Source organism: Akkermansia sp. BCRC 18949, assembly GCF_045011645.1.
Classification (GTDB): Bacteria; Verrucomicrobiota; Verrucomicrobiia; order Verrucomicrobiales; family Akkermansiaceae; genus Akkermansia; species Akkermansia massiliensis.
Map to the genome: position 1 here is coordinate 1207111 of NZ_CP123619.1, position 56680 is coordinate 1263790.

Annotated in this window: 52 protein-coding genes (2 of these 52 running past the window's edge); 18 read left to right on the plus strand and 34 right to left on the minus strand. The window is 60.3% G+C overall.

Annotated elements, in window-relative coordinates; translation table 11 throughout:
• The 8 genes from P8A25_RS04960 to nadA all read right to left on the minus strand — a co-directional run.
• Positions 1-307 carry the 5' end (the start) of an AMP-binding protein gene (locus tag P8A25_RS04960; protein ID WP_102731363.1) on the minus strand. It extends 821 nt beyond the left edge of the window, so only the first 307 of its 1128 coding nucleotides appear in the window; its start codon is at positions 305-307; its stop codon lies beyond the left edge, outside the window.
• Positions 308-319: 12 nt separating this feature from the next.
• A complete protein-coding gene (locus P8A25_RS04965) occupies positions 320-619 on the minus strand; it encodes a hypothetical protein (RefSeq protein ID WP_102727091.1) in 300 nt (99 codons plus the stop codon).
• Positions 620-627: 8 nt separating this feature from the next.
• Positions 628-1437 (minus strand): hypothetical protein, encoded by an 810-nt coding sequence (locus P8A25_RS04970; RefSeq protein WP_404838787.1) that lies wholly within the window; start codon positions 1435-1437, stop codon positions 628-630.
• A 35-nt stretch (positions 1438-1472) separates the two neighbouring features.
• Entirely contained in the window at positions 1473-2057 is a 585-nt protein-coding gene (locus P8A25_RS04975; RefSeq protein ID WP_022397387.1) for an NADH-quinone oxidoreductase subunit C, read from the minus strand.
• Positions 2058-2106: 49 nt separating this feature from the next.
• Positions 2107-2688 (minus strand): NADH-quinone oxidoreductase subunit NuoB, encoded by a 582-nt coding sequence (gene nuoB, locus P8A25_RS04980; RefSeq protein WP_022397386.1) that lies wholly within the window; start codon positions 2686-2688, stop codon positions 2107-2109.
• A gap of 447 nt (positions 2689-3135) precedes the next feature.
• On the minus strand, positions 3136-3390 hold the full coding sequence (locus P8A25_RS04985) for a hypothetical protein (RefSeq protein WP_102721505.1): 255 nt from the start codon (positions 3388-3390) through the stop codon (positions 3136-3138).
• Between the two features lie 543 nt (positions 3391-3933).
• The gene (locus tag P8A25_RS04990) at positions 3934-4932 is read right to left on the minus strand and encodes an SAM-dependent methyltransferase (RefSeq protein ID WP_102721507.1); all 999 of its coding nucleotides are present in this window, start codon (positions 4930-4932) and stop codon (positions 3934-3936) included.
• Positions 4933-4948: 16 nt separating this feature from the next.
• Entirely contained in the window at positions 4949-5884 is a 936-nt protein-coding gene (gene nadA / locus P8A25_RS04995; RefSeq protein ID WP_102721530.1) for a quinolinate synthase NadA, read from the minus strand.
• A gap of 111 nt (positions 5885-5995) precedes the next feature.
• Between nadA and ffh the strand changes: the two genes are divergently transcribed.
• From ffh to P8A25_RS05010, 3 genes are all read left to right on the plus strand, one after another.
• Positions 5996-7435, plus strand: coding sequence for a signal recognition particle protein (gene ffh / locus P8A25_RS05000; protein WP_102727094.1), 1440 nt, complete (start codon positions 5996-5998; stop codon positions 7433-7435).
• Between the two features lie 232 nt (positions 7436-7667).
• Positions 7668-9317, plus strand: a complete 1650-nt coding sequence (locus tag P8A25_RS05005; RefSeq protein ID WP_215443624.1) for a family 20 glycosylhydrolase — start codon at positions 7668-7670, stop codon at positions 9315-9317.
• A 384-nt stretch (positions 9318-9701) separates the two neighbouring features.
• A complete protein-coding gene (locus P8A25_RS05010; protein ID WP_215443622.1) occupies positions 9702-10460 on the plus strand; it encodes a DUF3313 domain-containing protein in 759 nt (252 codons plus the stop codon).
• A 133-nt stretch (positions 10461-10593) separates the two neighbouring features.
• Here P8A25_RS05010 and P8A25_RS05015 read toward each other — a convergent pair whose 3' ends face one another.
• Positions 10594-11046, minus strand: coding sequence for a 6-carboxytetrahydropterin synthase (locus tag P8A25_RS05015; RefSeq protein ID WP_022397378.1), 453 nt, complete (start codon positions 11044-11046; stop codon positions 10594-10596).
• Between the two features lie 173 nt (positions 11047-11219).
• On the opposite strand from P8A25_RS05015, the gene P8A25_RS05020 reads away from it, so the two are divergent.
• Entirely contained in the window at positions 11220-11756 is a 537-nt protein-coding gene (locus P8A25_RS05020; protein WP_022397377.1) for a hypothetical protein, read from the plus strand.
• A gap of 772 nt (positions 11757-12528) precedes the next feature.
• Here P8A25_RS05020 and P8A25_RS05025 read toward each other — a convergent pair.
• From P8A25_RS05025 to P8A25_RS05035, 3 genes are all read right to left on the minus strand, one after another.
• Positions 12529-14175: a fumarate hydratase gene (locus tag P8A25_RS05025; RefSeq protein ID WP_022397376.1), complete on the minus strand. Its 1647-nt coding sequence runs from the start codon at positions 14173-14175 to the stop codon at positions 12529-12531.
• A 48-nt stretch (positions 14176-14223) separates the two neighbouring features.
• Positions 14224-15810 (minus strand): SecDF P1 head subdomain-containing protein, encoded by a 1587-nt coding sequence (locus P8A25_RS05030; protein ID WP_215443620.1) that lies wholly within the window; start codon positions 15808-15810, stop codon positions 14224-14226.
• 292 nt (positions 15811-16102) lie between these two features.
• Positions 16103-16603, minus strand: coding sequence for a helix-turn-helix transcriptional regulator (locus tag P8A25_RS05035; protein WP_215443619.1), 501 nt, complete (start codon positions 16601-16603; stop codon positions 16103-16105).
• A gap of 210 nt (positions 16604-16813) precedes the next feature.
• On the opposite strand from P8A25_RS05035, the gene P8A25_RS05040 reads away from it, so the two are divergent.
• The 7 genes from P8A25_RS05040 to P8A25_RS05070 all read left to right on the plus strand — a co-directional run bounded on the left by P8A25_RS05040 (position 16814) and on the right by P8A25_RS05070 (position 22661).
• A complete protein-coding gene (locus P8A25_RS05040) occupies positions 16814-16972 on the plus strand; it encodes a hypothetical protein (RefSeq protein ID WP_156340781.1) in 159 nt (52 codons plus the stop codon).
• Positions 16969-17106, plus strand: a complete 138-nt coding sequence (locus P8A25_RS05045) for a hypothetical protein (protein ID WP_022397372.1) — start codon at positions 16969-16971, stop codon at positions 17104-17106. Before P8A25_RS05040 ends, P8A25_RS05045 begins: the two co-directional genes overlap by 4 nt.
• A 93-nt stretch (positions 17107-17199) precedes the next feature.
• Positions 17200-17799: a GrpB family protein gene (locus P8A25_RS05050; RefSeq protein WP_102728091.1), complete on the plus strand. Its 600-nt coding sequence runs from the start codon at positions 17200-17202 to the stop codon at positions 17797-17799.
• Positions 17800-17971: 172 nt separating this feature from the next.
• Positions 17972-18268: a hypothetical protein gene (locus P8A25_RS05055; protein WP_102749444.1), complete on the plus strand. Its 297-nt coding sequence runs from the start codon at positions 17972-17974 to the stop codon at positions 18266-18268.
• Positions 18265-19356, plus strand: coding sequence for a histidinol-phosphate transaminase (gene hisC, locus P8A25_RS05060; RefSeq protein ID WP_215443617.1), 1092 nt, complete (start codon positions 18265-18267; stop codon positions 19354-19356). Before P8A25_RS05055 ends, hisC begins: the two co-directional genes overlap by 4 nt.
• A 32-nt stretch (positions 19357-19388) precedes the next feature.
• Complete coding sequence (locus P8A25_RS05065; RefSeq protein ID WP_215443615.1) at positions 19389-20033, plus strand: NAD(P)H-dependent oxidoreductase; 645 nt, start codon at positions 19389-19391, stop codon at positions 20031-20033.
• A 372-nt stretch (positions 20034-20405) separates the two neighbouring features.
• A complete protein-coding gene (locus P8A25_RS05070) occupies positions 20406-22661 on the plus strand; it encodes a family 20 glycosylhydrolase (protein WP_215443613.1) in 2256 nt (751 codons plus the stop codon).
• A gap of 173 nt (positions 22662-22834) precedes the next feature.
• Here P8A25_RS05070 and P8A25_RS05075 read toward each other — a convergent pair whose 3' ends face one another.
• On the minus strand, positions 22835-23566 hold the full coding sequence (locus tag P8A25_RS05075) for a hypothetical protein (protein ID WP_146019270.1): 732 nt from the start codon (positions 23564-23566) through the stop codon (positions 22835-22837).
• 190 nt (positions 23567-23756) lie between these two features.
• Between P8A25_RS05075 and P8A25_RS05080 the strand changes: the two genes are divergently transcribed.
• Complete coding sequence (locus P8A25_RS05080; protein ID WP_022397366.1) at positions 23757-24158, plus strand: DUF4870 domain-containing protein; 402 nt, start codon at positions 23757-23759, stop codon at positions 24156-24158.
• Between the two features lie 90 nt (positions 24159-24248).
• Here P8A25_RS05080 and P8A25_RS05085 read toward each other — a convergent pair whose 3' ends face one another.
• The 14 genes from P8A25_RS05085 to P8A25_RS05150 form a co-directional block, all read right to left on the minus strand.
• Positions 24249-25196 (minus strand): hypothetical protein, encoded by a 948-nt coding sequence (locus P8A25_RS05085; RefSeq protein ID WP_146021083.1) that lies wholly within the window; start codon positions 25194-25196, stop codon positions 24249-24251.
• 129 nt (positions 25197-25325) lie between these two features.
• Positions 25326-25667: a hydrogenase maturation nickel metallochaperone HypA gene (locus tag P8A25_RS05090; RefSeq protein ID WP_215443611.1), complete on the minus strand. Its 342-nt coding sequence runs from the start codon at positions 25665-25667 to the stop codon at positions 25326-25328.
• Positions 25660-26205 carry a HyaD/HybD family hydrogenase maturation endopeptidase gene (locus P8A25_RS05095; protein WP_215443609.1) on the minus strand — a complete coding sequence of 182 codons (546 nt, stop codon included), beginning with the start codon at positions 26203-26205 and terminating at the stop codon, positions 25660-25662. Before P8A25_RS05095 ends, P8A25_RS05090 begins: the two co-directional genes overlap by 8 nt.
• A gap of 22 nt (positions 26206-26227) precedes the next feature.
• A complete protein-coding gene (locus P8A25_RS05100) occupies positions 26228-27400 on the minus strand; it encodes a cytochrome b/b6 domain-containing protein (protein WP_102721521.1) in 1173 nt (390 codons plus the stop codon).
• Positions 27397-29154, minus strand: a complete 1758-nt coding sequence (locus tag P8A25_RS05105; protein ID WP_022397361.1) for a nickel-dependent hydrogenase large subunit — start codon at positions 29152-29154, stop codon at positions 27397-27399. The genes P8A25_RS05100 and P8A25_RS05105 overlap by 4 nt, the downstream gene beginning before the upstream one ends.
• Before the next feature lie 26 nt (positions 29155-29180).
• Complete coding sequence (locus P8A25_RS05110; protein ID WP_022397360.1) at positions 29181-30401, minus strand: hydrogenase small subunit; 1221 nt, start codon at positions 30399-30401, stop codon at positions 29181-29183.
• 85 nt (positions 30402-30486) lie between these two features.
• Complete coding sequence (locus P8A25_RS05115; RefSeq protein ID WP_022397359.1) at positions 30487-31959, minus strand: carbohydrate porin; 1473 nt, start codon at positions 31957-31959, stop codon at positions 30487-30489.
• Positions 31960-32479: 520 nt separating this feature from the next.
• Positions 32480-33751 (minus strand): adenylosuccinate synthase, encoded by a 1272-nt coding sequence (locus tag P8A25_RS05120; protein ID WP_215443607.1) that lies wholly within the window; start codon positions 33749-33751, stop codon positions 32480-32482.
• A gap of 606 nt (positions 33752-34357) precedes the next feature.
• Positions 34358-35746 (minus strand): hypothetical protein, encoded by a 1389-nt coding sequence (locus P8A25_RS05125; RefSeq protein ID WP_022397357.1) that lies wholly within the window; start codon positions 35744-35746, stop codon positions 34358-34360.
• A gap of 26 nt (positions 35747-35772) precedes the next feature.
• Positions 35773-37350: a hypothetical protein gene (locus P8A25_RS05130; RefSeq protein ID WP_215443605.1), complete on the minus strand. Its 1578-nt coding sequence runs from the start codon at positions 37348-37350 to the stop codon at positions 35773-35775.
• 14 nt (positions 37351-37364) lie between these two features.
• A complete protein-coding gene (locus P8A25_RS05135) occupies positions 37365-39890 on the minus strand; it encodes a transglycosylase domain-containing protein (protein WP_215443603.1) in 2526 nt (841 codons plus the stop codon).
• Between the two features lie 252 nt (positions 39891-40142).
• Positions 40143-40718: an aminoacyl-tRNA hydrolase gene (pth, locus tag P8A25_RS05140; protein ID WP_215443601.1), complete on the minus strand. Its 576-nt coding sequence runs from the start codon at positions 40716-40718 to the stop codon at positions 40143-40145.
• A gap of 115 nt (positions 40719-40833) precedes the next feature.
• Positions 40834-41736, minus strand: coding sequence for a DUF58 domain-containing protein (locus tag P8A25_RS05145; RefSeq protein WP_102722491.1), 903 nt, complete (start codon positions 41734-41736; stop codon positions 40834-40836).
• 38 nt (positions 41737-41774) lie between these two features.
• Positions 41775-42779 (minus strand): MoxR family ATPase, encoded by a 1005-nt coding sequence (locus P8A25_RS05150; protein WP_022397351.1) that lies wholly within the window; start codon positions 42777-42779, stop codon positions 41775-41777.
• A 103-nt stretch (positions 42780-42882) separates the two neighbouring features.
• Here P8A25_RS05150 and P8A25_RS05155 point away from each other — a divergent pair, with 103 nt between their 5' ends.
• Positions 42883-43740 carry a carbon-nitrogen hydrolase gene (locus P8A25_RS05155; RefSeq protein WP_022397350.1) on the plus strand — a complete coding sequence of 286 codons (858 nt, stop codon included), beginning with the start codon at positions 42883-42885 and terminating at the stop codon, positions 43738-43740.
• Between the two features lie 38 nt (positions 43741-43778).
• The gene (locus tag P8A25_RS05160; RefSeq protein ID WP_215443600.1) at positions 43779-44297 is read left to right on the plus strand and encodes a hypothetical protein; all 519 of its coding nucleotides are present in this window, start codon (positions 43779-43781) and stop codon (positions 44295-44297) included.
• Positions 44298-44375: 78 nt separating this feature from the next.
• Here P8A25_RS05160 and P8A25_RS05165 read toward each other — a convergent pair whose 3' ends face one another.
• Positions 44376-45482 (minus strand): zinc-binding dehydrogenase, encoded by a 1107-nt coding sequence (locus P8A25_RS05165; protein ID WP_215443598.1) that lies wholly within the window; start codon positions 45480-45482, stop codon positions 44376-44378.
• Positions 45483-45847: 365 nt separating this feature from the next.
• Here P8A25_RS05165 and serS point away from each other — a divergent pair, with 365 nt between their 5' ends.
• Both serS and P8A25_RS05175 read left to right on the plus strand, forming a co-directional pair.
• Positions 45848-47128: a serine--tRNA ligase gene (gene serS / locus P8A25_RS05170; RefSeq protein WP_215443596.1), complete on the plus strand. Its 1281-nt coding sequence runs from the start codon at positions 45848-45850 to the stop codon at positions 47126-47128.
• Between the two features lie 36 nt (positions 47129-47164).
• Complete coding sequence (locus tag P8A25_RS05175) at positions 47165-47944, plus strand: hypothetical protein (RefSeq protein WP_022397344.1); 780 nt, start codon at positions 47165-47167, stop codon at positions 47942-47944.
• A gap of 230 nt (positions 47945-48174) precedes the next feature.
• Here the strand turns inward: P8A25_RS05175 and P8A25_RS05180 are convergent, their stop codons facing one another.
• The 4 genes from P8A25_RS05180 to P8A25_RS05195 all read right to left on the minus strand — a co-directional run bounded on the left by P8A25_RS05180 (position 48175) and on the right by P8A25_RS05195 (position 53624).
• A complete protein-coding gene (locus tag P8A25_RS05180; protein WP_102722486.1) occupies positions 48175-48513 on the minus strand; it encodes an RNA-binding protein in 339 nt (112 codons plus the stop codon).
• A gap of 219 nt (positions 48514-48732) precedes the next feature.
• Complete coding sequence (gene hemW, locus P8A25_RS05185; RefSeq protein ID WP_022397342.1) at positions 48733-49842, minus strand: radical SAM family heme chaperone HemW; 1110 nt, start codon at positions 49840-49842, stop codon at positions 48733-48735.
• A 15-nt stretch (positions 49843-49857) separates the two neighbouring features.
• Entirely contained in the window at positions 49858-52785 is a 2928-nt protein-coding gene (locus P8A25_RS05190) for a hypothetical protein (protein ID WP_215443594.1), read from the minus strand.
• 191 nt (positions 52786-52976) lie between these two features.
• Positions 52977-53624, minus strand: a complete 648-nt coding sequence (locus P8A25_RS05195) for a L,D-transpeptidase (protein WP_102722484.1) — start codon at positions 53622-53624, stop codon at positions 52977-52979.
• Positions 53625-53756: 132 nt separating this feature from the next.
• On the opposite strand from P8A25_RS05195, the gene pyrE reads away from it, so the two are divergent.
• Together pyrE and nagZ are read left to right on the plus strand one after the other, a co-directional pair.
• Complete coding sequence (pyrE, locus tag P8A25_RS05200) at positions 53757-54326, plus strand: orotate phosphoribosyltransferase (RefSeq protein WP_022397339.1); 570 nt, start codon at positions 53757-53759, stop codon at positions 54324-54326.
• Positions 54327-54339: 13 nt separating this feature from the next.
• A complete protein-coding gene (gene nagZ / locus P8A25_RS05205; protein ID WP_215443592.1) occupies positions 54340-55404 on the plus strand; it encodes a beta-N-acetylhexosaminidase in 1065 nt (354 codons plus the stop codon).
• Positions 55405-55492: 88 nt separating this feature from the next.
• Here nagZ and P8A25_RS05210 read toward each other — a convergent pair whose 3' ends face one another.
• Positions 55493-56458, minus strand: coding sequence for a family 16 glycosylhydrolase (locus P8A25_RS05210; protein WP_022397337.1), 966 nt, complete (start codon positions 56456-56458; stop codon positions 55493-55495).
• A 197-nt stretch (positions 56459-56655) separates the two neighbouring features.
• A protein-coding gene (locus P8A25_RS05215) for a DUF6288 domain-containing protein (RefSeq protein WP_215443591.1) crosses the window boundary here: on the minus strand, positions 56656-56680 show its 3' end. It continues 4358 nt past the right edge of the window; the window shows 25 of its 4383 coding nt (coding positions 4359-4383); its start codon lies off the right edge, out of view — the gene reads right to left on this strand; its stop codon occupies positions 56656-56658.

A 56680-nucleotide genomic window follows, 5' to 3' on the forward strand; every position in this document is an offset into this window, starting at 1 on the left:
CCGCGCGCAGGTAAATCATGGCGCCCCCCACGTGCCAGACGGGCAGGGGGCAGCACCAGTCCCCGCATTCCGCGTGCAGGTGTTCCAGGGCTCCGCGCGCGCAGACGTCCAGGGCGCGCCGGGTGAATAAAATGGCTTTGGGCGGCGAACCGGAAGAACCGGACGTGGCAAAGGCCGTGACCTCATCCATGCCCCGGCGGGAAAGGAAGGCGGCGGCCTCTTCCGCCCAATCCCTCAAATGGGGGGGGGCCATCACGCAGGGGCCGTTGTCCCGGTCCCAGGGCAGGGGTGTTCCGGAGGCGGACATGGCGGCGGCAGGCTACCGGAGGGCTTTTCTGCGCAGGGTGTGCCAGCGTTCCTCCATGCGGGGCTTCAAATGATGTTCAATCCAGGCATAGGCCGCTTCCAGGCCTCCTGCCTTGAAGGTGCGGCCTATTTCCGCTTCCACGCCTGTGGCGTTGCCGGTGCGGCGCAGGAAATCATTGCTGGTGAATTCGATGAAAAGCTTTCCGTTGATCGCTCCTTCCTCCGCCAGAATCCATTCCCTGACGTACAGCGCCAGAATGGCGTCCCCTACCCATGCCTCCACGCGGAGGCGTTCTTCTGTGGCCTTGTCCATATGATGGTTTATGAAAATCTGGCAATGGCGGTTTTCCCTCCCAGCGGATCCTTGATGGGCGGCGGGGGCACACCGGGAGCCTGGTTCCCGGCGGGGGAGGCCGGCTGGCGGTTTTCCCGCGGAAGCTCCGGCAGGTTGTCCGTGGGGGTGGATGCGGGCGCGCCGGGCGCCGGGGGATTCTCCTTGCGGTCCTGCGGCGCGGGGGCGGCTCCCGGCGTAAGGGGCACGTCCAGCACCCTGTCCTGGGCCGCGCGGCGGTTGACCGCATCCTTGGCCTCCAGGGATTTGCGGAGCGCCGTCTCCGATTCCGGATTCCAGTACCCGGAATCCAGTTCAATGTAAATGTTGGAATAGGGGAGGGATGTCTTGGTCTTGATGACCAGCACGTTGAACTGCTTGGCGGCGTCTTCGATCAGGGAATTGATCGTGCGGCTCATCAATTCAAAATGCTGGCGTCCCGGAAGCATTTTATTGATATTATTGCGGTAGCGCTTGATGCCGGGGGCGTAATCCTCCGTAACGCTGCGCAATTCCGAGCTGATCATGATGCGGGGCACCACGTGGGCTTCCTCCTCCAGCATGTTCAGCACGTCCAGAAGCACTTCATCGGACGTCTTGTCGGAGACCATGGTCTTGATGCCGGCTCCCGTATAGGCCGGGAAGGAGGACTCCGCAATGACAATCCAGTTTCTGGCTCCCACGATCGCCAGGTTTTTATATAACTGGTCCTTCCATTCCCGCTCTGCCGGGTTGGCGTCCTGGCAGCCGCTGAGCAGGCTGATGATACATACGGGCAGGATGAGGGGGAGTCGGGTCATGGGAGGGACCCCGCCTTGCGGGGCTGGAAAATGGGCTAGAATTTATGGGACCGGGGTTCGCGGCAGGCGCTGGGGCAGCGGCCCTGTTCCGTGGCGAACGGCGCTCCCTGGGTGGGGGCCGCCTCCGTAAAGGCGACGCCCGGCAGTTCAGTAGGTACGCCCTGAACGGGGAAATCCTTTCGCAGGGGGAAATAAGGATAGCCTTCCCACATCAAAATGCGGCGCAAATCCGGGTGGCCGGAGAACTTGATGCCCATCAGGTCCCATACTTCACGCTCGTGCCAGTTGGCGGACTGGAAGATTTCCGTGACGCTGGGCACTTCCTCTCCGTCGTCCACCTTCGTCTTGAGGCTCAGGTTCACGCCCGTTTCCGCCTGCGTCAGCGTATAATTGACTTCAAAGCGGGGGCTTTCCCCCATGTTGTCCACGGAGCAGAGGTTCACCATCATGTCAAACCCGGCGGAATCCCGCAGCCAGCGGACTACGTCCGCCACGGCATGGCGCGCGACGGTCAGCGTGATGTCGCCCCGGAACTCGTAGCGGTCCGTGATGACGTCTTTCCCAAAGCGGTTCTGGGCGTTGTCTGCGGCGGTCTTGATCTGTGATTCTAGAGAAGGCATGGAGAAGAAATGGTAAAAGATGGAACGGAGTAAAACGGTCGGAAAAGGTTTATTCGAGAGGCATTTCCGTCTCGACCGGCACGGGGGCGTTGGCTTCGCGCGGTTCCTCCTTCTTGAAGAACGTGCGTGCGGGCTGCTGGGTATCCAGCTTCTTGCGGAGGGTAAGCAGGGCTTCCAGGATGGCCTCCGGGCGGGGAGGGCAGCCGGAAATGTAAACGTCCACGGGAATAATCTTGTCCACGCCCTGGAGCACGGAATAGGAGCGGAACATGCCGCCGGTGGAGGCGCACGCGCCCATGGCGATGCACCACTTGGGCTCCGGCATCTGGTCCCAGATGCGGCGGACGGCCAGGGCCATCTTGTAGGTGACGGTGCCGGCCACGATCATCACGTCCGCCTGGCGGGGGGAAAAGCGCGTTACTTCCGAACCGAAGCGGGAAAGGTCATACCGGGAGCAGGCCACGGCCATGAACTCGATGGCGCAGCAGGAAAGCCCCATCGGCATGGGCCAGAGGGAATTTTTACGAATCCAGTTGATGGCGGCGTCCAGGGTGGTGTAGACAAAATTGCCTTCCGCGTTGGAGTCCAGTACTCCTGTTTCGTAAACATTCGGTTCGTTCGTGGTGACCATGATAACAGATGATTCTTGCTGAAGCCAGATTAGCGAGATGCCTTCAACTCTCAAGCCTTAATTTGGTTCAGCCATGATTTTCTGCGGCCTGTTCCGGCCCTGTTTTCCGGGTGCCCCGGAGCGGGGATGAATAAACCCGCACAGGGTTTCCCCCGTGCGGGTTTTTATCCAACTATATTACCTATGAAACTCAGAACTCCCCATAATGGGTGGCGGTCTCTCTACCTCCCGCCGCCCGGTTTGTTACTGATGCAGGTTAGAGTCCCGGGTGGGGGCTTGCGTTCAAAAAGGAGAAAATTTTTATGACAGGCCCATGGAAGGAAATACAGGATGCTTTGAGAATGAATGCATCATGTTTTTACTGCCTTGAAAGTGGAAATAGGGGGTAGACCCGGTTTCCCTGCAATGTTGGCGTGAAGGGTGCTTTTGGGAAGGAGGGAGGATGCTTTATCCTCGGTTATCCCTGTGCCGGGAGGAGCGGATGACAAGGTGCGCGACTAGCCAGAGGCTGAGGGCAATAGTGGCTAAAAGAGCCGGCATGCTTTCCGTGATGTCTCCTAACAACAGCACGGCCAGGTCCGCTCCCAGAAGAAGGATGCCCATGAAACGCCAGTACGGGGATTCCCCGTCATGTCTGGCGCGCGGGGAAAACTCTGCTCGAAGGGACGGGATATCCAGCAGAAAGGAAAGAAGATCAAACATGGTTTTGTGAAAGGAGTTGGAAGGAGGAAGTTGGTGGATGAGCTTTGTTATCGGAAGGCCGGGATGTTATGGACTAACTTATTTACAAGGGCCGGGAGGCCCTTGTTCCCAAAAGCGCGGTCATGATAGGAAATCCGGGATGGGACAATTCCAATGACATGCATGAGAAGCGGTCGCCTGGGAACGAAGGCCTCCCGGCCTTCTTATCTAAACTTCCCCTAGGCATAACCACGGCAATTTTATTTATAGTCATGATTCCGGAGGGATTGGACAATAATATAAGCGATCAGCCAAAAGGCAAAGACCATGCCGAGAACAAGAGCCGCCATGCTGTTCATATGTATCCATAAGAGCAGAGATCCCATGACGATTGCCAGGAGAATAATACCCGTCCATTGACGCCTCCGGGATTGTTCGTCATCCCTGCCACTCCCGGGAGGTCCAATCAATGAGGATAAAATATCTTTCAAAAAATCGGAAAGATCGAACATAGGGGCACACAGGAAGTTTAACGATGCAAATTCGGGAAAGGAATGACGAACATTACAGCCGTTCCTGGATCAGCACGTGGAAATGGCCTCCTGCGCCGTGTTCGTCCGTCAGGAAGGCGTCCTGCGGCGTGTTCTCCGCGTAGGGGAGCAGGTAATCCCGCTGAGTCATCAGGGTGACCGTATCCCCCAGGCAGTTGCGGGAAAGCTCCAGAAGGTCCGTAAAATTCACGTCGCAGGTCAGGTCCGTGAGGCCGGGGTGCCGGTACAGTTCCTCCCCGGTCAGCACCTGGTGGCTTTTATACCCGCGCAGGGAACCCTGGGGGCGGCGGTAGTAAAGCCGCTCCATTTCGTCCCCGTAGTCGATGACCGTCATGACGCCCATGTTCCAGAGGGGCAGCCACCCGGTGAACCAGCGCGCGTAGGAATCGTGAATCTCCAGACGCTGCCCCGGCTGGGAATCATATTCCAGCATGTGGGAAAAAAGCGGCTGTTGACGGACGGGGCGCAGTTCCTCCCGCACGGCTCCGTCCTTTACGGTAAGCCCCACTTCCCGCCAGCCCTCTTCCGTGTACTCAAACACGCGGGCCGGGAAGGCGTCCACCAGCTCGTTGGAGAAAATGAAGGCTTTTCCGCCGCAGTGCTTCAGCGCCTTTTCCATGGTGGAGTAAATCTTGGCCTGGCTCCCCAGCAGAAGGTGCTGGAATTCGCGCAGCCGGGGGGAGGACTCCACAATCACGTAATCCGTATTCAGGCGGTTCCAGAACCCCAGTTGCTCCAGGACCTTGACGGCCAGGGCTCCGGAACCGGCGCCTATCTCCAGCAGGGGCAGCCGCCTGCCGCAGCGGGCGCAGGCCTCCTTCCAGCGTGCGGCGACGGCCTTTGCCAGAATGGGGGACAGCGTGGGAGTGGTGGAAAAATCCCCGCGGCTCCCGATGTTTTCAATGGAGGAGGAATAATACCCCTCCTGCGGGTGGTGCAGGGCCAGCTGCATGAAGGCTTCCAGGGAAAGCCAGCCGCCGGCGGCCGCGATGTGGTCGGAAAGGCGTATCATGCGGGGGAAAAATGGGTCAGGATTTGGACTGCTCCAGCATGCGCAGCAGCGGGGCTTCCGCCCTCTTGCGCAGGTCTTCCGGCAGCTCCACGGCGGGGGAAAGGTCCCGGAGAGCCAGGTACAGTTTTTCCAGCGTATTCATCTTCATGTACGGGCAGGTGCTGCAGGAGCACTGCTCCGTGGGGGCGGGAATGAACTCCTTGCCCGGCACCAGCTTGCGCAGGCGGTGCAGGATGCCGGATTCCGTGACGATGATGAAGGATGAAGCCGGGCTTTCCGTGCAGTAGGGAATCATCTTCTCCGTGGAGCAGATGTGGTCAGCCAGCAGGCGCACGGCCTCCGTGCATTCCGGGTGCGCCACCACCAGTGCGCCGGGGTGCTTCTCCTTCAGGGCCAGAATCTGGTCCCGCGTAAATTCCATGTGCACGTGGCAGGCCCCGTTCCACAACTCCATGGGGCGTCCCAGCTGGCGGCCTACCCAGGCGCCCAGGTTCTGGTCCGGCACGAACAGGATGGGACGGTCCTCCGGAGCCTGGGAGACAATCTTCACGGCGTTCCCGGAGGTGACGATCACGTCCGCCAGAGCCTTCACGCCGATGGAGCAGTTCACATACGCCACCACGTAATAATTCCTGTCGGCGTTCTCTTTCAGGAAGGCTTCCAGTTCCCCGGCGTCGCAGGAGGCTTCCAGGGAGCAGCCGGCGTCCGCGTCCGGCAGGATGACGGTTTTGTCCGGATTGAGGATCTTGGCGGTCTCCGCCATGAAATGGACGCCGCAGAAGGCGATCACGTCGCAATCCGTATGCTGCGCCTTGTAGGCCAGCCCCAGGGAATCGCCCACGTAGTCGGCCATGTCCTGGATGTCCCCGGTCTGGTAGCTGTGCGCCAGAATGATGGCGTTGCGTTCTTTTTTCAGGCGTAAAATTTCCTCTTTCAGGTCAAAAGGTGCCATGCGGGAAAAGATGGGGGGAAGCCTCCGGCAAGTCAAGCATCATGTCCCATGCAGGGCGCACTTGTTGACGGGGGGCGGGAAATGTGGCACAGTCTGGCGCATCATACGATTATGTTTTCACTTTTAGCTGATAAACTGGATAACACGTTCCGGAAGCTGCGGGGCCTGGGCAAGATTTCTGAAAAGAACATTGCGGACGCCCTGCGGGACATCCGGCTGGCCTTGCTGGAAGCGGACGTGGAATTTGGCGTGGCCCGGGAATTCATCGGCCGCGTGAAGGAGCGGGCCATGGGGCAGGAAGTGCTCAAATCCATCAAGCCCGGGGAACAGATCGTCAAAATCTTCCGTGATGAAATCGCCGCCCTGCTGGGCGGAGACGCCGTGGGACTGGACCTGACGGACCCCGCCAGAATCATGGTAGTGGGCCTGAACGGCGCGGGCAAAACCACCACCAGCGCGAAGCTGGCCCTGCGCCTGAAAAACGAGGGGCGCCGCCCCCTGCTGGTGGCCTGCGACCTGGTGCGCCCCGCCGCCGTGGACCAGCTGGCTACGCTGGCGGAACAGATAGAAGTGCCCGTGTACAAGCCCGCTCCCGGCAGCCGGGACGTGGTGGCCGTGGCGCGTGAGGCCCTGGAATGGGCCCGGACCCAGAACGGGACCGTCATGATCTTTGACACGGCGGGCCGCCAGGAAGTGGATGAAGCCCTGATTGACGAGCTGCGCCACCTGCACGCCTTCCTCTCCCCGCGGGAAACCCTTCTGGTGGTGGACGCCGCCACGGGCCAGCAGGCCGTGAACGTGGCCCAGACCTTTGACCGGGCCGTGAACGTCACGGGCATCGTCCTGACCAAGCTGGACGGGGACGCCCGCGGGGGCGCTGCCCTCTCCATGCGTTCCGTGACGGGCAAGCCCATCAAATTCTCCGGCGAGGGGGAAAAGCTGGACCAGTTCGGCCCCTTCGTCCCCGGCCGCATGGCGGACCGCATCCTGGGCATGGGGGACATCGTGGGGCTGGTGGAGCATGCCGCCGCCCGCATTGACGAGGAACAGGCGGCCAAATCCATGGACCGCATGATGTCCGGCAAATTTGACTTTAACGACTTCCTGGACCAGATGAAGATGATGCAGAACCTGGGGCCGCTGGAAGGCCTGCTGGGCCTGCTCCCCGGCTTCGGCAAAATCAAGAAGCAGCTTCCGGACGGCGCGCTGGACCCCAAGAGGATGAAGCACATGGAAGCCATCGTGCTCTCCATGACGGCCAAGGAAAGGAGCAATCCCAACCTGCTGAACCCGTCCCGCCGCCGCCGCATTGCCGCCGGCTGCGGCCGCTCCCTGATGGAGGTGAACAAGCTCATCAAGAACTTTTCCGAAATGCGCAAGATGATGTCCGGCAAGGGCAAGATGGGCGCCATGATGAAACAGATGGGCGCCATGAAGGGGAAAGGGGGCAAGATGCCCGGCCTTCCCGGCATGGGCGGCGGTCTTGGCGGCCTGAAAGGCCTTGGTGGGCTTGGAGGAGGCCTGGGCGGTCTCTTTGGCGGTCGCAAATAGGCGCAAAAACGGATTTAACCCGGGGCGCGGCGAACATGGCCGCGCCTTTTTTAAAGAAAGGGCGGGGAGCGCCGCAAACCCTTGCGTCGGCTGAAATGAATACATCCGTCAGGACGTCCTGTTCTTGGGAAAAAGAATTCACCGCCGCCCGCCTTTATCTTCCGTTCCCGCAGGGGCCTGCGGCGCTCCTCTTTTATTGAAAGAACGGAATGCTGCTTCCCGTACTCCCGGAATGATGAATAAGGGGCGTTTTTACCGGATGGCGGCGTGGCTGGCTCTGGCCGGGTTCCTGAACGCCGGCATGGCGGAAATGCTCCCGGCGGAGGATGTGCTGCTCCCCGCTCCTTCCGCATGCACGTCCGACCGGTCCGCCGTGGCGCATCTTCCGCTGCGGCTGGCGGTCTATGCTCCTGAAAAGGATGCTCCCGCAGTGGAAGCCATCCTGAATGTGCTTAACGCCCAGGGCGTCCTGTCCGGCCTCTCCATGACCCGTGACAGGGACTCGGCGGACGTGGTTTGTTCGGTGGAAGGAAACCCCGCGGGAACCGGGGAAGGATATGAGGCGCGTCTGGAAGGAGGCCGGGAAGGGCGGGGCGTGCTGCATCTGAAAGCGGGGGCGTCCGCAGGCCTCTTCTACGCGTGGCAGAGCATGGTGCAGGTACTGAATGCCAACCGGACGGAGGACGGCTTCTCCGTGCCCGTCTTCTCCATCAGGGACGTCCCCTGTTTTGAATGGCGGGGCATCATGCTGGACGTATCCCGCCACTTCTTCACCATGGCGGAGGTCAAGCGCATGATTGACACCATGTCCCTCTTCAAGCTCAACCGGCTTCACCTGCACCTGACGGACGGCCCCGGCTGGCGGATGGAAATCAGGAAATACCCCCTTCTCACCTCCATGAGCGCGTGGCGCGTGCCGCTGGCCAATGGAGAATGGAACTGGCAGGAAGTGAAGCTGGCCATTCAGGAGCATGACCCGGAGGCCACCTACGGAGGTTTTTACACCCGGGAGCAGATGAGGGAAATCATTGCCTATGCCCGCAGCCGCCAGGTCACCATTGTGCCGGAAATAGACCTTCCCGGCCATTCCTATGCGGCCATGCATGCCTACGGGGACTTGATCTGCGACGGGGTGGACTTTCCCGTGGAAGGGAAAAAAGGCCGGGACGCCGTCTGCATGGGGCGTCCGGAAACGCTCCGCTTCGTAAAAGACGTGGTGGATGAACTCAAGGCCGTCTTCCCGCCCGGCTCCCCCATTCATCTGGGCCATGACGAGGTATCCGCGGAAGCATGGAAAAAATGCAGGTACTGCCAGAACCGTTTGAAAGACCTGAACGAGACGGACCTCAAGGCCCTGAGCCGGGACTTCCTGCAGCAAATTGCGGACTACGTGCGGAAAGACGGTTATGACGCCATCGTCTGGGATGAGGCAGGGGAACTGGAGGCGGACAAACACATCTTCGTCATGGCATGGCGCGGCAATGACTTTGCCGCGGCGGCGGTCAGAAAGGGGCATCCCGTCATCCTGGCCCCGTGCTCCCACTTCTACTTTGACTACTACCAGTCTTCTGCCCCCACGGAACCGAAGGCCATCGGGGGCCTCATACCGCTCAGGCAGGTGTACGGCTATGAACTGCCGGAGCTGTCCCCGGAGGAAGCCTCCAAGGTGCGCGGCCTCCAGGCCAATATCTGGACGGAATACCTGTACGACATGGGGCTGGTGGAATACATGGCGTGGCCCCGCGCCCTGGCGCTGGCCGAACGGGCCTGGAGCGACTGCGACCCGCGGGACTATAAATCCTTCCGCAGCCGTGCCGCCCTGGCCCTGAAGCTTCTGGAAAAACTGGCCGTGAAATACCGTCCCATGGATGAAGAGGATTAAGGCCCCTCCCGGGTGGCCGTTCCTTTAAAAGGGTTTTCATGGACCTGCCGCGCCTTTTCCTTTTAGCATTCCCGGACGGCTCCGTTCTCGCGAACGGTAACAGGGAAAACAGGCCGGAGGCTCCTGTCTCCTCCCGTGCGCTTCTGATAAAAAGTTCCCACCTTTGTCAACATCCCTGCCGGGATATTTCCGGATGCAGGGAGGGGGGAATTTCCTTCCGTTTCCGTTCTTCCTGACCGGGGGGATGCCGGAAATCTGCGTTCCCTCTCCTGCCGCCTCAACGAGGAAGGCGCCGGTTTCCGGTCTTGAGCGGTTTGTTTCCTGGGTTTTATTGACAGCGGATGCCGGGTCATGTATGAAATGACTCTAGCTGATTGCCTGTTTATGAAGAAACACCGGTTCCTGTTCCTCGCTTCCCTGATGGCGCTCGTGCTGCTTGGCGGCATGGCGGTAGTGGCTTGCTCCAATAACTTCAAGCATGTGCCCCGGACGGGCTTCGTGACTCATCAGGTAAAAAATTGCGACTCCCATATCCCGTTTGATGCCTACTGGAATGCTGATGATAAAAAAATCTGGAATGACAAGGTAAACGGCGTGGACGGCAAAAAAGTCCGGATGGCCGTCGTTCCGGTGGATACGGTGCACATGGATGTGAGGCCGGATACCGCGGAAGGATTTGATGCCCTGCACCGTCTGGCGGAATACTTCCGGAAGAGCGTCACGGCCAGCATGGAAAAGGAAGTTGCGGAAAATCCGCACTTTGAGATGGTGCCTCCGGGAACCAGGGGGGCCTATACGCTGGAGCTCGCCATCATTTCCATCACGCCCACGAACGCCAAAGCCGGCATTTTTGTCACGGCGTTGAGCGGCATCAAGGGGGGCGGCCTGGTCAAGCGGTTCATCAAAAAGGGCCACATCGCCATGGCGGGACGCCTGCGGGATGAGGACGGACGCATCGTTTCCGAATTTGCGGACTACGAGGAAGACCACAGCGCCCTGCTGGGCGTGGATACCAAGGATTTTAAAAAATACGCCCACCACCAGCGCACCATTGACGAATGGGCCCGTGAAATTACGGATGTGTATTCCTCTACGTACGGGCACTGGACGCAGAAGCGCATGATCTCATTCAACCCCTTTTAAGGGATAAGCCTCTGCAGACCGTATGCGGGGGAATTGCCCGGCAACCGGGTAACCGTCCTGAAAGGAGAACCGTGAAATGCGGTTGAAACGGCATTCCCGGCGGAACGCGTGGCGGAAGGAATAGCCCGCGCTTCTATTCTCCGTATTCCGCCCAGGAACTGCTGGTCTCCCACACGCGCACGCGTTCCAGGGTGACGCAATCCCGCACGGGGTATTCGCCGGAACCTTCCCTGGCCTTTTCCAGAGCATGCCGGGCGAAGTTGAAAATGGTGCGGGCCATTACCTCGCTGGTGGGGTCCTCCCGGTCAAACGGAATGATGCGCTCCCCGTACGCGGCCACGAAGGCGGCGTAATTGGGGTCATCCGTATTCACGCACAGGGAATGGTCAAACTGCTGTAGAAAATCCCCCATCATCTGCTTGATGGCCTTGAAATCCACCACCATGTCGTTGGCGTCCAGCGTATCCGCCCGGAACACCATCTCCACGGAACGCGTATGGCCATGGGGGAATTTGCAGTTGCCGGGGTGCTTGGACAGAAGGTGCCCGCTTTCCAGTTCAATGGATTTGCAGATTCGGTAGGCCATGAAGGCAGGATAGCGTGGGAAGGGGCGGGGGGCAATCCCAATCAGAGTCTGCCTGCGGTCCGGTTCTCTGTGTGCGGAACGGGGTTCGTAACGGATTCTGCCGGCCGTGGGCGGCTTTTCCTTGCGGGCGGCTGTGATTTCTGGCAACCTTCGGAAAACCAGACTCTTGCCCTATGGCCTATCTTTCATGGTCCTTCCTGAAAATGGGAGAAAAATCGGATCGCAGGACAAGCCTCCTTTTCCTGCTCATGGCGGGCATTCCCATCATTTTTACCGCCTTCTTCGTCTTCATGCTGGGGGCGGCCACGGTCTGGTACGCCTGGCCTGTTCTGCTGCCGATGCTTCTCCTCCTCTATCTCCCCTTCGCCCTGCGGAAGGAAAAGGTGCAGAGCGTCCATTCCAGGAATATCCTCTTTGGCCGGGACCCGCTGACAGTCGTCTTCAGGCCGGTGGTGAGGAACTGGGTATATGCCGTTTATGCCGTGCTTCCGGCGTTGCCCCTCCTGTTTTCCGGTTGGAAAATGCCCCTGGACAGTCTCGGGAACGGAAGGAATCTGGCGGAATTCTTCCTGATGTGGATATCCCTGTATGCCGTCTTCACGGTGCTGACGGTTTTCCTGGGAAAGGCACGGTATTTGAAGCCGGGCAGGCTGCTGCTGGCCGCTGGCGCCAATCTGGCGTTGATGCTGCTTTATTCCCTGCTTGCGTGAAGCGGGCGCACTGTGTATCCGGCGTGTTCCCCTGCCTTCCCGTGGACGGGGGCTTTTCCGTGGCGCCTGCTGCAATGGGGGAACCGCGTTGCCCTGCCAGCCTGGCGGCCATCTCCGGAGTTGTTGGAATGGACGTGCTCTATTGCCGTTCTTTCCCTGAAACGCCTGCCCCGGGCATGGGAAAAGAGCGCGGAAAGACAGGAATACTCTCCGGGACAAGGAAATTTACTGAAATTGAAAATCTTGAAATAATATTGTTTTTCTGTAAAATCTCCGCGCCGGGTTGATCCCGGATTAAGAAAAGGAGGTGTACCATGTGAATGACTGTATCATACTAACCAGGCTGATTGAGTTACTCATTGTAATGTTCAGCTAACGAAAAGCCCCGTCCTGTAGCAGCAGGACGGGGCGATTTATTAGAGGTAAATGTGATTTGTATGATACTAACCGGAACCACTATGAAAAATTTCCATAAATAGTCAAGCGGGAAAAACTTCCGGCAATGTCTTACAAACGGTTTTTTAAAGGCTGGAGATTCTCCCTGTAACGGGTGGCGGATTCCACCTGTTTATATCTGCGCTTCTTCCTCCTTCCGGATTTAATGAATGCTTGAAACGGCAGGCCGGGGATGTTCGGGAGAATCTCCCCAAAAGCTCAAGGGAAAAAGGAGGGGGGATAAAACGAGTTTTCCCGTAAAGGGGCCATAAAAAATCCCTGTTCCGCGCGGCATGGCGGAACAGGGAGAAAAAATCCGGCGCTCTGTCCGGGCGGCTTAATGGGCGCAGCCAGCGCAGGCCCAGCCTTCGCGGATCTTCGCGAAGAAATCGTTGCCCTTGTCGTCCACCAGAATGAAGGCGGGGAAGTCCTCCACCTCAATCTTCCAGATGGCTTCCATGCCCAGTTCCGGGTATTCCAGCAGTTCCACCTTCCTGATGTTATTCTTGGCCAGGATGGCGGCGGGACCGCCGATGGAACCCAGGTAAAAGCCGCCGTGCTTCTGGCAGGCGTCCGTCACCTGCTGGCTGCGGTTGCCCTTGGCGATCATGATCATGGAGCCGCCGTTTTCCTGGAACAAGTCCACGTAGGAATCCATGCGGCCCGCGGTGGTAGGGCCGAAGGAGCCGGAGGGATACCCTTCCGGGGTCTTGGCCGGACCGGCGTAGTACACGGGGTGGTCCTTCATGTACTGGGGCATGCCTTCACCCTTCTCCAGGCGTTCCTTCAGCTTGGCGTGGGCGATGTCGCGCGCCACGATGATGGTGCCGTTCAGGCTCAGGCGCGTGGTGACGGGGTACTTGCTCAGTTCCGCCAGCACTTCCTTCATCGGGCGGTTCAGGTCAATGGAGACGGCCTCGCTGGAGGTCATGCGCAGGGCTTCCGGAATGTACTGGCCGGGGTTGGTTTCCAGTTGTTCAATGAAGATGCCTTCCGGCGTGATCTTGGCCTTCGCGTTGCGGTCCGCGGAGCAGGAGACGCCCAGTCCCACCGGGCAGGAGGCTCCGTGGCGGGGCAGGCGGATGACGCGCACGTCCAGCGCGTACCACTTGCCGCCGAACTGGGCGCCCAGGCCCAGCTTGCAGGCTTCCTCATGCAGTTCCTTTTCCAGCTCCAGGTCGCGGAAGGCGCGTCCGTACTCGTTGCCCGTGGTGGGCAGGTTGTCGTAATACTTGGTGGAAGCCATCTTCACGGTTTTCAGGCACTTTTCCGCGGAGGTCCCGCCGATGACGAAGGCGATGTGGTAGGGCGGGCAGGCCGCCGTGCCCAGCGTGCTCATCTTCTCCACCAGGAACTTCTTCAGCGTGGCCGGATTCAGCAGGGCCTTCGTTTCCTGGTAAAGGTAGGTCTTGTTGGCGGAGCCGCCGCCCTTGGCGACGAAGAGGAAGGAGTACTTCATGCCTTCCACCGCTTCAATGTCAATCTGGGCGGGCAGGTTGGTGCCGGTGTTCTTCTCCGTATACATGTCCAGCGCCACGGTCTGGGAATAGCGCAGGTTGTTCTGGGTGTAAGCGTCGTAAACGCCGTGGGAAAGCTGTTCGCAGTCATCGCAGCCGGTCCAGACCTGCTGGCCCTTCTTGCCCACGATGGTGGCGGTGCCCGTGTCCTGGCAGAAGGGCAGGATTCCGGCGGAAGCCACTTCCGCGTTGCGGAGCATCGTCAGGGCCACGCTCTTGTCATTGGCGCTGGCTTCCGGGTCGTCCAGAATGGCGGCCACCTGCTTCAGGTGGGCGGGGCGCAGGAAAAAGGCCACGTCATGGAAGGCTTCCGCGGCCAGCAGGCGCAGGCCCTCCGGTTCCACCTTCAGCATGGGGTGTCCTTCAAAGTCACCCACGCTCACGTAGTCGGACGTGATGAGGCGGTACTGGGTGTCGTCCTTTTCAATGGGAAAAGGATCCTGGTAATGAAAATCCGGTGTTGCCATAACGGGAGGCAATATAGCGGAGCGCCGCCCCCGGTTCGAGCAAAAAAATCAGGGGCGGTTCAGGCCCGAATCAATCATTAAAAAAGGCTTCTGTTCGCCCAGCGTACGGAAAGGAACGCAGTTTTTAAAGAACCACGGGCTGACGGGAAACAGCATATCCCTGAAGACGTGATACAGGAATTCCCGGTGCATGCGCCGTTCCTCTTCCGGAGTGAGGATGTAAATGACGGAAATGGGCTGAATGAATGTGATCACGGGGATTCCCCACATCTGCAGCAAGCTGTCTCTGATCTTGAACATCTGGTGAACCTTCCCCTGAAAGACAATCGCCACGGCTACGGTTCCCGCAGGGCTTGCGTCCATGAAGGCATGCATTTTTTCCCATGCACGGGGCAGCAGTTGGCAGGTAATCGTGCCGTCCTGCTCCCGTGCCGCGTACCGGATATCCTCCGGGCCGATCAGGGATTCCGGCCGGATAAAGGCCCAGGATGGAACAGGCTCCGGGAAATCAGGGCGGGTGTAGGGGATGGAGCGGAACCCGCTTTTCAGATGAATGGTTTTCCCTTGCCGGAGTTCCGGGAGGAACCGCTGTTCCAGCTCCGTGCTGCGGGGATGCACGGGATAAACGGCCAGCTTCTTTTTCACCTTCCTCTGCTGTTGTTCCGTGAGCGGCGGAAACTGGGTATTGATGGCCGCGCAGAGGGCATCCAGCTGGCGGTCATCTCCCGGCACGGGAATGAGGGTGGCGTGGGAAGGCATTTTATGGAATACGGGCGTAGACAGGATGGCGCCGCGCAGGACCACGGCCATTCTGTCCTTGCCGGGCCGGAGGGCGGCGCAGGCCTGTTCCAGGTTCCTGTACGCTTCTTCATTCCAAACGATGTCCAGATGCCCCGGATAATCCAGATTGGGGCGTGCGGACTGGGCGTAATCCCCGGTGACGATGGGGGCGTTCCCCAGAAACAGGTATTCCTTCTCCGCGTCTTTTTCTTCCTCCGCGCCCGGGCGGCTCCAGAGCCGGTAGCCCGGTACGGAAAGCGTCCCTTCTTCCACCAGCCGGGCGTTCTCCGGATGGATGGCGTACAGGGCCAGATCACGCGGAATGAAAGGGGTGGTTTTCCCCGTGGCGGCCCGGTGGTTGAGCAGTTCCGCCAAGTTGGCGGCTTCATTCTCCCCGTCCAGTCCGGAAATTTCAAAAGCACGGGAAATAATGGCCTGAACCACCGGGGCCGAATTGACTTTTCCCTGAACGACGACAGCCAGCCTGTCATGTCCCAGCCTCATGGCGGATGTAGCCGTTTTCATGGACCTCCCTCCCGGCGTGTTCAGGGTGATGTTGAGATGCTCCGGTCTGCTCGGATCGACGCCTGCCCGTTCCACCTCCGCCTCCGTAATGACCGGTTCGTCTTTCAGGAACAGACGTTCCCGCTGCATCTTTCCGTGGCGGTCGCGGAATTCATACACATAAGGCGTGTATCCTTCCGGGACCGGTTTTCCTTCCCGGTCCAGCTCCAGGCTGTCCGGATGCACCATCCTGACGGCAATGGAGGGAACGGCCGGCGGAGCCGCCTCCGCACGGGCGGAAAGCGGGAGCCAGAAGGCGGAAATGAACAGCAGGCAGAGTAGTTGTCTCATGGTCAATATGATAGAACCCCTCTAACACGTCAGGCAAGAAAAAAGAGCGGACGGGAGCGGCGCAAGCCCCTGCGGTAATTAATATCCCCATCGTGCCCTGCGGACACGCGTATTTTAAATCGTTTGCGGAAACCCATCCCGGGTTCAGTTGCCGCAAGTGTTTGAGCCGTTCCCGGGGCCTTGACAGGAAAATCCCCCGGAACCGCAGGGAGCCGGGGGATTTCAGCCGAAGGGGGGCTCAGCGGGAGGGCGGTGTCCCTGCACGGGGCGCGCCTGCCATATCCGCCATGGTTTATTGCCGCGGCTTGCGGCGGGGAGAAGCAGGTTCGGAGAATGAGGAACTGGAAGAGGAGGAAGGCCTGGGAGCGCCGTACTCCTCCGGAATTTCCGCTGCCAGAGGGATGTCGTTCGGGAGGCTGCTTTCGTCGTCGTAATAATTTTTCATCCTCTTCTGGGCGTCCTTGATCAGGGTGGCTTCCGCCCATTCCTCCACCGTCATGTTGTCTCTTCTGGCGGCTTCTTCGATGAGTTTGTAATCCTCGGCGCTCAGCATGACGGCGAAGGGTTTCCAATGGGCTCTTGCCGCCTCCTTCAGTTTTTTCTCCCTTTCCGTCTTTTCCATCATGAGCCGGATGAGAGCTTCCTTGTCTTTGGGAATGGCTACCTTGGCAAGCCAGTTGCGGACCGTGTTGGGAGACACGAAGCATTCCTCCGCAAAATCATTGCGGGAGATGTTCTGCTGTTTCAGCCAAGCCTTGATCTGCACTTTGAGTTCATCCTGATTCTCACTCATGCATATCTTTGTAACGAAAATGGTGCGATTTTTCAACCTTTTTTGCATAATATCATTTTAACGGTATATTTTCGTTGACTGAAATACCGTTTCAGGTGCATTATTGCATCGTAAGCGGGTTATTGAAGCCCTTATTGCACCAAAAGAAGGATTTTTATGAAGACGGGAAATAAGAAAAAGAGTCAGAAAAAAATTCAAATCAAGGGAAAAATGCCGTTATCCGTCCATTTTTTCCGGGATGCGGAAGCGGACGCCCTGAACGTGGAGCGCTGCCAGCTTGATAAGGCTACCCTCATTGCCTGTGCCGTCAAACGTCTCCGGGAAGATCTGGGCAACGTCCCGGATTCCGGTAAAAAACCTTCCGCATGACTCAGGAGATTTACTGGGAACTTCTGGCGTGGCTGTTCCGCTCTTTTCTGGCGGTGACTACCTTCGCCTTTGTCGTGGCCGGGTACCAGGCCCTGCGCTGCCGTCCGCGGGACGGCAGCAAGCGGAGAAAGTAGGGAATGGCAAAAAGGTCCGCGGTTCCCCGGCGTCAGGGCGGGGAGGACGCCGGGGAGGTTGACTCACGGCTTCGTCTCCCTTATCTTCCGGGAATGTCCCGCCGTGTTTCGGATGAAGCCGCCCTGTCCGCCATGAGCCTTGAAGAACTCTGGCGCTTGTTTCCCGTCATCCTGAGCGAATCCAGGCCGGAGTGGGCGGAAATCTACCGGAGGGAGAAAGAGATGCTGGAATCGGTGGTGCCCCTCTCGCGCATCAGCCGCCTTTCCCACTTCGGGAGCACGTCCGTTCCGGGCCTGGCGGCCAAACCCACCATTGACATTCTGCTGGAAGTGCGGCCCGATTCATTTGTTTTTGAAGCGCTTCCCCTGCTGGAAAAGTGCGGCTACCGGGAAATGCACCGGGACGAAGCGCAGATGCGCCTGGTTCTGGTGAAGGGCTATGCCGCGGACGGCTTCCGGGGGCAGGCGTTCCATCTGCATGTGCGGCCCTGCCGGGATTGGGATGAATTGTACTTCCGGGATTACCTGGCCGCGCATCCGGATGAGGCGGAAAGGTACGCCGCCCTCAAGCGTTCCCTGAAAGAGAAGTTCGAATTTAACCGGGATGCCTATACGGAGGGAAAAACGGAGCTGATCGCCGCCATGACCCGCCGGGCGAGGGAAGAAATGCCCGGCAGGCACGTCCCGGAATAAGGCCGTTAAACCGGGTTGCTTTTTATAGGGCAGGGGATGCGCGGAAAGACGGAAGGAAAGGGCAGGCGGACATTCCAAACTTGCTTGATGGTGAAACTTCCATTGTCGTCCACAAGGGCATGGATTTGGCACGACCTTTCCGGAGGGACATCTGCTTTGAACCACCCTTTCCATGTTTGGGAAACTGTCCAAAGAGCGGAAGTCTAATTTTTATCCTTCCGGGCAATACTTGCCCGCCGCGGCATTAAAAAGCCTGCTTCCGGCTGTTCGCGCCATGGATACGTTTATTTTGGCGGCGGGAAGAGGATTAAGCCGGTTGGAAAGGAAGGCCTTTCCGGGGGTGAAAGAAATTCCGCCGCTTCCCGCAGCGTGGATGAGGCTGAATGACAGGCATGTTTTTAAGGTCCGCTCCGGATGGAAATCCGTATTGCCAGAAGTGGGGAATGGCGGTAACATTCCGCCGCTATGAGTATTGAGAGTTTCGCAAACCAGCATGTGCTGGAATTGGTGGCTTACCAGCCGGGCAAGCCCATTGAGGAGACGGCCCGGGAACTGGGCCTGGATCCCCATGATATTGTGAAACTGGCGTCCAATGAGAACCCGCTGGGGCCGTCCCCCAAGGCGGTGGAGGCCATTGCCCGCGCGGCGGCAGGCGTGAACATTTATCCGGACGGCGCGGCCTTCCGCCTGCGCTCCGCCATTGCGGAGTTCTGCGGCGTGGAGTTCGGCCAGACGGTGGTGGGCACGGGCAGCAGCGAGGTGATTGAGCTGATGTGCCATGCCCTGCTGAATCCCCGGGCGGAGGTAGTGGCCGCCAGGCACGCCTTTTCCATGTACCCCATCATGTCCAAGCTGTTCGGCGCCACGTACGTGGAAGTGCCCAACAAGCCGGACTGGACGCACGATCTGAACGGCTTCCTGGATGCCGTTACGGACAGGACGCGCATCGTGTTCATCACGAATCCCACCAATCCCGTGGGAACGGTAGTGGGCCAGCAGGAGATTGACGATTTCATGGCGAAGGTGCCGGAACACGTGCTGGTGTGCTTTGACGAGGCGTACCGGGAGTTTTCCGACAATCCGCCGGATACCCTCAAGTTCGTGCGGGAAGGCCGCAACGTGATTGTTCTCCGCACCTTCTCCAAGGCTTACGGCCTGGCGGGCCTGCGCGTGGGCTACGGCATTGCCCCGGAACACGTGTGCAGCATGCTGCACAAGGCGCGCGCGCCGTTCAACCTGCACGTGCTGGCACAGGAGGCGGCCCTGGCCGCCCTGGAAGACCGGGAGCACGTGCGCCGCACCGTGGAGAACAATGCCGAGGGCATGCGTTTTTACGAACAGGCTTTCCGGGACATGGGGCTGGAATGGATTCCCAGCCAGGGCAATTTTGTCCTGGTGAAGGTGGGGCAGGGCAGGAAGGTGTTCCAGGACATGCTGGCCAGGGGCGTGATCGTCCGCGCGCAGGACGGCTACGGGCTGCCGGAGTGGATACGCATCAGCATAGGCACCCCCGCGGAAAATGCCCGCTGCATTGAAGTTTTGAAGGAAGTACTTTAAACAGTTTCGCCGTTTTTCCTGTCTCACCTTTTATGATCTCTCCGGAACAGTACATTGACGGTCTTGAATGGCGTTACGCCTGCAAGAAGTTTGACCCCGAAGCCCGCATTGAGAAACCCACCTGGCATGCGCTGGCGGAAAGCCTGCGCCTCAGCCCGTCTTCCCTGGGCCTTCAGCTCTGGAAGTTTGTGGTGGTGACGAACAAGGAATTAAAGGCGCGCCTGCGGGAAGTCTCCTGGAACCAGCCCCAGGTGGAGGACTGCTCCCATTACGTGGTGCTTTGCGCCCGCAGGACGGCCACCCAGCGGGACGTGGACCGCTACCTGGCCCAGATTGAGTTCACGCGCCACCCGTCCGCGGAAAAGCTGGCTTCCTCCGCTGATTTCTACACTGGCTATGTAAAATCCCTGACTTCGGAAAAAATGCACACCTGGCTGGATTGCCAGGTGTACATTGCCGCAGGCTTCCTGCTCAGCGCGGCCGCCGCCCTGCGGGTGGATTCCTGCACCATCGGCGGCATGGACCGCGATAAGTATGATGAGATTCTGGGCCTGGACGGCACGCCGTACCGCTCTGTGGTGAGCGTGGCGCTGGGCTACCGCGCGAAGGACGACGATTACGCCCGCGAGGCCAAGGTGCGCTTCCCCGCCGGGGAGGTGATCGACATCCGCGCCTGATTTGTCCTTCCCTTTTCCCCCTGTCCGGGGCCGGATTTCCTGATTGGAGGTCCGGCCCCTTTTTTGTCCGGCAGGGCGTTTACCTTCCGGGCGCATTCCCGCGTCCGGAGCGTGCCTGTTTTTTAATCTCGCCAATAACGGGATGTTTGAGATAATAACTTGCCTGAACAAGATTGGCCGGTCCTCCCGGGCCCGGCGGTTTTCCTTCATGAAACCTGACGCGCGGCAATCCGCCCGGCGGAATGCCTGCCCGGACAGCGGAACGAAGGAGAATTCACCCGCTTTTTCCCCTTTCCCTGCAAGAAAAGGACGGCGGGCGCGTAGTTCTTGGCACGAATCAGATCCTCCTTTTCCCTGAAACGACACGATAACATGAAGAAGAACCTATTCCTGATGATCGCCGCTTTTGCCGCATCTCCCTTGATGGGGCAGGACGCCAAGCAGATTGCGGATTCCCTCACTATCCCTCCGGTGAAAGCGGGCGCGAAACAACTGCCGATGCCAAGCGTCTCCGGAGCCCAGATCAAATTCCTGGGGGCCGACTATGAGCAGCTTGTTAACAGCAAGGGAAAGATAGCCCCCGTTATTTCAGACACCCCCGTCAACGTCAGCTTCAAGGTGACCAAGGACGGCAAGGAAGCCATCAGCAAGGATTATGAAATCATGCTGCAGGCCCCGGACGCCGCCCAGGGCAATCCCAAGCCGCGTATCATTCCGGAAATCCTGCAATGGAAGGGCGGCCAGGGCGAGTACAAGCTGGGGAACACGGTTTCCGTAGCCTGCCCGGAAAAAGAGCTGGCGCAGATATTCACGGCTGATCTGGAAGACGTGGCGGGGAAGAAGGTCAAGCTTGTCCCGCCCGGCGCGAAGGCGGATATTTCCTTTTCCCTGCTGAAAGGCGGCAACCTGGGCAAGGAGGGGTACAGGCTCCAGGTGACCAGGGACGGCGTCCGCATTGGCGCGGCTACGCCCACCGGGCTGTTCTGGGGCACGCGCACGCTGCTGCAGATGCTGCGCCAGACCCCCGGCAGCGTTCCCTGCGGCACGGCAGTGGATTTCCCGCGCTATGAGCTGCGCGGCTTCATGCTTGATATTGCGCGTACGCCCTATCCCCTCAGCTACCTCAGGGACGTGATCCGCACCATGGCCTGGTACAAGATGAATGACCTGCACCTGGTCATCAACAATAACTTCATTTTCCATGAAATGTATGTGGACAAGGGCCGCGATCCGTTCAAGGAGCTCTATGCCGCCTTCCGCCTGGAATCCAACATGAAGGGCAAGGACGGCGTTCCTCTTACGGCGAAGGACCTTTTCTACACCAAGAAGGAGTTTGCGGATCTGGTGGATTACGCCGAACGCCGCGGCATCAGCATCGTTCCGGAGATTGACACTCCCGGTCACGCGCTTTCCTTCACCCGCCTGCGCCCGGACCTCATTTACAAGGGACCCATGAACCATGAAAAGCGCCGCAGCGAGATGCTGGACGCCGCCAACCCGGAGACGATCAGCCTGGTGGGCAAGGTATTTGACGAGTATTTGCTGAAAGACCCCAAACTGGGCCGCCCGGTGTTCGGCAGCAAGGTGGTGCATGTGGGCGCGGACGAGTTTTACGGCAACAAGGAGGATTACCGCCATTTTGCGGACGCCGTGCTGAAGCACGCCCTGAAGCGCGGTTATACGCCCCGCATCTGGGGCAGCCTGAGCACCAAGCCCGGCAAAACCCCCGTGGTGAGCAAGGGCGTTCAAATGAACCTCTGGAGTACCGGATGGATGAGGGCCTGGGAGGCCGTGAACCTGGGTTACGACGTCATCAATACCAATGACGGCGCCCTGTACGTGGTGCCCTACGCCAACTATTACCGCATGGACAGGAACCACAAGGGGCTTTATAATAACTGGATTCCCAACCGCATCGGGAATGAAACCCTGCCTTCCGGCCATCCCCAGCTCATCGGCGCGGCTTTTGCCGTCTGGAATGATGAGACGGACCTCAAGCACTCCGGCTATGCCCCCTATGACATTTGGGGCGTTATTTCCGGCTCCATGGACGTGCTGGCCCAGAAGATGTGGGGGAAGGCCAAGGCTCCGGATTCTTTTGAAGAGCACCGGGAGCTGGTCAAGGCCATCGGGGAAGCCCCCCGTACCAACCCCCTCCACAAGTGGAAGGATTCCAAGCCCTTCTCCGTGGTTCCGGGCAAGCTGCCCCAGCAGTTGAACCAGCCCGCCCTGGGGCCCGGCTACCGCCTCACCATGGAGCTTGAGCTTTCCGCCGCTCCGGAAGGGAAGGAGCAGGTTCTGCTTTCCGGCCCGGAAGGGGAGCTGTTCGCCGTCATGAAGGACGGCACCATGGGCTTCCGGCGGGATGACTCTCTGGAATTCTCCTTCGGCGCCAAGCTGCCCGTCGGCAAGAAGGTGAAGGTGGAAATTGTGGGAGAGCCGGAAAAAACCACCCTCCTCATTGACGGCAAGCCTGCGGGCACCATGGTGCTCAAGAGCTTCCGCAATCCGGACGAAAACTTTGAACCCCGCACGAAGGGCGTGCGCTCCACCTTCGTTCTCCCGCTGAAGGTGCTCGGCTCCTCCTTCCAGGGGAAGGTGTTTGATCTGAACGTCCAGCCGTTGTAACGGCCCGTGCCGGAAGCGGCGCGGCCCGGATAATCCCGGGCGGCTTCTTCCGGAGCCGGGCGGCCGCATGCGCCGCACTCTTTCCAGCGCCCCGCAGTCTCCGGACTTGCGGGGCGTTCCTGTTCCCGGCGCCATTCTGGAGCGCCGGAGATGGGGGAGTTCCGCGCAGCGGTTCAGTCCCGCATGCCCCTGTACCTCATGGGGCGGTAGCCGCTGTTCTCCAGCATGGGGCGGCTGAAAACGCGCTCCGCGCACTTCCAGACCGGCAGGGGGCCGGCTTCACTGCCCAGGAACCTGTCTTTTTCCGCTCCCTCCCAGCGGATGAACAGGAGCACATGGCGTCCCGGAGCAATCAGGATGTCCCCCGTTTTCAGCTCATCCCAGGAGGGGAGGGAAATGGAAAGAGCGGGGAGCTCCCGTGTGGAAAATGGCCTGGACAGGCGCCAGCAGCGGGAGACGAAGCCGGAGCAGTCCACCCCGGCGGCAAAGCGGCTGACGGCGGCATCCCCCGCGGCCTGCTTTTCCGGGGTGCCCATGTCCCCGGCCGCGGCGGGGGCGCCCCCGTTGGCGGCATCCGCCTTCAGGCGTTCGGCGAACTGCCGCGGGGTGTCGAACCCGCCCCATTTGTACGGCATGCCGGTGGAACGCGCGCCGGGCCGCCACCACGCGCCGGCATGGCCTCCGGCTGCGGAGGCGTCCGGCGTGTCTATCCGGATGCCGTCCTCGTCCGTCCCGTGGCGGACGTTCCGGGGAGAGCCCCGCCAGGCCATGGAAGTATAGGCCCGGCTGGTTTCCAGGGCTTCACGGCGGGTGACGGAAGAAGCGGGAGGCAGGATTTCCGGCGCGCCGGGAACACAGGCCCCCAGGCAGGCGGAGAGGGTGAGCAGCGTCAGGGTGTTGGTCATGGACTGCATGTGTAGCCACTTCCCGCCGCGGAGGCAAGGATGATTGCAGGAGAACGCTTTTTATTCGGAAAACGAACGGTCTGGAAGCTTGACTACCGGGTGGAATATGTGAAAAAGGGGTTAACTGAGGCGGAAAGGAATGGAAGAGGTTTCCGTTCGCCCTCCCGCTTCCCATCGCCTTGCATTTTTTATGGACGAAGAACAACAAATTATCCAGGAGCCGGTTCAGGAACCCGCCCCTGAAAAACAGCCCGACAAGACCCAGGCCACTCTTACAGCGGTTTCTCCGCTGGTATCCGTCTTTTTCGGTTTCTCCACCGGCGTGAACATCATTCCGCCCCTGATCTGCTGGCTGGTCTGGAAGGATGCCAACCCCCTGGTGGACAAGGTAGGAAAGAATGTTCTGAATGCCCAGATTTCCTGGGCGATTTATTCGATTGCGGCCTTCCTGTTATGTTTTGTCCTGATCGGCTTCGTGCTGGCTCCCGCGGTCGTCATCGCGTGGATTGTTTTCGCCATTATCACTGCCGTCAAGGTGGCGAACGGGGATTACGATTACGTGGCGCCCCTCACGATTACGTTCCTGAAGTAACGTTTTTTCCACTTGCCCATTTATGAAAAAGCCGCCGGCATTCTGCGCCGGCGGCTTTTTTGCGGAATGGGATCCGTTTTCCGGAGAGGTTCAGATGGGCATGTCCTTTTCACTGCCGCCGTACATGAACGTATGGAGCAGGCGCGTGACCTGGTTCTGTTCCGCGCGCAGCTGGGCGGAGGGGCGCAGCGCGGCGTACGTCAGGCTGTCATGCCCGGTGAATTCCCTCATGTGGAAGCCCTGGAAGCTGGTCATGGGTTTGCTGTCATGGAAGAGCTTGCCCCTCCGGAGCAGTTCGTCAAAGACGTGTTCCGCCTCCCGCGTGCGCGTCAGCGCGTTTTCCGGATGGGGCACGCGGATGACCAGCGCGCCGCCGTCCCCGCGGAAGTTGATGCCCGCTCCGGCCATGACGTCCGCGGAAGGCTGGCTGGTAACGCTGCCCAGAAGCAGCACGCCGTCATCTATCAAATGGATGCGGCTGGCGTGGGCTTCCTCCTTCACGTGAAGCACGCCGCCGTAAATGTGGGTGGATACGCTGCCGGAAAGTTTTTTGATGCGCATCAGGCCGTGCTTGATGACGAGTTCCGAGCCCTCGGCGGGCAGGTCCACTTCCGAGGCGAAGAGCCAGCCGTCCGTCATGGCGATTCTGCCTTCATGCTCTCTGGAGCCCTGAATGCGGCCCTGGCCCATCAGAAGGCGGCCGCCGTTGATCTCCAGGCTGCCGTTGGCCTTGTTTCCCAGGAAAACGGTCATGTGGTCCGGCAGGTTGCCCAGGAGCGTCATGGTGCCTCCGTTACGGATGACCAAGTGGGCGGTGCGGTGCCCGTGATCCGGCTGGTTGGGGCCTCCCACGTAAACGGGCGCGTTGATGATGTAAAGATTGCCGCCGGAATCAACGGTGAGGGAATCCTGGATGTCCGTCTGGCCCTGCACCACGTCATTGCTGATGGTGACCGGGCACATGTAGGAGACGCGGTTCATGGATGAGGCTGAAAGCGGCATCATCCCTGTTAGAATGAATGGGTTGATATTGCTCATGACGCTGGTTACATAGTTGGTTTGACGTTTGAGGCGCGGTGGATGCGCGCCAATGGTATTAGACCGTCCGGGCGGGTAAAATGTTCGGGTAAATTCACCTTATTTTCTTCCGGACGGGAAAAGCGCGGTTCACTCCCATTCCACCCGGGTCAGTTCCAGTTCCCGTCCCCGGAGGATGGCCAGGGCGGGGGCTCCGCAGCCGGGGCAGATATAGCCGTGCTCCGTGAAGGAAAAATCCGCGCTGCAAGCGTCGCAGCGGCACAGGGCCTCCACCCACGTGACGTCCAGGGCGGCGTCCTGCGCGGCATACGCGTCCTTCAGGGCCAGGAAGGCGGATTGCAGGGCTTCCGGCACCACGCCGCTCAGGCTGCCGATGGTCATGTGCACGCGCATCAGCCGGGTTCCCCCGTTCTTTTCCATGAGCCGCCGGGCCATGTCCAGCGCCCCCTCCATGATGCCTACTTCATGCATGCGCGTCTTTCCGGGCCTGGTATTCCTCCAGGGCGCGGGCGATGAGGGTTTCCACCAGGTCCAGCGCCTGCGGCACGGCCTCCCGCACTTCCGCGGACATGGGCTGGCAGAAGTCCGTATGCCCGGCCTCCACCCCCACCAGCGTGATGATGCGCGGCAGGGTTCCGCACAGCTGGGCCGCGCCCAGCACTTCCTTCATGCCGATCTGGTGCGGGGAAATGACGCGGGAGAAATGGCGGGGGAGTTCGTCCCGGCTGCGCGTGACGACGGTTCCGGGCGGGGCCCCCGTCTTGACGGCGTCCAGCAGGATGACCGTATCCGCGTCTTCCAGCAGGGGCAGCAGGGTCATTCCCAGCGTACCTCCCTCCTCCACATGGACCAGCGGGCCGTAGTCCCGTTCCTGAAGACGGTGGGCAAGCTCCACGCCTATGCCGTCATCCCCCATGAGCGGGTTGCCCACGCCCAGCACGAGCACGGGATAGGCGTTCCCCTTCACGGGGCAGCCCCGGAGTTCTTCCGTATATTCCTCGGATTCCATGGAAAGTGCGGGGGAAAGGCAGTTATTCATCCCGGAATTTGACGCCCTTGCGCAGCCAGCGCCCTCCGCTGAACATGGAGGAGATGGTGCCGTCCCGGTCCACGTTTCCGGAGAGGATGGAAAGGTACACGTGAACCATGGCGAAGATGATGAAGCACCACATGCCGATCAGGTGCACCAGGCGCACGTACGGAACCCCTATCAGGTCGTTCAGGGGCATGAACCAGTGGTAGAACCAGTGGCGCGGCTCATACAGGGCGTACAGGGCCAGCCCGGTCACCACCATGGTGGTGAACAGGACGTAGACGCCCGTGTACGTCCACTGCTGTAAAGGATTGTGGCCGATGTAGCGGGGGCCGTCATAACTGCGGGCGAACACGTAGTCCACCGCCGTGGTGAAGAGGTCCTTCCACTGCTGCCTGGAGATGGGGAAGAGGGCCCGGAAGCTCTGGTACTTGTTGGAGGCCATGAAGAAGCAGGAGAAGCGCAGCATCATCACCACCACCAGGGTCCACCCCAGCGCGTAGTGCACGAAGCGGAGCGTGCCGAACTGGAAGGCCCCGTGCAGGTCCCCCATTTTCAGGAACCACCCTTCCGCAATGCAGATGCCGGTGGAAGCCAGCCCGATGATGCAGAACACCCAGGTCCAGTGCAGCACGCGCAGCGGCCAGTCCCAGACGTGGAAGTAGCGGAAATTGGCCTTGGCCATGGAAAGGCGGCGCACGTCTCTCATGGCGTGCATGGGCACCACGCCCAGCAGGCGCCACGGCGCGCCGGGCCGGTGGACGGCCACGGCCACGGGTTCAAAGCCGGAGGGGGAGTATTCCTCAAAAGCCTTGTTCATGCGCTCTTTTTCCAGATGGCTGACTTCACACAGTTTTTCCAGGGCCTTCAGGCTGCCGCGGGCCACCATGAAGGGGGCGGCGTCCTCCTTGTCCGCGGCTTTCAGCATGGCCGTGCTGTACGGCCTTTCCCGGGAGGGAGCCTCCCAGGAATTCTCCTGCTGGGCGTAGGGGAGGGCCACGCCCCGTTCCCGCGCGGCGTGGAGCAGGGCCAGGTCCCCCGGGTCCGTGCTGCCGTTGGGGGAGGCGCACACGGCCAGGGCCAGGATTTCCTCCGGCGTGTAAACCGGGCTGGCCGGAATGGCGTCCTCCACCGCCAGGGTGAGGTCTTTGTCGATAAGAGTCGTTTTCACGGGTCCTGTCTGGTCAGAATGGCCTCCCCTTCCTCGTCAAACAAGTGGACGGCGCAGGATTGGCACGGGTCATAGCTGTGAACGGTGCGCAGGGGTTCCACCGGGCGGGTGGGGTCCACCAGCGGGTGTTTTCCGGTATGGGCCAGGGAATATTCGTACGGCCCCATCTGCCCCTCCGCGTCGCGGCCGGAGCTGTTCCAGGTGCTGGGCACCACGGCCTGGTAATTCACCGTCTGGCCGTTTTCAATCCGTACCCAGTGGCTCAGGCTGCCGCGGGGCGCTTCCACCCAGCCCACGCCCTTGCAGGAGGAGGGCCAGGTTTCCGGCTCCCATTTTTCCGGGTTGAAGGTGGCGGTTTCCCCGTTCTTGATGCGGTCCGTCATCTCCTGGAGCTGGTTCACCATCATGTCCACGTTGATCAGGGCGTCCAGGGAGCGGCCGTACACGCGGCCCAGCGTGGAGTTCAGGAAGGCGTTGTCACGGGGAATGCCCAGCTTGTCGCAGGCGGCGTCCACCCGCTCCACGATGGCGGGCACCCCCTGGGCGTAGCCGATCATCATGCGGGCGTTCGGGCCCACGGCCATCGCGTGGCCGTCGTAGCGCGGGGCTTTCACCCAGGTGTACTGCGGATGGTCGGAGAGCCACTTGTAGGGCGGCCTGGGGCCGTTGTAATCCGCGTTCGTCTCCCCGTCGTACGGGGCCAGGCCCGCGTCCCGGCCTTCCGTGTACTTGTACCAGGCGCTGGTGACGAATTCCTTGATCTTGTCCTGGTCAAAGGGAAGCACGTTTTTATAGTCCCCGTTCAGCAGGACGCCGGGCTTGATCATCCCCTTGCCGGCGGGAGCTCCGGTGTTGATCTCGGACGGGTCCCCGGTGCAGAAAAAGTTGGGGTTGGACGCGCCGATGTGGGCGTAATCCTTGTAAAATCCGGCGATGGCCACGATGTCCGGGTAGTACACCTTGTGGATGAAGTCGTGGCAGGTCTGCACCAGCTGTTTCAGGTAGCTCAGGGCAAACTGGTTGATGGCCTGGTCATTGTTCATGTTGATGGCGCAGGCCATGCCGCCCACCAGGAAGTTCGGGTGCGGGTTCTTGCCGCCCAGGATGGTGTGGATCTTGATCATGTCCCGCTGCCAGACCAGGGCCTGGAGATAGTGCGCCACGCCCAGCAGGTTCACCTCCGGCGGCAGCTTGTAGGCCGGGTGGCCCCAGTAGCCGTTCGTGAAAATGGAGTACTGGCCGTGGGCGATGGAGTCCTTCAGCTTTTTCTGCACCCCGGCAAAGTACGTGGCGGAGGACAGGGGCCAGTCTGAAAGGGATTTGGCGATGGCGGCGGTTTCCTTGGGGTCCGCCTTCAGGGCGGACATCACGTCCACCCAGTCCATGGCCTGGAGCTGGTAGAAGTGGATGACGTGGTCCTGGATGCCCAGGGCGCCGCTGACCAGGTCGCGCATGAGGCGGGCCTGGACGGGCACCGGGTATTGCAGGGCGTCCTCCACCGCGGCCAGGGCCGCAATGGCGTGCGTGCCCGTGCAGACGCCGCAGATGCGTTCCACGAAGGCCCATACGTCCCGCGGGTCCCGCTTGCAGGCGATCACCTCAATGCCGCGGTACTGCGTGGTGGAGGTCCAGGCGTTCTTGATGACGCCGTCCCCGGCCTCCATCTCCACGCGCAGGTGGCCTTCAATGCGCGTCACGGGGTCAATGACCACCCGGCTGGATTCCGGAACGTCCGCTGATGTGTAATTGCTCATGGTAATCTGGTGGTGAAAGCTTCTGGTTATTCTTCAGTTTCCTTGTCGGGCGAGCCGGGAGCGTCCCCGAAGGCGGGCAGGGAGACGTTCGCCTCCTCCTTCATGTGCTGCTTCTTGTAATGGATGGCGGAACCTACGGCATGGGCGGCGATCGCCGCGCCCGCGCCGGCCACGCCCACGGCCCCGATCACGTTGGCGGAGGCCTCCACGCCGAAGCCGTTCACGTTCGGCAGCGTCTTGTAGAAGGGGGTCATGCGGTCAAAGAAGTACAGCTCCGTGCAGCCGATGCACGGGTGGCCGGACTGGATGGGGAAGCTGACGCCTCCGTTCCACTTCACGATGGGGCAGGGGGAAAACGTATCCGGCCCCTTGCAGCCCACCTTGTACAGGCAGAAGCATTCCCGCGCGTTCTCATCGTCAAACACGTTGACGAACTGGCCGGCGTCAAAGTGGGCGCGGCGCGGGCAATTGTTATGGATGCGGGTGCCGTACGCCATCAGCGGGCGCGTCTCCAGGTCGCATTCCGGGGCGCGGTCAAAGGTCAGGATGTACATGATGACGGCGGTGATCACGTCCCCGATGGGCGGGCAGCCCGGCACATTGATGACCGTGCGGTCCGTCAGGATGTCCCGGATGCCCACGGCCCCGGTGGGGTTGGGGCGGGCGGCCTGGATGGAGCCGAAGTACGCGCAGGAGCCCACCGCCAGGATGTAGGAGGCGTTTTCCGCGCAGTGGCGCAGCATGTGCTCCACCGTATCCCCGGCCACGGTGCAGTACACCCCGCCGTCGTTGACCGGGACGGAACCGTTGATGACGAGGATATGGGGTTCCTTGATGGCCTCTTCCAGGGCGGCGTTGGCTGCGTCCCCGGAGGGGGCCATCAGCAGCTCCACGTAAGGCATGGAGACGGCGGAAAGCACCATGTCCCCGATCTCCTCGTTATAACTGCGGATGGTGCTTTCCAGGCACCCAGTGCATTCCTGGAGCTGGAGCCAGATGACCACCGGACGTTTCAGGGCGGCCATCTTGTCCGCAATCTCCTGGGCGTTGGAAACGCCTCCGGTTACAGTGGCCACACCCATCAGGGCGATCATTTTCAGGCACCATTTATTGAATTCGCGCCGGCTGACGCCGCGGCGCTCCATGTGTTCCCCCAGGGTTTCCCCGGGACGCCATGTGGTTAAAATCTCATGATTCAGGGAGGCCTGCTCCGCCTCCTGCATGGAAGGTTGCTGCGTGCGCTTCATGTGCGTGGTCCAAATAAATCGTTTCCATTTAGACACGATTTCCGGGAAATGCGATCAATATTTTCCAATTTTTCAGGGGCTGCCCCTACCAGGACCAGACGTTCTGGATTTGGAAAACCACGGCCGTCTGGCCCCTGCGGCCGTTGACGGGATTCTTGACGAGCTGAATGTCAGGCTGGAGCGTCATGGTGGGCGTCACCTGGGCCACATAGGTCAGTTCAATGCCGTATTCATTCTTGTTCACGTACGGGCCGTTCTTTTTGGCGCCCTGCTGCCAGAGGAAGCCCAGGCCCAGGTAGCCGTCATTGGAGGCGCCTTTTCCGCGGAAGGGGGAGAGGAGCACCAGCCCCGTGGTGGCCGCGCAGCGCACGCCGGTCAGCGTGGCGGCGTCATCGCTGGCCCAGCCGCCGCGGAAGAACCAGCCCAGGTGGCTGCTGCGGCCAAGCTGCTGCTGGAAGTTCACGGCCACGCCGCCGCCGTTTTCACTGTTGCTGGTGGTGAAGAAGGGCTGGAGGCGGTACACGCCGGAACCCATGCCGCAGAAGTCCTCCGCCACGTAGCCGAATTCAAGCACGTTCGTCCAGTTGTCCGAGTTCAGGTTCCTGAACGGGTTGTGGTTCTGGGTCATGTTGTTGGCGGCGGTGGCTCCCATCACGTAAAAGGAGGTGGTGGGCTGCCATGCGAAATGGAAGCCCAGGGAGTTGTCCGTCAGGGGCAGCATGGGGTTGTTGCCGAAGACGCTGTTGGTCAGGTTATTGTTGTGTGAGTTGGCGTAGGCGTTGTGGTCCATGTAATTGGTGGTGTCCAGCTGGCCCGCCATCAGCAGGAGCTTGCCGCCCGCTCCCACCCATGCCAGGCTCAGGTTGCTGAGGTGGGGGTCCGGCCCCTGGAAGGAACTGGTGGGATTCTGGAGGGAGCCCAGCGTGGTGGCGGGGCCCTTGCTCCCTTCATTGAAGTCAAAGCCGTTGCCGAAGTCGAACTCGGAGGCCAGGTACAGGCCGCTCCCCGTGGAGTTGTTGCGGAAAATGGTGATATTGGTCAGCAGGGAGCCGTTATAGGAGGGGAAATCCGTCTTTCCGTTCAGGCCGCCGCCCGTCAGTCCCGTGTAGTTGAAGCCGAACTGGGCGGAATAGGTGATGCCGTATCTGGACAGGGCGGTCTTGATTTTCTGCGCCCCGGTGGAAATCATGTCTTCACGGATCCAGGCATTCGGTTCCGCGCAGGTGTTGCCGAAGACGTAGGAACTGTCCAGATACGGCATCATCTTGAGAGGCTTGGCCGCAAACCATTCAATGCCGGGGGCGGAGGGCCTGGCCTCATGCTGGAGAAGAACGCTGGGCCTGGTGGGAACGCCGGGCGTCCTCTTGGTGATTTGTTCTTCCGGACGCATGCCCTTCAGCAGGCTGGGGCTTATTTCCCTGCCTTCCAGGGTTTTCACGCGCAGGCCGCGTTCCGTGTTCAGGTAGGGAGGCGTGGTCGTCACTACGGGTGCGGGCTGCTGGGCCAGGACGGGATCGCAGGAGGCCACGACGGCGACGGCGCACAAGGAGGGAAGCATGACATGTTTCATATAGACAATCAGACAAGACAGCAGACGGAAGTGTCATAACTCAACTGAAATGCTGACACGAATACCTGTTTTTTCCCGCCTTTCCGCAAAAAGGGAAGACTGCCCCTCCCGCCGCCTCATTCAACCGGGCATGAGCAAGCAGATGCGGTTCTCCGTTTCCTGGCGTCCGTGCCGCCGTATTCCAAACAGCGTGGAGGGGGAGGAAGGAGGAAAGGCATGCCCCCTGTTCCGTCCCGGATTCCCTTGGTTGGCAGTTGGCCGTGGAAACGCTTCCATAGAAGAACGAGAATGGGAATATGAGAGAAGGAAGGGAGGGCTTTGAAGGTAAAAAGGCTGGTTATAACCGGGCTCCTGTACGGATTTCAATAGAGAGTGGAGAGTGGAGAGTGGAGAGTAGGGGCGCAAAGAAAAAGGCGGAGAAGGCAGAAAAAAAGAGGGCCGTTCCGCGCTGGGGAAGCGGAACGGCCCTTGAAGGTAAAGGGAGGCTTGGGAAAGCCGGAATAGGGGGTTATTTCACGGCGATCGTCTGTTCGCGGTCGGGGCCCACGCCCACGGTCGTGACGGGGCAGCCGATGAGCTCGCTCATGCGCTTGACGAATTTCCTGGCGTTTTCCGGAATCTCTTCCCAGGAACGGCAGGCGGAGATGTCCTGCATCCAGCCGGGCACCGTTTCATACACGGGCTTGCAGCGTTCCCATTCGTCCACCGTGGCGGGCGGATAGGCCAGGATTTCACCGTCCAGGTCATAGCCTGTGCAGATTTTGATTTCCGGGCACTTGTCGTAGCCGTCCAGGTTGGTCATGGCCATTTCGTCAAAGCCGTTGAACATGGCGGAGAAGCGGAGCAGCACGCCGTCCGCCCAGCCGCAGCGGCGGGGACGGCCCGTAGTGGCGCCGAATTCGCGGCCCATGCTGTGCAGGTGGTTGGAGATTTCTTCATCTTCCGTGACGAAGGGGCCGGAACCCACGCGGGTGGTATAGGCCTTGCACACGCCGATGATGCGGTCAATCTTGTGCGGCGGAACGCCCGTGCCGGTGCAGGCGCCGGCGGAAGAGGTGTTGGAGGAGGTGACGAACGGGTAGGTGCCGAAGTCCACGTCCAGGTAAGCGCCCTGGGCTCCTTCAAAGAGGATGCTCTTTCCGGAGGCCACGGCTTCATGCATGACCGGGATGGTATTGGTGATGTGGGGGCGCAGCACGTTCGCGGCGGCAGTCACTTCCGCCACCATTTTTTCTTCATCCATGGAGGGAAGGCCCATGCGTTCCATTTCCGCGTTCGCCATCTTGATGCGGCGGCGCAGCACTTCGTCAAAAATCCTGGGATCCCTCATGTCCGCCATGCGCACGCCTATGCGGCGGGCCTTGTCCGCGTACGTGGGGCCAATGCCGCGCTTGGTGGTGCCGATGGCTTTTTTGCCGAGGGCGGATTCCTGGGCGGCGTCCATTTCCTTGTGGAAGGGGAGGACCACGTGGGCGCGGTCGGAGATGAGAAGGTTGTCCTTCGTGATGGAGACGCCCTGGCCGCGGAGTTCATTGATTTCCTCCACCAGGCCGATGGGGTCCAGCACCACACCATTACCGATGACGCAAAGCTTGCCCGGCCACAGGATGCCGGAGGGGACAAGGTGAAGGATGTACTTCTTCCCGTTGGCGATTACGGTATGGCCCGCGTTGTTGCCGCCCTGGCCGCGTGCCACCACGTCGGCGGATTCCGTCAGGAAATCGATCATTTTGCCCTTGCCTTCGTCGCCCCATTGGGAGCCGATAATAATGGTATTCATGATAAAAATGGAACTCGGAGACCTTAATGAGATTCCCTCCTTATGGCAAGACAATCTTACAAAGTTGTTAAGTTTTCCTGATAAGATGAGTTTGAAGAAGGGAAACGTTCCGGGGAGCGGAGCGGGGAGGATGAGCGTGGCTGTGCCGGATTCTCCGGGTTCAGGACAAGGAATGAGGCAGGGAATGAGGCAGGGAAGGCAATGCCGGAGGAGGAAACCGAAAGAACATGCAATCGTAAAAGGAAACGGTGGAAATGCTGATTCACGGTGGTTTTGCGCCTCCGGCGTCCTGGGAGCCGGAAGATTCTCGCCTCTCGCAGGTAAAAGCTTTTCCGGAGCGCAGAGGCGGCTTTTCTTTCAAATACCCGTCGCTCCGCTCCGGCGGAGGCTGCGATGAGGGACGGAGGCCCTCATTTCCAGGGGCGGCCGGACGTGAAAAGAACGATGGAAGTGTTTGCTAACCGCATATTTGCGGTTTCCGCCCAATACCCAGGGCATCCGTAAGGGGAAACTTTTCCTTCCTGTAAAACCTCCCCGGCAGGTAGCAGGTAAGCCGCCGTTGGAAAAGCACTGGAGAGTGGCCGCACAGACTTTTTAAAGAGGAGGTCAGCGGAAATGCAGGGCGGAGCGGTGAGCCTCCGCGGGAACCAGAGTTTTCCAGATGTCTTCATCCGCGGCGATCATGCGCTGGATGTCCCGCGGCGTGTGGCGCAGCAGGAATTCATTGAAGAAGGGGACGTCAACCACCAGGCCGTTCGCCAGGAAGTGCTGGTACAGGTGCACGTATTGTTCCGGGGCGCGGAAGGTGCGCGCCGTGACGAATTCCCCGGATTTGCGGTTGAGCCAGGGAGAGACGTACAGGCGCGTCTTGTTCTGGAAGGTGCGGCCGAAGGATTCCAGGATGCCGCCGGGGATGTCCTCCGTCCATTTTTCCTTGAACAGTTCGTTCAACAGGCCGATGGAGAGGGCGATGGCGATGGGCTCATTCGTGTAGCGCGCCAGCAGCTCGGACAGGTTGTCAAAACGGGCCATCTTGGTAATCAGCACGTTCTTGCCCAAGGCTTTCAGGCTGTCCGCGCGGTCCAGGAATTCCAGATGGTCCACGTCCCCGCCGCGGAGCAGGTTGTTCATGGATATTTCACAGATTTCCAGGCAGCGGTCCGCCTGCGTTTCATTGATGTGCGAGAGGAAGCATTTTTTCACCTGCGCCATGACTTCCAGATGCAGGTTGCAGACGGGATTGAAGCTGCCCCTCATCAGCACGATGGGGCGTTTGTACAGCACGTCCGCCGCCTGGGCCACCTGGCCGTTTGCCAGGAACAGGGTGGCCGGCGTCAGACCGGATTTGACGAGCTGGAGCGCAAAAAGGCGGTTGTCCACCATGGAGAAGCCGTGGCCCTCAAAGCGGACGACGTCTATCTCCACCAGGCGGGGATCCAGATTGTCCACCAGGGATTCAATGAATTCCTCCAGCCGGTCCCTTTTGAAAAAGACGGCGTGCAGGATGTTGACGCCCAGGATGCCCAGGTCCTTCATCTGGCTGTCGTGGTCCGGGTCATTCAGGCGCACGTGAATGATCAGGTCGGACGGTTCCGCCTCCGGCTTCAATTGGAAGCGCACGCCTATCCAGCCGTTCCACGGGCCGTTGTCCCGGTAGCCTTTCACCTTCACCGTATTGCAGAAGGCGAAGAAGCGGGTGTCCTTGCCGCGCTTGGGCCCCAGGCGGTTGACGAGCTGGGTGAATTCGTAATCCAGCATGCCTTTCAGGCGTTCTTCCGAGACGTAGCGCTTGACGGGGCCGTACAGCGTGTCGCTGACGGTCATGTCATAGGCGGAGATGGTCTTGGCCACCGTGCCGGCGGCCCCGGAGGCACGGAAGAACCAGTTGGCCGTTTCCTGGCCGGCGCCTATTTCCGCAAAGGTGCCGTAAATGGTGGTGGCCAGATTGAGTTGGAGGGCTTTGTCCTGTGTTTGCGCTAATGCTTTGGAACTCATGGAAAACGGGAACCGGTTCTGGATTGTCAGTTGGTGGTGGGAAGGAGGTTGCGGGTGGCGTCGCTCATCCATCCGGAATACAGTAGCTTGTCAATAATGACGGACTGGTTGCCGGGCAGGTCCGCCGGGTAGTGAATGAGCACGCAGGCGCGCACGGGGCCGTTGTAAAGGAGCTTGGTCAGTTCCAGCGCCAGCGGGGAATACCTGTCCACGTACGCGTTCAGGCGCTCCCCGTTGGGGAATTCCAGGGAGAAGTTGATGTAGGCGGTATTGCGGTAGCTTTCCGCGGAGGATTCCTCCAGGAAGGGCGGCTGGTAGATGCCGGGCATGCTGAGGGCTATTCTGACGGGGACGGGTTTGGAGGGCTTTTTGGCTTCCAGCTCCGCCGGGAGCATGGGGGAGTAACCCTCCCAGGCTTCCCAGTCCAGCTTCCATTTGCCGGAGTTCCGGTCATACAGGAAGATGGCCGGGCGGACGGTGTTGTCATCCATCAGCACGGATATCTGGAGCAGGTCCCCGTTCTTGGAGCTTTTCCCCGCTTCCTGCGGCAGGTAGTCCTTGTACCGCCCGTAGGAGGCCCAGTGAGCCATTTTGGGGCGCACGGCCTCGGGCTCCATCACGTAGTTGAGCCTTTCTTCGTCTGATTCCGCCATGCAGTAGAGGGCCAGTTCATTCATGGCTGCCGTGATGTGGGCGGAGACGGATTCCACTTCCCGGTCTTCCTCCCTGCGGGGATGGGTCATGAGCCGGTATTGCTGCTCCCTCCGCTCCAGTTCCGCCAGCAGGTCCTTGTTCACGTCCAGGGAGAAGACCGCTTCATGGTCCACAAACCGGTCTGAAATGTTCAGAATCTTGGAGCCTTCCGCTTCCATGTCCTTTCCGCGCAGGAACATGAACACGCCCAGCGAGGCCAGCACCAGGCCGGAGACAAAGAGCCAGATGTGCCAGGTGGGGCGGCGCTCGCTGCGGGCGGCTTCCCGGGCGGTGGGCTGGTATTCCGGCTCTTCATGCGCCAGGGAGGCGCTGCGGGCGGCTGTGATGGCAGGGGCGGCGTCCCCCTTTTCCTTCCGCTTGCGGATTTTGGTGGTGGGTTCCGCAGGGATGGGGATGGAAGGCCTGGTAACGGCAATGCTCCGTTTATCCGTCTTTTTCTGAGGCGTAAGAGATTTGTGGGAAGATGCGGACGGGGAAGCGGAGGGGCTTTCCTCCTGCGCGCCGCCGTGCCGGACGGAGGCTGCTGGTTCAGGCGTCCCTTCCGGGATTTCAGGCGCTTTTTCCGGAGCTTCAGGCATCCGTTCCGGGGCCGTTGCTGGCTCTTCCTCCTGCCGGGTGGCCGTGACGGTGGAATGGCAGACGGGGCATTTCACCTTGTTCCCTATGCAGGAGGGATTGACGGCAAAGGAATTGTTGCACACGTTGCAGCGGCAGGGGACGGCGGCCTGTTCTTCCGTTTCATCCTTGACTTTCTCTTCCTGCCAGGCGGTGACCGGAGCGGCGCAGATGGGGCATTGCACCTGGTTTCCCAGAAAAGACGTTTTCACGGCAAAGGGGTTTCCGCATGACGGGCATGTGCAGGCTACCGTATCCTGGGAGGGGGAGGGCATGGAAGAAAAGGGAGTTACAGGTGGATGAATTCCGGAACGGGGATGGTGATGGGCTTGGGAGCGGGCAGCGTGATGCTCGTGTCCGTATGGTCCGGAGAAACGGGGTCTGCGGAAAGGGCCTGGGCTTCCGGCACGTTTTCACCCGCGCCCAGCAGTTCATAGTTGCGGTTGGCGGGACCCTGGTTCAGCTCCGTGTGGTAGGGGTCGTCCCCCTGGAGGATGGCCTTGGTGGGCAGGATGGGCGGCAGGGGCAGGATGCGGTTCTGCGCCGTGAAGGGTGAGACGGGGGCGGAGATGTCCTCCCCGTGGAGGTCGCAGAAGGGAAGGCTGGAATCCCCCTTGCGGAGGTATTCAAACATGGTGTGGCGGCGGTATTTCTTGTCCACCGGGTCAATGTCATAGCAACTGTGCGTGGCTCTCTTCCCGGTGGTCAGGCAGATTTCCACCCGTTCCACGCTGGGGGGCGGGGCCAGTTCCCCGGCGGGGAAGAGGCGTTCCGCCTCCGTGACGGCGGCGCCCAGGACGGAGGCGCAGGTGTCCGACGAGAAGGCCCCGTTGTAAATGGGTTTTTTCCCTTCCAGGAAGCCTACCCAGATGCCGCAGGTGATGCGGCTGTCATAGCCGAACAGCCAGTTATCCGCAAAGTCATACGTAGTCCCCGTTTTCACGCCCCCCTTGAAGTCTTTCGGCAGATGCGGGGCCACGCGCTGGGCGGAGCCGTTTTTCAGGGAGGAATTCAGGATGTTGTGGAGCTGGAAGGCCGTGGCGGTGGAGGTGGCCCCCTTCCGCACCTGGGCGTTGTTCCGGGTTTCAATGGCCTGGTTGGATTCCCAGATCAACTGGCCGTCCTCATCCTCTATCCTGTCCAGGTAATAAATGTCCTGCGGGCGGGAGCCGCCGTTCGGGATGGCGGTGTAGGCCAGCGTCATTTCCTTCAGGGAGGCGGGTTCCGTGCCCACGAAAATCTTGGGGCGGTAAACGGGGTTCACCTCCGTGCTGCCCGCTTCACGCACGGGCTTGCGGATGCCGAAGTCCGTGAGCTTTTTCACGAAGGGGGATGTGCCCATGTCCATCCCCATGCGCAGGGAGGCGGCAATCTTGGAGGCGGACAGGCCGCGGTGGGCGGTAATCATGCCTTCATAGCGGTTTTTGGAGCTTTCCGCGCCCCATTCCCCCAGGATGCCTTCCGAGCCGCCGATGCCCGTCAGGCGGTTGTCAATGGCGTCGTCCAGAATGCGGGTGACGGGGCTTTTGCCCGTGTCAAAGGCCGTAGCGTACAGGAAGGGCAGGATGGCGGTGCCGGTGGGGCGGGCGCCGTCCTTGATGGCGTCATACTGGCGCTTGGTGTAGTCCCTGCCTCCGTGGTAGGCCAGAACGGCGCCGGACTGGTTGTCCACCACCAGCAGGGCTCCTTCCAGGTAACGCGGCTTGTCCCCGGAGGCTCCGTGGTAGTCCGCGGCCTTCTGGTGGCGGTAGCCGGGGCGTTTTTCAATGTTTTCCAGGGCCTGTTCCAGGGATTTCCCGGTGGCCTCCTGAAGCTTCCTGTCAAGGGTGGTGTAAATCTTGAGGCCGGCGGCATTCACGCGGTCCTCCCCCAGATAGGCGGTAATCTCTGCGGAAATGCGGTCGTAAATGTGGGAGACGCCGCGTTTCAGCGGCCTGGGGTTGAGCCCCAGGTCCATGGCGGAGAGGCGTTCCGCTTCATCCGGCGTAATGTACTTTTCCCGTGCCATGCGGTTGAGCACATGGTTGCGCCATTTCAGGTTGCTTTCCGGATTATTGAGGGGGGAAAGGCCGTTCGGGTTTTTAATCAGGGCGGCGATGGAGGCGGCCTCCCGCGTAGTGAGGTCCGCAGGTTCCTTGCCGAAGTAGCCCAGAGAGGCGGCGCGGATGCCGTAGAACCCGCTGCCGAAGTAAACGCGGTTCAGGTAAAACTCCAGCACCTGGTCCTTGCTGTACCGTTCCGTAATGCGGCGCGCCAGCGCTATTTCCACGAATTTGCGGCCAAAGCTGCCTTCATTCCTGGCCTTGGCCCGGTTCTTCAGGTCGTACGCGTTTCTGGCAAGCTGCTGGGTGATGGAAGAGGCTCCCTGGTTGGCGTCCCCGCTGTTGTGGATGTATTCCCTGCCTGCCCGCAAAATCCCCAGGAAGTCATAGCCCGGATGCTCCCGGAAGCGGGAATCCTCCTGGGCGATCAGCGCGTTGACCATGGCGGGCGAAATCTTGTCCAGCGTGACGTAGCTGCGGTTTTCCACATAAATGCGGCCTATTTCCTCCCCGTTCCGGTCGTAAATGATGCTGGGCTTTTCCAGGTCGTTGATACGTTCCAGGTCAAACTCCGCCGCCCAGTTGTCATAGCGTTTCCAGGCCATCATGAAGCCAAAGTAGCCCACGGCCCCCCCGATGGCGGCCAGAACCAGGCACCACAGCGCCAGCTTCCGGACGAAGCTCCAGAATCGCTTCCTGGGCTTGGCCTTGGGTTGGCGCCTTTTGTTGGGCTGCATGTGCCTGCGCGGAGCTTGTGAACTTAATTCAGCCATGAAGATGAAGCAGGATTTGTCCTGGGAGGAGAAAAAACGTGCAAAAATCCTAGCGGATTCCCGTTTGTTTAGCAATACCGTACACTGTTGGCGAGCGAAAAAAGAAGGCATGCGTCCCGGGAATCTCCCGGAACCCCGCAGGCTACTGAATCATCCTGCGTCCGCAGGACGCGCCGGCTTTAAGGAAAAAGCGCGTCCGTTCCCCGCGCGTTTATATTTTAATGCCGCAAGGGCTTGCGGCGGTCCGGGCGGCTAATGGTCCTGCACGGCGTTGAAAATGTTGCCTGCCTTCGTGATGCCGTGTTCCATGGTGTACAGCACGGCGTCCGTCGCCTTTCCCAGCATCACGTCCAGAAGCTCGCGTTCCTCCGGGCGGAATTTGCCCAGCACGTGGCCGATCATCTCCCCCTTGCCGCGTGGCAGGCCGATGCCGAAGCGGAGGCGCGGGAACTCCTGCGTGCCCATGTGGGCGATGAGCGACTTGATGCCGTTGTGGCCGCCTGCGGAGCCTTTTTCCCGCAGCTTCATCACGCCCAGCGGAAAATCCACCTCATCATGGATGACGAACACGTTGCGCGGGTCCAGCTTGAAGAAGCGCATCATGGGCCCCACGCACAGGCCGGATTCATTCATGAAGGTGGCGGGCTTCACCAGCAGGACGCCGGGACCGGCCGCCAGCTCGCACTTGCGCTGCCTGTCCGTCTTGAACACGGCGCCCCACCCGGCAGCCAGGCGGTCCACCACCATGAAACCCGCGTTGTGGCGGGTATCTTCATAAGTCCTGCCCGGATTGCCCAGGCCCACGATCATTTTAACGGGTGCGTCCACGATGGAAGAGAAGAAAAAAAATGAAAACTGCCGCTTACGGCGGCACGGAAGGCGCGCGGGAAATCCTGCACCCGTTCCGCGGCGCAATCAACCGTTCCGTGAGACAGCCGGGTGCTTATCTGCCCGCTTTCTTCTTCTGCCGCCCCATCAGGAACCCGGTCAGCACGTCCTCCAGGGCGTCTCCGGTCCTGACCAGGCGGTAATCCGCGTTAATGTCCGTGCAGATGCGGCGCGTTTCCTCCAGGTAGCCGGCCACGATGGCGCGGTACTCGTCCGCGATGAGGTCCGGTTCCGTAATCAGGGAGCCGCCGCCCTCCATGTCCACAAAGCGGATGGGGCGGTCAAAGTCGAAGTCTATTTCCAACTGGTCCACCAGATGGAACACGGCCACGTCATGCTTGCGGAAGTGGAGGTGCCGGAGGGCGTTTTTAAGTTCCTCCGTATCCGTGAACAGGTCGGAAAAAATCAGCACCAGGGCACGGCGGCTGACGCGTTCCGCCAGTTCATGCAGGGTCTCCGCCAGCACGGTTTCCCCCTTGGGGTACTGCGTATCCATCTGGCTGATGAGAACGTTCAGGTGGGCAGGGCGGCGGGAGGCGGGGATATGCAGCGTGGCTCCGTCCTTCGTCTGCCGGGAAAAGCTCAGCCCCACGGCGTCCCCCTGCCGGATGGCGATGTAAGCCAGGTTGGCCGCCAGCCTGCACGCGCGCAGGTACTTGGACTCCACCTGCTCCGGGTGGTAATTCATGGAGCCGGAAAGGTCCAGGACGATGTAGGCGCGCAGGTTGGTATCCGCCTCAAACTCCTTGATGTAATACCTGTCAGACCGGGCATACGCCTTCCAGTCCAGCCGGCGCGTATCATCCCCGGAAACGTACTTGCGGTACTCCGCGAACTCCACGGAGGAGCCGCGGTTGGCGCTCCTGTGGCGGCCGGATACGTTCCCCGTCATGCTGTGGCGCGCTTCCAGGGGAAGATTCCCCAGGCGGCTGAGCAGGTCGTGGTTCAGGTACTTCATGGGAGGGCAGGAAAAGGGGATGGATTACGCCGGAACGGTCACACTTCCGCCGCCAGGCGCGCCACGGCCTTGCGGGGCGTGATGCCCTGGGACTCCGCGGCGAAGTTCGTGACCACGCGGTGCATCAGCACGGGCTCCACAATGGCGTCTATGTCCTCCTTGCGGACGATGTAGCTGCCCTGGAGGGCGGCGCGGGTCTTGGCCCCCAGAATGAGGAACTGGACGGCGCGGGGGCCCGCGCCCCAGGCCACGTACTGCTTCACCCATTCCGGAGAAGTCTCCAGGGAGGGGCGGGTGGCGCGCACCAGCTTCACGGCGTACTCGTAAATATGTTCCGGGACGGGCACGCGGCGCACCAGGTCCTGGTAAAAAATGATTTCCTCCCCGGAGAGGACGTGCTTGAGCTCCTCGCTGCGGTTTCCGGTGGTCTCACGGGCGATGCGCATTTCCTCCTCCTCCGTGGGGTAATCCACTTCAATCAGGAACATGAAGCGGTCAAGCTGGGCTTCCGGCAGGGGATAGGTGCCTTCCTGCTCAATGGGGTTCTGGGTGGCGAGCACGAAGAAGGGAGGCAGAAGGGTGAAGGTGCGGCCCATGACGGTGACGCGGCGCTCCTGCATGGCTTCCAGCAGGGCGGACTGGGTCTTGGCGGGGGCGCGGTTGATTTCGTCCGCCAGCACGATGTTGGCGAAGACCGGGCCCTTGATGAACTCAAACTGCCGCTTGCCGCCGGCGGAATCATCCTGGATGATATCCGTGCCGGTGATGTCCGCGGGCATCAGGTCCGGCGTGAACTGGATGCGGTTGAAACTGAGGTCCAGCGTCTTTGCCACGGAGCTGATCAGCAGCGTCTTCGCCAGGCCGGGAACGCCCATCAGGAGCGCGTGCCCGCGGGAGAACAGGGCGATGCTCAGCAGCTCCACGACGCGCTGCTGGCCGATGATGATCTTGCTCAATTCCGCGGAAAGCTCCTTGTAAATGGCGCCGAGCCGGTCAATGGCGGCTACGTCGTCGTCAGGCAGAGATGGGGTGGTGGGTTCCATATTGCATGTACATAACACTTTTCATGCCCTTTTCCATCAAATAATCGCGCCGCATTCATTTTCCCTGCTTGGAATGGGAGGGGAAACGGGGTAAGGAAGGGGCATGCCGAAAATCGCACTCATTCAACTGTCCGCAGACGCCCGGCCCTCCGTGAACAAGGAAAAGACGGAAGCCGCCATCCGGGAGGCCGCCGCCCATGGGGCGCAGATCATCTGCACGCAGGAACTCTTCACCACGGAATACTTTTGCAGGACAGAGGAATGCGACCTTTTCAACCTGGCGGAACCCATTCCCGGAGAACTGACGGAAGCCCACTGCAAGCTGGCCGCGGAGCTGGGCGTGGTGATTGTGGCCTCCGGCTTTGAAAAGCGCGCCACCGGGCTGTACCACAACACCGCCTGGGTGGTGGACGCGGACGGAACGTTCCTGGGCATGTACCGCAAGATGCACATACCGCAGGACCCGGGCTTTGAGGAAAAATTCTACTTCACCCCCGGCGACCTGGGCTACAAGGCGTTCGACACCAAATTCGGGCGCATTGGCGTGCTCATCTGCTGGGACCAGTGGTACCCGGAAGCCGCGCGCCTGACGGCCATGCAGGGGGCGGAAATCATCTTTTACCCCACGGCCATCGGCTGGTTGCCGGAGGAAAAACCCCTGCTGGGGGAACAGCAGCACTGCGCGTGGGAAACCGTGCAGCGCGGCCACGCCGTGGCGAACGGCTGCTACGTCTGCGCCGTCAACCGCGTGGGGACGGAAGGGGAAAGCGAATTCTGGGGGCAGTCCTTCGTGGCGGACTACTACGGCCAAATTGTCGCCAAGGCCCCCGTCAGCGATGAAGCCATCCTGTACGCGGAGCTGGACCTGGACGCGCTGGAAGACCACCGCCGCATCTGGCCTTTCTTCCGCGACCGCCGCATAGACTCCTACGGCGGCATCACGGAACGGTGGGGAAAGTGAATCTGTAGAAGACCCGGCTCATGTATTCGCGGGAACCCATGGACCGGCAACGGGAGCAGGCCGTGGAAGTGCTTCTTGCCATGGAAGGACAGTGCCGTGAATTAGTCATCGATTGTCGGCAGGGAATGCTGGGAAAGCAGGGGTGCCAGGTAACCGTGTTGAGACGTGAACACATCCTGTCCCTCTTGCAGGAACTGAACCGTCTGTATGATTTCGGAATCCCCAGAAGGGAGCTGAATGATGATGATGAGGAAGACGACGAGAATTGCTGTTTTTCCTGGATTTATGAATTTGATTTTTTCCTTCAGGAGTCCGGCTTCCTGCTGCATTTCGTCATTGATGCCGCCCTGGATTCCGACGGCGTCATCAAGAAATATTTGACGCTGGAGAGACAGGTGCATCTGGAAGGGGCGTACCTTAAAGTGAGCGAACCCATGGTTCTTGACCCTGACGCATTGGTGCAATTGAAAAGAAAAGTCGCGGCTATCATGACCGTTCCTCCCAATACGGGGCGTTTTTTGGACTGGAAGGATATCTACCCTGGATTGGATGAGTGACGTTCCTCTCTGGAAAGGCGGCGTAAAAAAACGCCGCTCCCGGAGGAACGGCGTTGAGGTAAGAAAAAGAGTTTCCGCTTAGTCGCAGATGACGGCAATCTTGATGCCCTTCATCTGGACGTTCGTTTCCAGGGCTTCCGTGATTTCATCCAGCTTGAAGCGGTGGGAAATCAGCTTGGTCAGCGGCAGGCCGATGCCGTAGGCGCGCTTCAGGAAGTCGAACGTGGTCGGGTAATCCTGCGGGGAATACACCCAGGAGCCCACGGCGGTCACTTCCTTGTTGCAGAGGTCGTAATGGTGGTTGATGACGCTCTCCCCGCCGTCCATGAAAAAGCCCACTTCACACAGGCCGCCGCCGCGCTTGACGAACTTCCAGGCGTTAGCCCCGGCCTTGCCCACGCCCGTGCACTGGAAGACGAAATCCGCCAGGCGGCCGCCGTTATCCTTCTTCACCGCGTCAAGGAGGCCGTCCAGGTCCGCGTAATGGGTGAAATTGTAGGTTCGGGAGGCGCCCATTTCCCTGGCCAGTTCCAGGCGGGAATCATTGCCGTCCACGGCGATGATGGTTTCAATGCCCAGCGTGCGCAGCGCGGCGATCTGGAGCAGGCCGATGGGGCCGCAGCCCTGCACAAGCACCACGGAATTGAACTTGAGCAGTCCGGTGGACTTGGCGCGTTCCAGGGAATGGACCACCACGGCGGCGGGTTCCACCAGAATGCGCTGGTCCAGCGTCATGCCGGAAACGTTGAAGAACGTGGAACCCTTGCGGATGACCAGGTACTCCCCGAAGTAGCCGTTCAAATGCACGTCATCGTCAGGCATCAGGCCGTACACGCCCACGTTCTCGCACAGGTTGGTGCGGGCCGGGGTATTCAGGCAGGCGTCACAGGTGCCGCAGGGAATGATGCAGGTGACGATCTTGTCCCCCAGGGCCAGGGGATTGCCCGCCGTGTCCTTCGTGATATTCTTGCCCATGGCCACGATTTCCCCCGTGCCTTCATGGCCCAGCACCACAGGGCAGAGGCCGAAGGGGTCCCGGTTGTACTCGTGGCCGTCCGTGCCGCAAACGCCGCAGGCTTCCACCTTGATCAGCATTTCATCATCCCCGATGGCGGGAATGGGGTACTCACGGATTTCAAATGTTTTGGGAGCTGTCAGGACAGCTGCGCGTGCGGTTTGTTGCATAGTGTTCCTACACTACCCTCTGCCGTTCGAACTCTTCAAGAACAAATGAGGATGAAAGGGAATTAACTTGCTGAAAACGGAGAAAAAATTCCCTTTTGCCCCTTCTTGCAATACTCCCGCATCCAGGGAAAACGCATAAAAACAGTGGTTTCCGGAAACTGTTCAGCAAATCTTCCGCTGTCTCTCCAGCTATCATCAAAAAGCTTTTGGGAGCGTTCCATGGCATGCGGCGCTCCCGGCGTGTTTTTCCGCAGTAACCGCGCCGCGCCGGAGCAAAAGGCACGTTATTGCAGGTGCAGTTTTTCCATGAAAGTCCGTTCATTTGGCTTGCGTGGCGGAGGGATGGAGTGCAAGCTGTGCGCGTTATGCTCGACATCCGTGTAATACGAGAAAATCCGGAAGAAGTGAAAGCGCGTTTGAAGCCCCGTAGCGGCGACGCGTGGAAGCTTGTTGATGACGTTCTGGCGTGCGATGAAGCGCGCCGCAATGCCGAAACGGAAAAGCAGGCCTTGCAGTCCGAGCGCAATGCCACCTCCAAGCAGATCGGCATGCTCAAGAAGAAGGGGGAGGACACCTCCTCCATTGAAGCGCGCGTGCGCGAAATCGGGGACCGCATCCGGGAGCTGGACCGCATGGCGGAGGAAAATGCCGCCCAGCTTGCCTCCCTGCTGATGAACATTCCCAACCTGCCGCATCCGGAATGCCCCGTGGGCGCGGATGAAACGGCCAACCCGGAAGTCAAGCTGTGGGGAGAGAAACCCGCTATTGAGAACCCGAAGGACCATGTGGAGCTGGCCGCGAACCTGGGCATGATTTCCTTTGAAGACGGCGCGCGGATCACGGGCTCCGGCTTTGTGGTATACCGTGGGGCGGGCGCGCGCCTGGAACGCGCCCTGATCAACTTCCTGCTGGACACGCAGACCGGGGAGAACGGCTATCAGGAAGTGGGCGTTCCCTTTGTGGTCAAGCGGGAGTGCATGGAAGGCACTGGGCAGCTCCCCAAATTTGAGGAAGACATGTACGGCACGGAAGACCAGCAGATGTTCCTGATTCCCACGGCGGAAGTGCCCGTGACCAACCTGTACCGGGACACCATTTTACAGGAAAGCGAGCTGCCCATCAAGATGGCCGCGTACACGCCCTGCTTCCGCCGGGAAGCCGGGAGCGCCGGACGCATCAACCGCGGCATGATCCGCGTCCACCAATTTGACAAGGTGGAGCTGGTCCAGATTCTGAAGCCGGAAGACTCCTTCCGGGAGCTGGAAGTGCTCCGCAGCCATGCGGAATCCATTCTTCAGAAGCTGGGGCTTCACTACCGCGTGATTGAACTTTGCACGGGCGACCTCGGCTTTTCCTCCGCCAAGACGTATGACATTGAAGTATGGGCTCCGGGCCAGGGGCAGTATCTGGAGGTTTCCTCCTGCTCCTGCTTTACGGACTACCAGGCGCGCCGCATGCGCCTGCGCTACAAGGACGCGGACGGCAAGAACCAGTTCTGCCACACCCTGAACGGTTCCGGCACGGCTCTGCCGCGCCTGTACGTAGCCCTGCTGGAAACCTGCCAGCAGCCGGACGGCTCCATCCGCATTCCGGAAGCGCTCGTGCCGTACTTCGGCGCGGACAGCATCCGCCCGGAACAGGGCTGAACCGGCATTTTCACGTCCCAACCCTGAATCAAGCCCATGCCTGACGAGGGCCCGCTGGAACACTACCTGACTGTTTCCCATGAGCCGGAGCCGGACGTTCCGGAACCGGCTCCGGAACGCAGTCCCGGACCGTGGCGGGAGAGGGGAATCATGCTGGGCCTGGGCTTTCTGCTGGGGTGCATCGGGGCGTATGCGCTGATTTATTCGGAAATGTCCGGCGGCATGCGGACGCTGAAAGAGTCGCTTTCAGAAGAACGCGATGCGAATGCTTCCCTGCAAAAGGAGCGTGCCCATTTGCTGGAAACGCTGGAGCAGATGCGCATGGACAGCCTGCTGACGGAACGTTCCCCCCTTTCCATGACGGGCAATGGCATTCCCGGGACGAGCCGTCGCCCCGTTCCCCAGCCTCCGCCGCTTACGCCGCTGCCTTCCCGCGGGCAGGCTCCCCCGGCTCCCGCGCCGGAACCCGGCTCCGTGGAGGACCGCCTGGTCAATCCCGGTCCGGAGGACTGGAAGGAACGCTACCAGTACGCCGCTTTGAAATACAACCGGGTGGTGGAGGATTACAACAGGCTGAGGAAGCTTTACATGAACCTGGTGGGCCAGGGGGGAGCCGCCAGCGGACTGGTAACGGGAGCCCAGTTTTACAAGGCCCTGCGGAAGGATACGCGGGTGGAGGCGCGCAAGCTGGATGAACGGTACATGAAGGGAGGGCTGCGCGGCAGCGAGCTCCGGGAACTGGAACGCAGCAGGGATGAAATGCGGCACCGGGACTGGTGGCTGAAAAAAATGGCGCGCCAGTTCCAGATAGATTGAACGGGGGGAAGACATTCCCGTTGTGAGGAATAATCCGGTGAAGCGGCTGGCTTGATGAAAGGCCGCACGGGGCAGGCAGCGCTCCGGGATTCCATGCAGCCATAAAAAGAGGCTTCCCGGAGAATGGCCTTTCCCGGGAAGCCTTGTATAAATAATAAGGCCAGGAGCATGAAAGCGCCGGGCCTTACGATCAGGAAGAAGCGAATGTTCTTCCCGCAATTTTACCGCTGTTAGCGGCGGTTGCGGCCATAGCCGTTGTTGTCGCGTCTGCCGCCGCCGCCATTGCCACGGTAACCGCCTCCACCGCCGCCGCCTGTGTTGGCCTGCGGTTTGGCTTCATTGACAACCAGGGGGCGACCCTGAAACTCATTTCCGTTCAGGGCGGAAATGGCATCGTTCATGGAATCGGTGGAATCCATGGTGACGAATGCGAAACCTCTGGGCCTTCCGGATTCACGGTCGGTTGGAATGAATACTTCAGTCACTTCGCCATGGGAACCAAACAAATCCCTCAGGTCCTGTTCGGTGGAATTGAAGGACAAATTCCCTACGTACATTTTTGTGTTCATATGATCAAAAGACAAGTGATCTGATTATTCTTAAATGCATTCCCGAAGAGCCGGGATTAGAAGTTAAAATCCGAATACGCAGACACCATTGTCTATAGGGCAGAATATCCTCTGGATATTGAAATGCCAAGAATAATATGGCTCATGCCTGATTATTTCAACATCCGGCTTCCATGGATGCCGGGAACCGCAGCCTTTTGAGAAGAAAAATCCCCCCCGTCAGCACAGTTCCGCCGCAATGGCGTCCACGAGCAGTCGGCCGCGGCCTTTCAGGATGAGCCTTTGTTCCGGGGAAATGTCCGCCAGGCCCAGTTCCCGGTATTGTTCCAGCAGGGGGCGGGATTCCGGAAGGATATATTTCAATGGCAGCCCTTCATCCGTCCGGAGCATCAGGGCAATGCGTTCCAGGCGGTAGTCTTCCGCGGTGACGGGTTCCTGTTCGGAGAGGGGGAGGCCGTTTTCCAGCGTGCTGCGTATGTAGGCGTCCGTGTCCCGCGTGTTGGAGTACCGTATGCCGTTGATGGTGCTGACTGCGCCGGGGCCTATGCCCACGTAGTCCTCACCCTTCCAGTACGCCATGTTGTGGGGGGAGCGGCAGCCCTCCCGGGCGTAGTTGGAGGTTTCATAGTGTTGCATGCCTGCCGCTTCCAGCATGTGTTCCGCCAATTCAAAGTAGGCTGCGTCTTCGTCCGGATCCTGCCTTTTTTCCTCCCGCAGCAGGCTCCGGAAGAATTCCGTGTCTTCCTCATAGGTGAGGTTGTAGGCGGAGACATGGTCCGTTCCGGCACGGACGGCTTCCCTGAGGGTGGCTTCCCAGGTGGAGAGGGTTTGCCCCGGAATGGCGAACATGAGGTCCATGTTGATATGGGGCATTCCCGCGTTTTTCAGCATTTCCACGGAGTGCAGGGCCTGTTCCGGGGTGTGTTCGCGTCCCAGCAGATGCAGAATGCCGGGGTCCAGGGATTGCACGCCCAGGGAGACGCGGTTCATGCCCAGGCTGCGCCAGAAGCGCACTTTTTTTTCCGTAAAGGTGGCGGGGTTGGCCTCAAAGGAGAATTCGTCCAGCCTGTCTACGGGCACGAGCCGGTCCAGGGTTTCCATGAGGCGTCCCAGGTGCGTGTCCGAGAGCATGGAAGGCGTTCCCCCCCCAAAGTAGAGCGTGGCCGTTTCCCCCCCGCGGTCCGTGGACAGGGCGGCGGCGCGGGATTCCGCCTCCCGCCCCAGCGCACGGATGAAGAGCTTCATGTCCGTGGAGGCCGGCGTGTGCTTGAAGAAGGCGCAGTACGGGCAGATGCGGTGGCAGAAGGGGATGTGGACGTAAAGATGCACGGGGTGCGGCGGGAATCAGCGTCTCCGGCGGCGTCCGGAGGTTCCTTCCCCGTCGCCCTTCTTGTTCTGGGAGAGCTCCAGAATCCTGTTGGAAGCCTCTTTCATTTCCGATTTGACGCGGGATTTTTCCGTGCCGTCCGCCAGGGACATGTAGTTCTTCGTCAGGGTGCTGTAGAAGGGGTGGATTTTCGTTTCCTTCTTGTTCTTGGGCTTGTATTTGAAGCCGTCCGGGCAGGTGTCCACCATGTTTTTCATCCAGGGTAGCAGCTCTTCCTTGGGAAGGGCCAGGCACAGGGCGTCCAGGGAGAAGGACATTTCCTGCTGGTCCACGTCCTTGGGCGCGTTCAGGGTGTTGTTTTCATCCCGGTAGAAGTTGAGGGCTTTCTTGAAGCCCCTGTCCACGGTCCTCTTGAGCCTGTCCGTGCCCTGGGCCTTGGCGTACGCTATCTGGTAGGCGGCCTGCGGTTCCGGGTAGGAGTTGCGCTTGGTCTCGGATTTGAGCCAGGACATGAGGTCCGCCCACTGGAAGGTTTTGTAGTCATGTTCCTGTTTCAGGGCGTTTTCCAGAATCACGGAACAGAGCACGTTGACGTATTCCTTGGCGTGGTTGGCCAGCATTTCCTTGCCGTTTTTGTCCCCGCGGCCTACGGAGGAGACGTATTTGCGCGTCTTCCAGAGTTTTCTGATGCCCATGCCGTCCGGAAGGGCTTCCCGCACTTCATCCACCATCTTGGTGGCCCCCATGAGGTCCTGGGGAGCCTGCTTGAAGAGCGTGTACCAGGCTTCCGTGTAGAACGGGTTGGCCTTGAGAACGGTTCTCATGGCGGTCTGCGTGAATTCCCTGGGCAGCGTGCCGGAGGGGTCTTGAGCCTCTTCCGTGGAAGAGTTCGCGCCCGCGAGCTTGTAGATGTTCATGGCGAAGCGGCTGTCGATGAATTTCTCGTAGTCGATGTTCATGGACAGGGCCAGTCCGGACTGGTATTCCGCATTCCCGGTGCGCGGTGCCTTGGAGTCCCGGAAGTACCAGAATCCCGTGGTGGCTTTCAGGGTGTCTACGCTCTGGCCCACGCTCAGCCAGCAGCCGTTGCCGTTGAAGTTGGTAGTCATCAGGTTGCCGTGGCCGGGCTGTCCGGCAGGGGCGGCGGGGATGCCGCGGGCAATCTGGGAGTTGCGGGAGATGAGGGACATGGTGCCGCAAACGCCGCCTTCATGAAGCTTGCGTTCATTGGATTCCCGGGACCATTCCGGATCAGGGTCAAAGCTGAACAGGATGGGCGGCTCCTTGTCGTCATCCATGCGGTAGGGGCCGTACAGCCACAGGCGCGTCGGGCCGCGCTGGCCCATGTAGCGTTCCCACACGCTGTCGCATTCCCGCAGGGGGCGCGTTTCCGAGAGGGCCATCATGGCCGGCCAGGGCGTTCCTTCCAAGGACACGCCGGTCCATTCCACGCGCTTGTGGTCCACGTCCCGCAGCTTGCTGCAGTTTTCATATTTGTCCACCAGGTAGGTGAAGAATTCCACCGGGGTGGGGAACGGGTCCCTCTTGCGCCTCAGCTGGCCGTGGCGGTACAGATATTCGTGCAGGAAGCCGGCCAGGTTGCCTTCCGTAATGGCGGTGTCCCCTATTTCCGAGACCGTGGGGTATTTGTTGATCCATGCCTGCTTGGGCGTGATTTTCTTGCGGTCCAGGTAGGCTTCCACCTTTTTGTAGCATTCTTCATCCACCGTGCGCGGAGCGTTTCCGTACCAGTTCACGGGGGGCTTGCCGGCGCAGTACAGGTCCGCGGGCGGAGGCATGACGCCGGAGGACCTCAAGCCGTTCAGCTTGCCCAGGGCGTCAATGTAGCGGCCCTGCTGGGTGAGGTCGAAGGCGCCCATGCCGAATTCGCGGCGTCCCACCGCAAAGGCCAGGACGAGCTGGTTGTATTTTTCCGTCATTTCCAGCCCCAGTTCGTCAATCATGAAGGCCACATTGGTGGCGACGCTGGGGTCCGGCGGGAAGAACATGGCGAAGACTTCACGGTTGTTCTTCGTGTTTTTCAGCCATTTTTCAAAGTCCGGGGAGAAGGTGCCGCCGCGCTTTTTCACGTAGTCGCGCACGTAGGCTTCCGCGTAAAGGGGGTATTTAGCCAGAAGCTTTTCAGAAAATTTGCCCTTGGAGGCCATGGCTTCCTCCCGCAGGGCCTTTTCCATGGCGATGACTTCCGGGGAGGGGGAAAGATCGGGCGCGACCGGTTCCGGTTCAGGCTCAGGTTCCGGTTCAGGCGCCGCGACGATGGGTTCCGGTTCCGGGGCAACCACCACGGGTTCCGGCTTGGGCGGAGCGGGCTTGGGTTTGGGCTTGGGCGGAACCACCACCGGAGGCGCCACGGTTTTGGCGACGGGTTCCTTTTTGTCCTTGAGGATCTGGTATCCCAGGAAGCCGAAGAGGACGAGCATCCCGGTGATGATGACCGTGATGACGGGGAAACCGCCGGAACGCTTTACCTTGGGCAGCGGCGCGCCGGGCGTGACGGCGCCGATTACCGGCTTCCGGAGCTGGGGCTGCTGCGGCTTTTTGGCCGGGCGCAGGGCCTGGGCGTGGGCAACGGCCGGCTGGGGCTGTGCCGGAGCTTGAGCCTGCGGCTGTGCCAGCGGGTAAAGGAAGAGCACGGTGCCGAAGCCCCTCAGCTTGCCTTCCGCATTGGCGGAGTACTGGGTTTCAAAGGCTTCCTGCGCCTGGGAGAATTGAGCCCGGTTTTCCGGGGCTGCGGACAATTCCCCGGTAGCCAGGTCACGGGTGACGAGGCCCTGGGGGCAGAATTCACGTATCAGGACGGCCTGGCCTTCCGGGGAGATGGCCTGGTACAGGTTATAATCCGGACCGCTTTCTACAAGCGCCGTGATTCTATAGCCGCCTATGTTGAAATGGGACGGAAGGGCAGGGGTTTGAGGAACTGTCATGACGAATCAAAAGATCAAAGACTCATTTATTTAAGGAGGTCCGTAGCCTTTTGTCAATTCCGGAGTGCGGAAGCTGTGCCATGGCGTCCGCATAGCGCGGGCACCCGTCTGGAAGGAGGGGAAAACCTCGTTTCAAGGAAGCCGGAAGAAGGCCTTTTTTCTCCCTGCGAGCAGGGAGCCGCCGGGAAGGGCTAGCGGATGGTGACCTTGGTTCCGAGAGGTGTGTGTTCAAAGAACGTCTTGGCCATGTCTGCCGGGAGACGCACGCAACCGTGGCTGACCGGGTATCCGGTGACAAAGCCCACGTGCATGCCGTAGCCGCCCGTAATCCGCATCCAGTAGGGCATGGGGGCGGGGTCGAAGTAGGTTCCTGCGGGCGCGCCGCCGGCCCTGGCGTTATAGTCCCCGTTGACGACGGCACCGGTGGATTTGCTGCGCAGAACGCCGTACGTGCCGGATTTGTAGTTGGCGTCCTTCTGGATAATCTTGTAGGTTCCCTTGGGCGTGCCGAAGCCTTCCTTGCCGGAGGACATGGGAGAGACGCCCACCAGCGTGGCCCCTACATAGTAGAAGACTTTCTGCTGCTTGAGGTCAATGATGATGTGCTTTTCTCCCTGGATGCCCGAAGGCAGGTCCCAGTATCCCTGGCCCAGGCGGGCTTCCGGCGGCAGGTCCGTGTTCACGCCGGAGGTGGCGCCCACGCCGGACAGGTAGCTGTCCTGGCCGGACGCGCCCTGGATTTTCCCGGCGATTTTATCAAACAGGGGGGGCCTTCCATATGGATTGCAGGAAACGAGAATGGAACTGATAGAAGCTAATGCCAGTATGCCGGGTTTCATGGGAACGGGAGAATGACAGGCAGGTTATGGAGCCTGTCCGCCCTTTTGTCAAGATTTGCATGCTGTTATCCGTTGCTTATTCCGGGGGTATCTGTTATACACGGCGCAACCACCTCATCCATCCATATCTCCATGAGTGAACAATACGACCTTCTGAAAAGCATTCTTCTGGAAAAATCCGTGCGCACGGGAACCTTTACGCTGGCTTCCGGCAAGGTGTCAGACCTGTATGTGGACTGCCGCATGACCGCCCTGGACCCCGTGGGGGCCACGCTGGTTGGCGCGCTGGGCTGGAAGCTGGTGCAGGAGGAGATTCTGCCCCGTTTCCCGGAGGTGGCGGCCATTGGCGGAATGACCATGGGCGCAGACCCCATTTCCCTGGCCGTCGGCATGACCAGCGCTCTGGAAGGGGCTGAAAAGAAGCTCCAGGTGTTTACCGTGCGCAAGGAGCCGAAGGACCATGGCCGGGGACGCCGCATTGAGGGCAATTTCCAGGCCGGGGATACCGTGGTGGTGGTGGATGACGTCATTACGACGGGCGGCTCCACCCTGAAGGCGATTGACGCCATTGAGGCGGAAGGGGGCAAGGTAGCCGCCGCCCTGGTGCTGCTGGACCGCGAGGAAGGCGGCCGCCAGGCGATTGAGGAACGCGGCATTCCCGTTTATCCCCTGTACACCAGGACGTCCCTGCTGGGCAAATAATTTTTTTCCGTTCATGCTCCCCGCCCTGATCGGCATTAGCGGCCATGAAGTGGGCGCGGAAGAGGAGGCGGCCATCCTGCGTTTGCAGCCGGCCGGCTTCATTCTGTTTTCCCGGAATGTGGATTCCGTGGAGCAGGTGCGCAGCCTGACGGAAACGTTGCGGAAGCTCTGCCGCCACCATCCCGTCATTGCCGTGGACCAAGAGGGGGGCAGGGTGGTGCGCACCCCTTCCCTGGGCCTGAATTTGCCTTCTCCCGCTTCTCTGGCGCGGAGCGGCGGTTTTAACGGCATTGTGGAACTGGGCGCGGTGACGGCGATGGCGCTCCGGTACCTGGGGGTGAACCTGAATTTTGCCCCGGTACTGGATATTTGCCATGACCCGTCCGCGGCCAATGCGCTGCCCGGCCGCTGCTGGGGAGACAATCCCCAGGACGTGATTTCGCGCGGAGGCGTTTATTCCTCCAACTTGCGCCGGGGCGGCGTGCAAAGCTGCGGCAAGCATTTTCCCGGCATGGGGCGCGCCCAGGCGGACCCCCATTTCAGCCTTCCCGTGGTTGACCTGGATGAACGTGAGTTGTTCAAGACGGACCTGCTGCCCTTTCTGGCCCTGTGTCCGGAGCTTCCTTCCATCATGTCCGCCCATATCATGCTGCCGCAGATTGATCCCGATTATCCCGCCACCCTGTCCGAACGGGTGATCAGGGGGCTTCTGCGGGACAGGCTCGGCTTCCGGGGAGTGGTGTTTACGGATGATTTGTGCATGGGGGCGATTGCGGCGCGGCATGCTCCGGATGAAGCCGCCCTGCTTTCCCTGAAGGCCGGGTGCGATCTTCCCCTGATTTGCCATGACCCCCTCTCCTGGCTGGACGGCGTGGCTTCCCGCCTGGAAGGCCTGGACGCCTATGACCGGGATGATTCCTTCAAGCGGGTGGAGAAGCTGAGCGATTCCCTGTGCTTCCCGTTCCCGGAAAAGGCAGGACTGTGGGATTCCTGCCTGCGCCGCGCGGAGGCCTTGTGCCGCCTGGCGGAAGGGGAGGCGGGTGAAGAGTTGCCTTCCTCTCCGGTTCAGAAGTATTGACGCGAATGCCGATGACGGCCTTATGCCGAAAGTGCGCCGGGAATGAAGCCGGGAGCTTTATCCCCGTGACAGGGGAGGAAGGGAGTGTTTAAAGTCTGCTCCTTTTGCGGCGAGTCAACAGGATGGCCGTTCCAACCAGGCTCAGCGCGGCTGTAGCCGGTTCCGGCACGAGGTGGTTGTATTTGCTTGATGAATAGACTTTAACGTAATCGATGTCGAACGCGGCTCCGGAGTTGGCCAGCGTATTCTGGTCAATTCCTTTATTGACCCCTGCATTTTCTACCCAGTTGCCTCCGATCTGCTGGTCGATGATCAGGTAAAATTCGTTTCCGTCTTTGTCAAAAGGCCAGTTTGCATTATTGGGCTTTTTAAAGGAGCCGGTTTCCTTTCCGTCCACATAAAAGGTGATGCCTTCTTCCGTCCATTCCATTCCGTAGGTGTGCCAGTTTGTTTTTTCAGCGCCGTCGCTCCAGCCGGGGGTGACCCCCTGGGATTTGTCTTGGTTTGGAACGCCGTTTTCAGACCAGTGGATCGTCTGGTAGACACGTCCTTCGTAATTCAAATGTTCCATGATGTCAATTTCCCCTCCTGCCGGCCATCCGATGCTGTCGGATTTGGGCATCATCCAGATAGCAGGCCAGACGCCCTGCACGCAATCGAATCTGGCGCGAACTTCTACGTAGCCGTATTGGAATTGGAAGGTTTTCAGAGAGTACACTCCTCCGCAGGCATAGGTCTGGGCTGGGGCGGTCTGATTGGTCTGGGTGGTGTAGTCTCCGTATTTTCCCCACAGGGTCATGGCGGAATTGCCGTCCTGTTCCCGGAATTCCACAAGGCTTTCGTCCTGGGATTGGTATTTGCGCCAATCCGGGGCGTTATGATTTACGTAATCGATACGGCTCCAGTTGCGGGCATTCAGGGAGGGGCCGTCAAAGTCGTCTTCAAAAACAAGTTCCCAGTCTTTGCCGGAGACCCACGGGGTTGCCGCCAGGGCAGGCGGCCCGGCAAGGGAAGCGATGGGGAAAAGAAGAAGGAGCGTTGTTCTGATGGACATAACAGGGAGGGGTGGGACAGGAGGAAGAGGCGTCAATGGCCAAGAACCGGGCCTGCAGCCCGAATATCGTGTAAGGGGGCTTTTCCTCGCTGGAGAGGTAGAGCCCCTTTTCTTCACAGGGGCATGCCCCTGTGAAGATTTCTTTATGGCAAGGATTGGTTTGTCATTGCAAGTTGGTTGTGGAAGGCTGCCCAATGTTAACGCGCAACGTTTCTGGCGGAA

Bases quoted from the DNA above. Each gene is read 5' to 3' on its own strand.
- P8A25_RS05160 (WP_215443600.1), top strand. From the start codon at position 43,779: ATGGACCGGCAACGGGAGCAGGCCGTGGAAGTGCTTCTTGCCATGGAA.
- P8A25_RS05010 (WP_215443622.1), top strand. From the start codon at position 9,702: ATGAAGAAACACCGGTTCCTGTTCCTCGCTTCCCTGATGGCGCTCGTG.
- P8A25_RS04990 (WP_102721507.1), bottom strand. From the start codon at position 4,932: ATGATACGCCTTTCCGACCACATCGCGGCCGCCGGCGGCTGGCTTTCC.
- P8A25_RS05025 (WP_022397376.1), bottom strand. From the start codon at position 14,175: ATGGCAACACCGGATTTTCATTACCAGGATCCTTTTCCCATTGAAAAG.
- P8A25_RS05005 (WP_215443624.1), top strand. From the start codon at position 7,668: ATGATGAATAAGGGGCGTTTTTACCGGATGGCGGCGTGGCTGGCTCTG.
- P8A25_RS05130 (WP_215443605.1), bottom strand. From the start codon at position 37,350: ATGCCCTCCCCCTCCCAGGATACGGTAGCCTGCACATGCCCGTCATGC.
- P8A25_RS05040 (WP_156340781.1), top strand. From the start codon at position 16,814: ATGCCGTTATCCGTCCATTTTTTCCGGGATGCGGAAGCGGACGCCCTG.
- P8A25_RS05045 (WP_022397372.1), top strand. From the start codon at position 16,969: ATGACTCAGGAGATTTACTGGGAACTTCTGGCGTGGCTGTTCCGCTCT.
- P8A25_RS05085 (WP_146021083.1), bottom strand. From the start codon at position 25,196: ATGAGCAATATCAACCCATTCATTCTAACAGGGATGATGCCGCTTTCA.
- P8A25_RS05050 (WP_102728091.1), top strand. From the start codon at position 17,200: ATGTCCCGCCGTGTTTCGGATGAAGCCGCCCTGTCCGCCATGAGCCTT.
- P8A25_RS05190 (WP_215443594.1), bottom strand. From the start codon at position 52,785: ATGACAGTTCCTCAAACCCCTGCCCTTCCGTCCCATTTCAACATAGGC.
- nadA (WP_102721530.1), bottom strand. From the start codon at position 5,884: ATGGCACCTTTTGACCTGAAAGAGGAAATTTTACGCCTGAAAAAAGAA.
- nuoB (WP_022397386.1), bottom strand. From the start codon at position 2,688: ATGGTCACCACGAACGAACCGAATGTTTACGAAACAGGAGTACTGGAC.
- P8A25_RS05150 (WP_022397351.1), bottom strand. From the start codon at position 42,779: ATGGAACCCACCACCCCATCTCTGCCTGACGACGACGTAGCCGCCATT.
- P8A25_RS05145 (WP_102722491.1), bottom strand. From the start codon at position 41,736: ATGAAGTACCTGAACCACGACCTGCTCAGCCGCCTGGGGAATCTTCCC.
- P8A25_RS05080 (WP_022397366.1), top strand. From the start codon at position 23,757: ATGGACGAAGAACAACAAATTATCCAGGAGCCGGTTCAGGAACCCGCC.
- nagZ (WP_215443592.1), top strand. From the start codon at position 54,340: ATGCTCCCCGCCCTGATCGGCATTAGCGGCCATGAAGTGGGCGCGGAA.
- P8A25_RS05035 (WP_215443619.1), bottom strand. From the start codon at position 16,603: ATGAGTGAGAATCAGGATGAACTCAAAGTGCAGATCAAGGCTTGGCTG.
- P8A25_RS05070 (WP_215443613.1), top strand. From the start codon at position 20,406: ATGAAGAAGAACCTATTCCTGATGATCGCCGCTTTTGCCGCATCTCCC.
- P8A25_RS05175 (WP_022397344.1), top strand. From the start codon at position 47,165: ATGCCTGACGAGGGCCCGCTGGAACACTACCTGACTGTTTCCCATGAG.
- P8A25_RS05020 (WP_022397377.1), top strand. From the start codon at position 11,220: ATGGCCTATCTTTCATGGTCCTTCCTGAAAATGGGAGAAAAATCGGAT.
- P8A25_RS05075 (WP_146019270.1), bottom strand. From the start codon at position 23,566: ATGACCAACACCCTGACGCTGCTCACCCTCTCCGCCTGCCTGGGGGCC.
- P8A25_RS04975 (WP_022397387.1), bottom strand. From the start codon at position 2,057: ATGCCTTCTCTAGAATCACAGATCAAGACCGCCGCAGACAACGCCCAG.
- P8A25_RS05125 (WP_022397357.1), bottom strand. From the start codon at position 35,746: ATGAGTTCCAAAGCATTAGCGCAAACACAGGACAAAGCCCTCCAACTC.
- P8A25_RS05135 (WP_215443603.1), bottom strand. From the start codon at position 39,890: ATGGCTGAATTAAGTTCACAAGCTCCGCGCAGGCACATGCAGCCCAAC.
- P8A25_RS05110 (WP_022397360.1), bottom strand. From the start codon at position 30,401: ATGAAGCGCACGCAGCAACCTTCCATGCAGGAGGCGGAGCAGGCCTCC.
- ffh (WP_102727094.1), top strand. From the start codon at position 5,996: ATGTTTTCACTTTTAGCTGATAAACTGGATAACACGTTCCGGAAGCTG.
- P8A25_RS05095 (WP_215443609.1), bottom strand. From the start codon at position 26,205: ATGGAATCCGAGGAATATACGGAAGAACTCCGGGGCTGCCCCGTGAAG.
- P8A25_RS05155 (WP_022397350.1), top strand. From the start codon at position 42,883: ATGCCGAAAATCGCACTCATTCAACTGTCCGCAGACGCCCGGCCCTCC.
- P8A25_RS05115 (WP_022397359.1), bottom strand. From the start codon at position 31,959: ATGCTTCCCTCCTTGTGCGCCGTCGCCGTCGTGGCCTCCTGCGATCCC.
- pyrE (WP_022397339.1), top strand. From the start codon at position 53,757: ATGAGTGAACAATACGACCTTCTGAAAAGCATTCTTCTGGAAAAATCC.
- P8A25_RS05030 (WP_215443620.1), bottom strand. From the start codon at position 15,810: ATGAGACAACTACTCTGCCTGCTGTTCATTTCCGCCTTCTGGCTCCCG.
- P8A25_RS05015 (WP_022397378.1), bottom strand. From the start codon at position 11,046: ATGGCCTACCGAATCTGCAAATCCATTGAACTGGAAAGCGGGCACCTT.
- P8A25_RS04965 (WP_102727091.1), bottom strand. From the start codon at position 619: ATGGACAAGGCCACAGAAGAACGCCTCCGCGTGGAGGCATGGGTAGGG.
- P8A25_RS05165 (WP_215443598.1), bottom strand. From the start codon at position 45,482: ATGCAACAAACCGCACGCGCAGCTGTCCTGACAGCTCCCAAAACATTT.
- P8A25_RS05180 (WP_102722486.1), bottom strand. From the start codon at position 48,513: ATGAACACAAAAATGTACGTAGGGAATTTGTCCTTCAATTCCACCGAA.
- hisC (WP_215443617.1), top strand. From the start codon at position 18,265: ATGAGTATTGAGAGTTTCGCAAACCAGCATGTGCTGGAATTGGTGGCT.
- P8A25_RS05105 (WP_022397361.1), bottom strand. From the start codon at position 29,154: ATGAGCAATTACACATCAGCGGACGTTCCGGAATCCAGCCGGGTGGTC.
- P8A25_RS05065 (WP_215443615.1), top strand. From the start codon at position 19,389: ATGATCTCTCCGGAACAGTACATTGACGGTCTTGAATGGCGTTACGCC.
- P8A25_RS05055 (WP_102749444.1), top strand. From the start codon at position 17,972: ATGTTTGGGAAACTGTCCAAAGAGCGGAAGTCTAATTTTTATCCTTCC.
- P8A25_RS05090 (WP_215443611.1), bottom strand. From the start codon at position 25,667: ATGCATGAAGTAGGCATCATGGAGGGGGCGCTGGACATGGCCCGGCGG.
- P8A25_RS05210 (WP_022397337.1), bottom strand. From the start codon at position 56,458: ATGTCCATCAGAACAACGCTCCTTCTTCTTTTCCCCATCGCTTCCCTT.
- P8A25_RS05120 (WP_215443607.1), bottom strand. From the start codon at position 33,751: ATGAATACCATTATTATCGGCTCCCAATGGGGCGACGAAGGCAAGGGC.
- P8A25_RS05195 (WP_102722484.1), bottom strand. From the start codon at position 53,624: ATGAAACCCGGCATACTGGCATTAGCTTCTATCAGTTCCATTCTCGTT.
- P8A25_RS04985 (WP_102721505.1), bottom strand. From the start codon at position 3,390: ATGTTTGATCTTCTTTCCTTTCTGCTGGATATCCCGTCCCTTCGAGCA.
- serS (WP_215443596.1), top strand. From the start codon at position 45,848: ATGCTCGACATCCGTGTAATACGAGAAAATCCGGAAGAAGTGAAAGCG.
- P8A25_RS04970 (WP_404838787.1), bottom strand. From the start codon at position 1,437: ATGACCCGACTCCCCCTCATCCTGCCCGTATGTATCATCAGCCTGCTC.